This window comes from Xenorhabdus eapokensis, from assembly GCF_001908105.1.
In genome coordinates this window covers 1-57,671 of record NZ_MKGQ01000021.1, presented here as the reverse complement: position 1 = coordinate 57,671, position 57,671 = coordinate 1, and the positions used below count along the sequence as shown (strand labels likewise).

The 57,671-nt window shown below is 42.2% G+C and carries 53 protein-coding genes and 3 pseudogenes (1 of these 56 running past the window's edge); 49 read left to right on the top strand and 7 right to left on the bottom strand.

Translation table 11 applies throughout. The features are described from left to right. From flhC to Xedl_RS13645, 12 genes are all read left to right on the top strand, one after another. A protein-coding gene (gene flhC, locus Xedl_RS13700; RefSeq protein WP_074024394.1) for a flagellar transcriptional regulator FlhC crosses the window boundary here: on the top strand, positions 1-44 show its 3' end. The gene continues 538 nt to the left of window position 1, outside the view; only the last 44 of its 582 coding nucleotides appear in the window; its start codon lies off the left edge, out of view; its stop codon occupies positions 42-44. A 134-nt stretch (positions 45-178) separates the two neighbouring features. After that, positions 179-1,060 (top strand): flagellar motor stator protein MotA, encoded by an 882-nt coding sequence (motA, locus tag Xedl_RS13695; RefSeq protein ID WP_074024393.1) that lies wholly within the window; start codon positions 179-181, stop codon positions 1,058-1,060. 2 nt (positions 1,061-1,062) lie between these two features. Then, positions 1,063-2,076 carry a flagellar motor protein MotB gene (motB, locus tag Xedl_RS13690; RefSeq protein ID WP_074024392.1) on the top strand — a complete coding sequence of 338 codons (1,014 nt, stop codon included), beginning with the start codon at positions 1,063-1,065 and terminating at the stop codon, positions 2,074-2,076. 6 nt (positions 2,077-2,082) lie between these two features. Continuing rightward, entirely contained in the window at positions 2,083-4,287 is a 2,205-nt protein-coding gene (gene cheA, locus Xedl_RS13685; protein WP_074024391.1) for a chemotaxis protein CheA, read from the top strand. 4 nt (positions 4,288-4,291) lie between these two features. Beyond that, positions 4,292-4,789: a chemotaxis protein CheW gene (gene cheW, locus Xedl_RS13680; protein ID WP_074024390.1), complete on the top strand. Its 498-nt coding sequence runs from the start codon at positions 4,292-4,294 to the stop codon at positions 4,787-4,789. Between the two features lie 179 nt (positions 4,790-4,968). Further along, positions 4,969-6,672: a methyl-accepting chemotaxis protein gene (locus tag Xedl_RS13675; protein ID WP_074024389.1), complete on the top strand. Its 1,704-nt coding sequence runs from the start codon at positions 4,969-4,971 to the stop codon at positions 6,670-6,672. A gap of 56 nt (positions 6,673-6,728) precedes the next feature. Next, complete coding sequence (locus Xedl_RS13670) at positions 6,729-8,360, top strand: methyl-accepting chemotaxis protein (RefSeq protein WP_074024388.1); 1,632 nt, start codon at positions 6,729-6,731, stop codon at positions 8,358-8,360. A 6-nt stretch (positions 8,361-8,366) separates the two neighbouring features. After that, positions 8,367-9,254, top strand: a complete 888-nt coding sequence (gene cheR, locus Xedl_RS13665) for a protein-glutamate O-methyltransferase CheR (RefSeq protein WP_074024387.1) — start codon at positions 8,367-8,369, stop codon at positions 9,252-9,254. Next, complete coding sequence (locus Xedl_RS13660; protein ID WP_074024386.1) at positions 9,247-10,299, top strand: protein-glutamate methylesterase/protein-glutamine glutaminase; 1,053 nt, start codon at positions 9,247-9,249, stop codon at positions 10,297-10,299. The genes cheR and Xedl_RS13660 overlap by 8 nt, the downstream gene beginning before the upstream one ends. 81 nt (positions 10,300-10,380) lie before the next feature. Further along, positions 10,381-10,770 carry a chemotaxis response regulator CheY gene (gene cheY, locus Xedl_RS13655; RefSeq protein WP_074024385.1) on the top strand — a complete coding sequence of 130 codons (390 nt, stop codon included), beginning with the start codon at positions 10,381-10,383 and terminating at the stop codon, positions 10,768-10,770. 9 nt (positions 10,771-10,779) lie between these two features. Then, positions 10,780-11,436 carry a protein phosphatase CheZ gene (gene cheZ / locus Xedl_RS13650; RefSeq protein ID WP_074024384.1) on the top strand — a complete coding sequence of 219 codons (657 nt, stop codon included), beginning with the start codon at positions 10,780-10,782 and terminating at the stop codon, positions 11,434-11,436. A 135-nt stretch (positions 11,437-11,571) separates the two neighbouring features. Beyond that, on the top strand, positions 11,572-12,375 hold the full coding sequence (locus Xedl_RS13645) for an alpha/beta fold hydrolase (RefSeq protein WP_074024383.1): 804 nt from the start codon (positions 11,572-11,574) through the stop codon (positions 12,373-12,375). Here Xedl_RS13645 and Xedl_RS13640 read toward each other — a convergent pair. Then, complete coding sequence (locus tag Xedl_RS13640; RefSeq protein ID WP_074024382.1) at positions 12,372-12,935, bottom strand: recombinase family protein; 564 nt, start codon at positions 12,933-12,935, stop codon at positions 12,372-12,374. The two genes, Xedl_RS13645 and Xedl_RS13640, sit on opposite strands and share 4 nt — an antisense overlap. Positions 12,936-13,252: 317 nt before the next feature. On the opposite strand from Xedl_RS13640, the gene Xedl_RS13635 reads away from it, so the two are divergent. The 8 genes from Xedl_RS13635 (at position 13,253) to Xedl_RS13600 (ending at position 25,199) form a co-directional block, all read left to right on the top strand. Then, positions 13,253-14,629: an alanine/glycine:cation symporter family protein gene (locus tag Xedl_RS13635; protein WP_074024381.1), complete on the top strand. Its 1,377-nt coding sequence runs from the start codon at positions 13,253-13,255 to the stop codon at positions 14,627-14,629. A 195-nt stretch (positions 14,630-14,824) separates the two neighbouring features. Continuing rightward, a complete protein-coding gene (flhB, locus tag Xedl_RS13630; protein WP_074024380.1) occupies positions 14,825-15,976 on the top strand; it encodes a flagellar biosynthesis protein FlhB in 1,152 nt (383 codons plus the stop codon). Next, positions 15,969-18,071 carry a flagellar biosynthesis protein FlhA gene (flhA, locus tag Xedl_RS13625; RefSeq protein ID WP_074024379.1) on the top strand — a complete coding sequence of 701 codons (2,103 nt, stop codon included), beginning with the start codon at positions 15,969-15,971 and terminating at the stop codon, positions 18,069-18,071. The genes flhB and flhA overlap by 8 nt, the downstream gene beginning before the upstream one ends. A 276-nt stretch (positions 18,072-18,347) precedes the next feature. Next, positions 18,348-19,328, top strand: coding sequence for a glycosyltransferase (locus tag Xedl_RS13620; RefSeq protein ID WP_074024378.1), 981 nt, complete (start codon positions 18,348-18,350; stop codon positions 19,326-19,328). An 895-nt stretch (positions 19,329-20,223) separates the two neighbouring features. Then, a complete protein-coding gene (locus Xedl_RS13615) occupies positions 20,224-20,769 on the top strand; it encodes a fimbrial protein (protein ID WP_074024377.1) in 546 nt (181 codons plus the stop codon). A 107-nt stretch (positions 20,770-20,876) separates the two neighbouring features. Continuing rightward, positions 20,877-21,596: a fimbrial biogenesis chaperone gene (locus Xedl_RS13610; RefSeq protein ID WP_074024376.1), complete on the top strand. Its 720-nt coding sequence runs from the start codon at positions 20,877-20,879 to the stop codon at positions 21,594-21,596. Between the two features lie 30 nt (positions 21,597-21,626). Next, positions 21,627-24,116 carry a fimbria/pilus outer membrane usher protein gene (locus Xedl_RS13605; RefSeq protein ID WP_074024375.1) on the top strand — a complete coding sequence of 830 codons (2,490 nt, stop codon included), beginning with the start codon at positions 21,627-21,629 and terminating at the stop codon, positions 24,114-24,116. A 63-nt stretch (positions 24,117-24,179) separates the two neighbouring features. Then, on the top strand, positions 24,180-25,199 hold the full coding sequence (locus Xedl_RS13600) for a fimbrial protein (RefSeq protein WP_244149719.1): 1,020 nt from the start codon (positions 24,180-24,182) through the stop codon (positions 25,197-25,199). Positions 25,200-25,414: 215 nt separating this feature from the next. Here the strand turns inward: Xedl_RS13600 and Xedl_RS13595 are convergent, their stop codons facing one another. From Xedl_RS13595 to flgA, 3 genes are all read right to left on the bottom strand, one after another. Continuing rightward, positions 25,415-25,855: a flagella synthesis protein FlgN gene (locus tag Xedl_RS13595; RefSeq protein ID WP_074024374.1), complete on the bottom strand. Its 441-nt coding sequence runs from the start codon at positions 25,853-25,855 to the stop codon at positions 25,415-25,417. A 24-nt stretch (positions 25,856-25,879) separates the two neighbouring features. Further along, positions 25,880-26,179: a flagellar biosynthesis anti-sigma factor FlgM gene (flgM, locus tag Xedl_RS13590; protein ID WP_074024373.1), complete on the bottom strand. Its 300-nt coding sequence runs from the start codon at positions 26,177-26,179 to the stop codon at positions 25,880-25,882. Positions 26,180-26,301: 122 nt separating this feature from the next. Continuing rightward, positions 26,302-26,979: a flagellar basal body P-ring formation chaperone FlgA gene (gene flgA / locus Xedl_RS13585; RefSeq protein ID WP_074024372.1), complete on the bottom strand. Its 678-nt coding sequence runs from the start codon at positions 26,977-26,979 to the stop codon at positions 26,302-26,304. Positions 26,980-27,188: 209 nt separating this feature from the next. Between flgA and flgB the strand changes: the two genes are divergently transcribed. The 15 genes from flgB to budC all read left to right on the top strand — a co-directional run bounded on the left by flgB (position 27,189) and on the right by budC (position 42,887). Next, positions 27,189-27,605 (top strand): flagellar basal body rod protein FlgB, encoded by a 417-nt coding sequence (gene flgB, locus Xedl_RS13580; RefSeq protein WP_074024371.1) that lies wholly within the window; start codon positions 27,189-27,191, stop codon positions 27,603-27,605. 5 nt (positions 27,606-27,610) lie between these two features. Beyond that, positions 27,611-28,015 (top strand): flagellar basal body rod protein FlgC, encoded by a 405-nt coding sequence (gene flgC, locus Xedl_RS13575; RefSeq protein WP_074024370.1) that lies wholly within the window; start codon positions 27,611-27,613, stop codon positions 28,013-28,015. A 13-nt stretch (positions 28,016-28,028) separates the two neighbouring features. Next, on the top strand, positions 28,029-28,748 hold the full coding sequence (locus tag Xedl_RS13570) for a flagellar hook assembly protein FlgD (RefSeq protein WP_074024369.1): 720 nt from the start codon (positions 28,029-28,031) through the stop codon (positions 28,746-28,748). Positions 28,749-28,763: 15 nt separating this feature from the next. Further along, positions 28,764-29,960 (top strand): flagellar hook protein FlgE, encoded by a 1,197-nt coding sequence (gene flgE, locus Xedl_RS13565; protein ID WP_074024368.1) that lies wholly within the window; start codon positions 28,764-28,766, stop codon positions 29,958-29,960. Between the two features lie 21 nt (positions 29,961-29,981). Then, positions 29,982-30,737: a flagellar basal body rod protein FlgF gene (locus tag Xedl_RS13560; protein ID WP_074024367.1), complete on the top strand. Its 756-nt coding sequence runs from the start codon at positions 29,982-29,984 to the stop codon at positions 30,735-30,737. A 22-nt stretch (positions 30,738-30,759) separates the two neighbouring features. Next, a complete protein-coding gene (gene flgG, locus Xedl_RS13555; protein WP_074024366.1) occupies positions 30,760-31,542 on the top strand; it encodes a flagellar basal-body rod protein FlgG in 783 nt (260 codons plus the stop codon). 68 nt (positions 31,543-31,610) lie between these two features. After that, positions 31,611-32,390, top strand: coding sequence for a flagellar basal body L-ring protein FlgH (locus tag Xedl_RS13550; RefSeq protein WP_074024365.1), 780 nt, complete (start codon positions 31,611-31,613; stop codon positions 32,388-32,390). A gap of 15 nt (positions 32,391-32,405) precedes the next feature. After that, entirely contained in the window at positions 32,406-33,524 is a 1,119-nt protein-coding gene (locus Xedl_RS13545; protein WP_074024364.1) for a flagellar basal body P-ring protein FlgI, read from the top strand. Next, on the top strand, positions 33,521-34,537 hold the full coding sequence (gene flgJ, locus Xedl_RS13540; RefSeq protein ID WP_208605059.1) for a flagellar assembly peptidoglycan hydrolase FlgJ: 1,017 nt from the start codon (positions 33,521-33,523) through the stop codon (positions 34,535-34,537). Before Xedl_RS13545 ends, flgJ begins: the two co-directional genes overlap by 4 nt. A 102-nt stretch (positions 34,538-34,639) precedes the next feature. Further along, positions 34,640-36,277: a flagellar hook-associated protein FlgK gene (gene flgK, locus Xedl_RS13535; RefSeq protein WP_074024362.1), complete on the top strand. Its 1,638-nt coding sequence runs from the start codon at positions 34,640-34,642 to the stop codon at positions 36,275-36,277. Between the two features lie 38 nt (positions 36,278-36,315). Next, on the top strand, positions 36,316-37,278 hold the full coding sequence (gene flgL, locus Xedl_RS13530; protein WP_074024361.1) for a flagellar hook-associated protein FlgL: 963 nt from the start codon (positions 36,316-36,318) through the stop codon (positions 37,276-37,278). Positions 37,279-37,752: 474 nt separating this feature from the next. Then, positions 37,753-39,042 (top strand): HlyD family secretion protein, encoded by a 1,290-nt coding sequence (locus tag Xedl_RS13525; protein ID WP_074024360.1) that lies wholly within the window; start codon positions 37,753-37,755, stop codon positions 39,040-39,042. Then, positions 39,035-41,134, top strand: coding sequence for a peptidase domain-containing ABC transporter (locus Xedl_RS13520; protein ID WP_074024359.1), 2,100 nt, complete (start codon positions 39,035-39,037; stop codon positions 41,132-41,134). The genes Xedl_RS13525 and Xedl_RS13520 overlap by 8 nt, the downstream gene beginning before the upstream one ends. Positions 41,135-41,578: 444 nt before the next feature. Continuing rightward, the gene (locus Xedl_RS13515) at positions 41,579-41,803 is read left to right on the top strand and encodes a hypothetical protein (protein WP_074024358.1); all 225 of its coding nucleotides are present in this window, start codon (positions 41,579-41,581) and stop codon (positions 41,801-41,803) included. A 325-nt stretch (positions 41,804-42,128) separates the two neighbouring features. After that, positions 42,129-42,887, top strand: a complete 759-nt coding sequence (gene budC / locus Xedl_RS13510; RefSeq protein WP_208605057.1) for a meso-2,3-butanediol dehydrogenase — start codon at positions 42,129-42,131, stop codon at positions 42,885-42,887. Positions 42,888-43,095: 208 nt separating this feature from the next. Here budC and Xedl_RS13505 read toward each other — a convergent pair whose 3' ends face one another. Further along, positions 43,096-43,485 carry a DUF4440 domain-containing protein gene (locus Xedl_RS13505; RefSeq protein WP_074024357.1) on the bottom strand — a complete coding sequence of 130 codons (390 nt, stop codon included), beginning with the start codon at positions 43,483-43,485 and terminating at the stop codon, positions 43,096-43,098. Then, positions 43,485-44,867 (bottom strand): MFS transporter, encoded by a 1,383-nt coding sequence (locus Xedl_RS13500; RefSeq protein ID WP_074024356.1) that lies wholly within the window; start codon positions 44,865-44,867, stop codon positions 43,485-43,487. The genes Xedl_RS13505 and Xedl_RS13500 overlap by 1 nt, the downstream gene beginning before the upstream one ends. Before the next feature lie 108 nt (positions 44,868-44,975). On the opposite strand from Xedl_RS13500, the gene Xedl_RS13495 reads away from it, so the two are divergent. From Xedl_RS13495 to Xedl_RS13480, 4 genes and pseudogenes are all read left to right on the top strand, one after another. Then, positions 44,976-45,881: a LysR family transcriptional regulator gene (locus tag Xedl_RS13495; RefSeq protein WP_074024355.1), complete on the top strand. Its 906-nt coding sequence runs from the start codon at positions 44,976-44,978 to the stop codon at positions 45,879-45,881. A gap of 192 nt (positions 45,882-46,073) precedes the next feature. Continuing rightward, a pseudogene (locus Xedl_RS13490) lies at positions 46,074-46,522 on the top strand (site-specific integrase); the annotation flags it as partial. A 241-nt stretch (positions 46,523-46,763) separates the two neighbouring features. After that, positions 46,764-48,179: a tyrosine-type recombinase/integrase gene (locus tag Xedl_RS13485; RefSeq protein WP_074024354.1), complete on the top strand. Its 1,416-nt coding sequence runs from the start codon at positions 46,764-46,766 to the stop codon at positions 48,177-48,179. A 179-nt stretch (positions 48,180-48,358) separates the two neighbouring features. After that, on the top strand, positions 48,359-48,568 hold the full coding sequence (locus Xedl_RS13480; RefSeq protein ID WP_074024353.1) for a helix-turn-helix domain-containing protein: 210 nt from the start codon (positions 48,359-48,361) through the stop codon (positions 48,566-48,568). Positions 48,569-48,672: 104 nt separating this feature from the next. Here Xedl_RS13480 and Xedl_RS39335 read toward each other — a convergent pair whose 3' ends face one another. Further along, positions 48,673-48,864 (bottom strand): hypothetical protein, encoded by a 192-nt coding sequence (locus Xedl_RS39335; protein WP_074024352.1) that lies wholly within the window; start codon positions 48,862-48,864, stop codon positions 48,673-48,675. 49 nt (positions 48,865-48,913) lie between these two features. Between Xedl_RS39335 and Xedl_RS33645 the strand changes: the two genes are divergently transcribed. The 10 genes and pseudogenes from Xedl_RS33645 to Xedl_RS13415 form a co-directional block, all read left to right on the top strand. After that, on the top strand, positions 48,914-49,108 hold the full coding sequence (locus tag Xedl_RS33645; RefSeq protein ID WP_074024351.1) for a hypothetical protein: 195 nt from the start codon (positions 48,914-48,916) through the stop codon (positions 49,106-49,108). After that, positions 49,098-49,508 (top strand): hypothetical protein, encoded by a 411-nt coding sequence (locus tag Xedl_RS33640; RefSeq protein WP_244149718.1) that lies wholly within the window; start codon positions 49,098-49,100, stop codon positions 49,506-49,508. The genes Xedl_RS33645 and Xedl_RS33640 overlap by 11 nt, the downstream gene beginning before the upstream one ends. Positions 49,509-49,510: 2 nt before the next feature. Next, positions 49,511-51,925: a primase-like DNA-binding domain-containing protein gene (locus tag Xedl_RS13460; protein WP_074024350.1), complete on the top strand. Its 2,415-nt coding sequence runs from the start codon at positions 49,511-49,513 to the stop codon at positions 51,923-51,925. 489 nt (positions 51,926-52,414) lie between these two features. Continuing rightward, a complete protein-coding gene (locus Xedl_RS13450; protein ID WP_074024349.1) occupies positions 52,415-53,158 on the top strand; it encodes an Hcp family type VI secretion system effector in 744 nt (247 codons plus the stop codon). Between the two features lie 4 nt (positions 53,159-53,162). After that, positions 53,163-54,380 carry a hypothetical protein gene (locus Xedl_RS13445; protein WP_074024348.1) on the top strand — a complete coding sequence of 406 codons (1,218 nt, stop codon included), beginning with the start codon at positions 53,163-53,165 and terminating at the stop codon, positions 54,378-54,380. Between the two features lies 1 nt (position 54,381). Continuing rightward, positions 54,382-54,774, top strand: coding sequence for a hypothetical protein (locus Xedl_RS33635; RefSeq protein ID WP_244149717.1), 393 nt, complete (start codon positions 54,382-54,384; stop codon positions 54,772-54,774). 80 nt (positions 54,775-54,854) lie between these two features. After that, positions 54,855-55,544 (top strand): hypothetical protein, encoded by a 690-nt coding sequence (locus Xedl_RS13435; protein ID WP_074024347.1) that lies wholly within the window; start codon positions 54,855-54,857, stop codon positions 55,542-55,544. A gap of 159 nt (positions 55,545-55,703) precedes the next feature. Further along, positions 55,704-56,063: pseudogene (locus Xedl_RS13430) on the top strand (phage major capsid protein); the annotation flags it as partial. A gap of 73 nt (positions 56,064-56,136) precedes the next feature. Beyond that, a pseudogene (locus tag Xedl_RS13425) lies at positions 56,137-56,462 on the top strand (IS1 family transposase); the annotation flags it as partial. Between the two features lie 487 nt (positions 56,463-56,949). After that, a partial coding sequence (locus tag Xedl_RS13415) for a reverse transcriptase domain-containing protein (protein ID WP_244149716.1) occupies positions 56,950-57,671 on the top strand: 722 nt, incomplete at its 3' end.

Genomic DNA, 57,671 nt, shown 5'->3' with positions numbered 1-57,671 from the left:
CTAATTCACAACTGCTGGATGGATTTGCTCAGCAAGCTATGTGAATTTAAATGGAAAAGTAAAATTCAGGTTACGGGTTTGATTATAAACACTGTAACCTGTCATCACACTCTTCTTCATTTATCAATTCTCTCTGTTCAGATCCCATCTGCTCACCAACTTAGCTAAAGGATATCGCGTGTTAGTACTTTTAGGATATATCGTGGTTTTTGGTGCGGTAATTGGTGGCTACCTGCTTGTCGGTGGTCACATGGGCGCACTTTATCAGCCGGCGGAATTTTTGATTATTGCAGGTGCGGGAATTGGCGCTTTTATCGTGGGCAATAATGGCAAGGCGATAAAGGCAACACTGCGTGTTTTACCAAAAGTATTGCGCAGATCAAAATACAATAAATCAATGTATATGGATCTTATGGCGTTGCAGTTTCGTCTGTTGTCCAAATCTCGCCAGAATGGGTTGCTGGCTTTGGAGCGGGATATTGAAAATCCACACCAAAGTGACATTTTTACGCAGTATCCCCGTTTGTTAAAAGATCAATATCTGATGAATTTTATTACTGATTATATGCGCCTTATCATCAGCGGTAACATGAATCCTCATGAAATTGAAGCCTTGATGGATGAAGAAATTGAGACTTACGAACAGGAAAGTGAAGTACCAGCGACTAGTTTGGCAGCAGTAGGGGATTCATTACCTGCATTCGGGATTGTTGCGGCTGTCATGGGCGTCGTCCATGCACTGGGATCTGCGGATCGTCCGGCAGGAGAATTAGGTGCGTTGATTGCTCACGCAATGGTGGGGACATTCCTTGGGATCTTATTGTCTTATGGTTTTGTTTCCCCTCTGGCCACACTCCTTCGTCAACGCAGCAGTGAGCAAGTCAAAATGATGCAATGCATTAAAGTGACACTGCTATCCAGTTTGCATGGTTATGCACCACAAATTGCAGTTGAATTCGGTCGTAAAACGTTATTCCTCACAGATCGTCCTTCATTCACAGAACTGGAAGAACATGTTCGTCGGGTTAAATCTCCTGTACAACAAGAAGTTGAAGAATAATTATGAGAGCGAATAATGTTTCTGTCGTCAGAATAAAAAAGCGTAAAAAACATGATTCAAACCATGCCGGCGGATCATGGAAGATTGCTTATGCTGATTTTATGACTGCAATGATGGCCTTCTTTTTGGTTATGTGGTTGATATCAATAGCGAGTCCACAAGAATTGACCAGTATTGCAGAGTATTTCCGTACCCCTTTGCAAGTAGCGATCAATCAGGGACAGAAAAGCAGCGATAGCACCAACCCGATCCCTGGGGGAGGGGATGATATTTTCCAACAGGATGGGGAAGTTTTCCGTCAATCTAATGTAGTTGAAACTAAAGAAGAAACTCGTCGCTTAAATCGATTACGCCAGCAACTTGACCAGTTGATTATTACCGATCCTCGCCTTAAAGAACTGCGTCCTCACTTATTGATTGACATGATGGATGAAGGTTTACGTATTCAGATTATCGATCGAGAAAATCGCCCGATGTTTATGATTGGCAGTTCAAAGGTTGAAAGTCACATGAGCGATATCTTGCGAGCAATTGCGCCGATCTTGAACGATATTCCTAACAAACTCAGTCTATCTGGTCATACCGATAATTTACAGTATGCCAACGGTCAGCGGGGTTACAGTAATTGGGAACTTTCTTCTGATCGTGCCAATGCATCAAGGCGTGAATTGCTGATAGGTGGCCTGGATGAAGCTAAAGTCCTGCGAGTTGTGGGTATGGCATCAACTGTGAGCATGCAGAAAGATATCGATCCTAATGCGCCGGTTAACCGTCGTATCAGCATTATTGTATTAAATAAAGATGCAGAAAAAAGGATTGAGCAGGAAAACAGTGGCGGTAACGCCATGACCGCTAACAATAGTATGGATATGCAAGAAGTCATCAGAATGGATTCCAATGAGGGAGCGGCTGCTCAGCAACCCACCGAACAATCCCATGTGATCATAAAACATGAAATCACAAAATCGGAACAACCATCGGTTGAACCGCCAAGTGATAATAAGATGACAGAGTAAGTAACGATGGATATTACCGCGTTTTATCAAACTTTCTTTGATGAAGCAGATGAATTATTGGCTGATATGGAGCAGCATTTATTGTTGCTTGATGCCGATGAGCCTGATCATGAGCAGTTAAACGCAATATTTCGCAGCGCTCACTCCATTAAGGGAGGCGCTGCGACTTTTGGTTTTACCAAGCTGCAACAGACTACACATGTTTTGGAAAATCTGCTCGATAGCGCCAGACGTGATGAAATACGTTTGACCATTGACATTATCAACCTGTTTTTAGAAGCGAAAGATATTATGCAGCAACAATTGGATGCCTATAAAAGTTCTCAGGAGCCGGATGAAGACACATTCAATTATATCTGCGAGACACTGCGTCAGCTTGCATTAGAACTACAGCAAGGGCAGCAGGAGGAATTTTTTGCAGCGCCACCTGAGATTCAGGCTGAATTTGTGATGGAAAATGTTGCAAATGAAGTTGAGGAAAAACAGGCAGTAGCATCGGCTCAGTCCGAAGCACATCAGCCAGAAAAGAGACATTCTCCAACAGACAAATTCAATCATGGGCGGATACGTGTTCATTTATCTGGATTGAAAGAACGCGAAGTCAGTTTAATGAAGGATGAATTGGGGCATCTTGGTGAAATTGATGATGTAGAACAGACGACGAATAGTCTTGAAGTTTCATTGATCACATCTGCGACAGAAGATGATATTACGGCTGTATTGTGCTTTGTGATTGAGCCTGAGCAAATCACTTTTTTACCAACAAATGAATCTCAGTCAGAAGATGCGGGCACTGAAACAGAACAAGATACTGTAGTCACAACAGATACGGTGAAGGTATCGGCAGAAAATATCGCAATAGACAATAATTCAGCAAAAGAGACCGCCGCAGCAACAAATACGACAATGACAACTGATCCAGAGTCGACTGATGCTGCAAAAAAAACAGATGTACGTGAAGTTGGGCGTCCGGCACCCCGCCCAGCGGCCGGATCACCACGCCAACGTGCGGAATCATCCAGTATTCGTGTTGCGGTTGAAAAGGTTGATCAGCTTATCAATTTAGTGGGTGAATTGGTCATTACCCAATCTATGTTGGCTCAACATTGTAACGGTCTGGAGCCGACCAAACACAGTGAATTGTTGAGTTGTATGGCGCAATTGCAGCGAAATTCCCGTGACTTGCAAGAATCTGTCATGTCAATTCGCATGATGCCGATGGAATATGTTTTTAGCCGTTACCCGCGTTTAGTGCGGGATTTGGCTGGAAAACTCAATAAAAAAGTGGAATTGACACTCATTGGCAGTTCGACAGAACTGGATAAAAGTCTGATTGAACGGATTATCGATCCTCTCACACATTTGGTACGTAATAGTCTTGATCATGGTATCGAAAGTCCGGAAAAACGCCTTGCAGCGGGTAAACCAGAAACCGGTAATTTGACTTTATCCGCCGAGCATCAAGGTGGAAATATCTGTATTGAAGTCATTGATGATGGTGCGGGTCTGAACCGTGAGAAAATTTTGGCAAAAGCACAATCTCAGGGCTTAAGCGTCAGTGAAAATATGAGCAATGAAGAAGTGGCTATGCTGATTTTTGCTCCCGGTTTCTCTACCGCAGAAGTGGTCACTGATGTCTCTGGCCGTGGTGTTGGTATGGATGTGGTCAAGCGCAATATTCAAGATATGGGCGGGCAAATTCAGATTAACTTCCAGGCAGAAAAGGGAACCGTCATTCGCATTTTGCTGCCACTGACATTAGCGATACTGGATGGCATGTCAGTCAGAGTTAATGACGAAGTTTTCATCCTGCCACTGAGTGCGGTAGTGAGTTCATTGCAACCACAAGAGGAAGATATTTATCCGCTGGCGGGCGATGAAAAACTATTGCTGGTACGTGGAGAATATTTACCTCTGCTTGAACTGTATCACATATTCGATATCCCTAATGGAATCACTGATCCAACGAAAGGCATTGCTGTTATTGTGCAAAGTGCCGGACGCCGTTATGCCTTGCTGGTAGATAAACTGGTGGGGCAACATCAAGTTGTTGTTAAAAATATTGAGAGCAATTACCGCAAAGTACCGGGTATTTCAGCGGCCACCATTATGGGGGATGGTAGCGTTGCGCTCATCATTGATATTCCTGCTTTGCAAAAACTTAACCACGAACAATTGGCTCAGCGTAAAACATTTCACATTAAAAGGTAACATCATGTCAGCCATAGAAGAATTGAGTAAATTATCGGGGGAAACGACCGGAAAGGAATATCTGGTTTTCACCTTGGGTGATGAAGAGTATGGAATTGAGATATTAAAAGTGCAGGAAATTCGTGGTTATGACCAAGTTACCCGCATTGCAAACACGCCTGCTTTTATAAAGGGGATCACCAACCTGCGTGGGGTCATCGTTCCTATTATTGATTTGAGGATCAAGTTCTCACAGGAAGATGTCACCTATAACGACAATACGGTTGTGATTGTTCTGAATTTGCTTAACCGTGTTGTCGGGATTGTGGTTGATGGTGTGTCTGACGTGCTGTCCTTGAAAGAAGATCAAATTTGTCCGGCGCCAGAATTTGCGGTGACTTTGTCAACAGAATACCTGACAGGGCTGGGTTCTATTGATGAACGAATGCTGATTCTGGTTGATATCGAAAAGCTTCTCAATAGTGAAGAAATGGCATTGGTTGATTCAGTTGCCAAAGGTTGATTAAAGATTGCTGTTTTGGGGCTACTGCAATAAAAAACAGTAGCCCCTTTGTGCTAGATCAAAAAAATGCCGCAAAAAATCAATTTTTAGAATTATGCGTAAAGTTCCCTTTAAGTGTGCCGATAACTATCTGTAATTCTAAAAATCGACATAGAAATTTAGTAAAAAAAAGGGAAGTTATGTTTAACCGAATGAAAATAGTGACGGGATTAATCTCAGTCATCATATTGTTTGGTGCTTTGCAACTTATCTCCGGGGGATTGTTCTTCAAAGGGTTGAAGAATGACATACAAGCCTTTGAATTAATAGATAAAATGCGAGAGCGGCAAATCTATCTGGATGAGAGCTGGGTTAACCTGCTGCAAGCCCGTAATAACATAAACCGTGTTGGCATCATGTATGTGATGAAAAATCGCGGTGTTGAAGGTAGTTATAAAGTTGATGACGCTCTGGCAGAAGCCAAGGCTAATATTGCCCGTGCTGAACGACTCTTCGAAAAATATGAACAGACTGAAAAATTGTCTTTTTATGATCAAGAACATTTGCAGCGTTTGAAACATACCCATAACGATTACCTTAATGCGCTTAAAGAGTTAGTTAACATGCTAGCGCATGACAGGTTTGAAGAGTTTTTCCTCCAGAAAACGACAGATTATCAGAACGCGTTTAATGTGGAATTTAACTTTTATCTATCCGAAAGCTCAAAATTCTATGATCAGGTATTATTAGAAGCTGATAAAGCTTACAACAATATCGTTGTTTCATTGATCCTTGTGATGACTCTGCTGGCTGTGGTCATAGTGATAAGCTGGATTGGCTTACGTAAGGCATTGATCGATCCGCTGCACAAACTGCTGGATAATATCAGGTCCTTCTCAAGAGGGGACTTGACTCAGGCGATCACAGTAACTGGCAATAATGAAATGGGCATGTTAGCCGTTGGCTTGAAACACATGCAGGAAGAACTGATCAATACGGTCAGAAGTGTCCATCAAAGTACCGAAACCATCTATACCGGCACGAGCGAAATCGCTGCGGGGAACAACGATCTTTCTTCTCGTACTGAACAGCAAGTCGCTTCGTTGGAAGAAACGGCTGCCAGCATGGAACAGTTAACGGCGACAGTCAAACAGAATGCTGACAATGCTCGTCAAGCCAGTAACTTGGCTGACAACGCCTCTGAGATCGCCCGTCAGGGAGGGAAAGTGGTGGCTAATGTCGTTCAGACCATGCACGAAATTGCAGACAGTTCTCGCAAGATCTCTGATATCACAGGCGTAATTGATGCCATTGCTTTTCAAACCAATATTCTCGCCCTCAACGCTGCCGTAGAAGCTGCCCGTGCCGGTGAGCATGGCCGTGGTTTTGCCGTGGTTGCTGGTGAAGTGCGTAATCTGGCACAGCGCAGTGCAGAAGCGGCTAAAGAGATCAAGGCATTGATCGAAGATTCTGTAAATCGTACAGATACTGGCTCTATGCAGGTAGAAAGCGCGGGTGAAACCATGCATAAAATTGTCGATTCTGTTACCCGCGTGACTGACATTATGGGGGAAATTGCATCGGCTTCTGATGAACAAAGCAGAGGGATTACGCAAGTTGGTGTTGCTATTTCCGAAATGGACAGAGTCACACAACAAAATGCGTCATTGGTTGAGCAGTCTGCTGCGGCGGCGGCGGCATTGGAAGAGCAGGCCAAAATATTAACCAAAGCGGTTGCGATGTTCCAGTTACCGGAGCAGGCAGAAAGGAAGCAGCCTGAGAAAAGAAAACACGAAGTTTTATCGGCGACAAAATCGTCGACTCCTCCAGCTAATAAAACAAATCCTCCCGTGCTGAAGAAAGACAGTAATGTGGAAGACCCCTCTAATTGGGAAACATTCTAAAAAAATAATAGCGATAACCACGGCTGCATAATGCAGCCGTTAAACGAGGTGATTACATGTTAGGCAAGCTTCGCATATCAACCAGTTTGTATCTGTTACTGATGATGTTTTGTGTTATGCAAATTATTTCGAGTGGTTTGTCTTTGGGAATAATTCATACAGACCAGACATATATCGAAAGAATTGATCTGGGAACTCAACGGAGAGATACCCTTAGTTTGAGTTGGTCGGCATTGTTGCAAACGCGTAACACTCTGAACAAAATCGCAATTGCCCACAAAGTGGGGCAACCACAAACGCAGATAGAAATAATGGAGGCGTTACTCAAAAGCTCAATAAATGACGCAGACCGGAATTTTGCCAAATTCAGTTCATTACCTCGGATGGAACAAACTGATCATGGTGCAGTTTTATTGACTGCGGTTGAACACGCTTATCAAGAATATATCAACGCATTAAAAGAGCTAAAAACTTATCTTTATGAAGGTCATTTTCAGGCTTTTCTTGATCAGCCTACAGAAGATTACCAGCGTAAGATGGAAATTGCATTTAACAACTATATGCAATTTCTCGGCGATAACATTAACTCAGCAGTTTCTGAAGGGCAATTTTACTACAAAGTGTCCATTGCCATGTTTTTTGGCGCTGTTTTAATGGTATTTGTGGTTTCGGTAGCGGCTAATTGGTGGCTAAAACGTAACTTGCTCAGACCATTTTCGAATATGGGGACTTGTTTCCAGGATGTAGCCGAAGGGCGTTTAGATAAAGAAATTGCTGTGTTCACCAATGATGAAATTGGTGATATTTTCCGAAAACTGCGTGATATGCAGGCATCATTAATCAAATCCATTGCCGCTGTGCGCGAAAATACCAACCAGATGTATTCTGGCATTCAAGAGATCACTCAGGGCAATACGGATTTATCTTCACGTACAGAGCAACAGGCAGCATCACTGGAAGAAACGGCTGCCAGTATGGAAGAGTTGACGGTTACCGTTAAACAGAACGCAGAAAATGCGCGTCAAGCCAGCGAACTGGCGATATCGGCATCCCAGACTGCTTCAAAAGGTGGTGAACTGACCACAAGTGTTGTGGCAACTATGGATGAAATCGCCAAAAGTTCGAAGAAAATCAGTGCCATTATTAGTGTTATTGATGGTATCGCTTTCCAGACCAATATTCTGGCACTGAATGCTGCTGTTGAAGCAGCACGTGCTGGTGAACAAGGGCGTGGATTCTCTGTAGTAGCCGGTGAAGTACGTGACCTGGCACAACGTAGTGCCGAAGCGGCAAAAGAAATCAAAACCTTAATTGATGAATCTGTCCACCGCGTTAATCAGGGTTCAGAGTTAGTGAACAATGCGGGACAAACGATGGATGAACTGGTTAGGTCGGTGAACCAGGTAACTGATTTAATGGCTGAAATTGCTTCTGCTTCTGATGAACAGAGCCGTGGCATTCATCAGGTTGCTCAAGCTGTCAGCCAGATGGATCAAGTCACACAGCAAAATGCTGCATTGGTGGAGCAATCTGCTGCGGCCGCTGCTGCCCTTGAAGATAAGGCAGATATATTGGTGAAAACCGTTGCTCAATTTGAACTGCCTGACAGTTTGGAAGATGAGTACGCTTATCAAGCGATCGCTACATCAAACATGACTGATGAGCATGTTGTTAGTCAACTACGCTGAGGTCAGATGAAAGCCAATTCAATAGCTTCAGATTCTGATGCTACTGCACCGCTGAACTTTATGCTTCAACGGCATGCTTTGTCGGATGCGCAATTTGAGCGCATCTGCCAGTTTATCTATCAACGGGCTGGCATAGTACTGGCGAAAAATAAGCGTGAGATGGTATATAACCGTTTAGTCAGGCGGCTTCGTGTATTGGGGCTTAATGATTTTGGTCAATATCTGTCGATTCTGGAACAAGACAGTCACAGTAAAGAATGGGAATCTTTCATTAATGCATTGACCACAAATCTCACCGCATTTTTCAGGGAATCCCACCATTTTCCTATTCTGGCGGCGCATGCCAGCAGGAAAAATGGCGGGACATACCGCGTTTGGAGTGCTGCTGCTTCAACGGGGGAAGAGCCGTATTCTATTGCAATGACCTTGTGTGATGTACTGGGGCATCGGTCAAATCGGATAAAAATCATTGGCAGTGATATTGATACCAGTGTGCTGGAAAAAGCCAGGCGGGGGGTTTATCGGCTGGAAGAATTACAGTATCTGAGTGAAAGTCAAAAGAAAAAATATTTTTTCAAAGGGGTTGGTCGCTTTGAAGGATATGCACGGGTTCGTCCTTTACTGACTGAACTGGTGAGTTTTCAGCATTTGAACCTGCTTGATTCTGATTGGGCACTCGAAGGTAAATTTGATGCAATATTCTGCCGTAATGTCATGATTTATTTTGATAAAAAGACACAGGAAAGGATCTTGCGTTGTTTTGTCAATTTCTTAAAACCGGATGGTTTGCTCTTTGCAGGGCATTCCGAAAACGTCACTCAAATCAGCCGAGAGTTCTACTTGCAAGGACAGACCGTTTACGGTGTAGGTCGGGCAAGGAGGGGTCATGAATAAAATAACTGTTCTTTGTGTGGATGATTCGGCGTTAATGCGTCAAATCATGCGGGAAATCATCAATAGTCACCCTGATATGGAAGTCGTGGATTGTGCTCCTGATCCATTCGTTGCCCGCGATTTAATCAAAAGACACAATCCGCAGGTATTAACCTTAGATGTTGAAATGCCACGCATGGATGGCATTGATTTTTTAGAAAAATTAATGCGGTTACGCCCGATGCCGGTTGTGATGGTGTCTTCTCTGACCGCAAAAGGTTCGGAAATCACATTGAAAGCACTGGAACTGGGCGCCGTGGACTTTGTGACCAAACCACAACTGGGGATCCGTGAAGGTATGCTGGCTTATAGCGAATTGATTGCCGAAAAAATCCGTGCTGCCGCCCAGGCTAAAATCAGTCCGGCAGAACCGGCATCCGTGAGTACAACCCCATTGAATTTCAAGCCACTATTATCCAGTGAAAAACTGATCGCAGTAGGGGCGTCAACAGGAGGAACAGAGGCAATCAAAAACCTGCTGCAACCCCTGCCGATCACCAGTCCGGCTTTATTGATTACTCAACATATGCCCGCAGGTTTCACCCGTTCTTTTGCCGAAAGGCTTAATAAACTGAGTCAAATCACGGTCAAAGAAGCTGAGGATGGGGAACGCGTTTTGCCAGGGCATGCCTACATTGCACCCGGAGATCACCATATGGAGCTTTGCCGCAGTGGTGCCAATTATCAAATCATGATAACTCATGCCCAACCAGTTAATCGCCATCGTCCTTCTGTTGATGTTCTCTTTCGTTCGGTTGCTAAGTATGCCGGGCGCAATGCGGTAGGTGTTATTTTAACCGGCATGGGTAATGATGGTGCTGCGGGCTTGCTGGAAATGAAGCAGGAAGGGGCATACACATTGGCGCAAAGCGAAAAAAGTTGTGTCGTATTTGGCATGCCACGTGCCGCTATCCAGTTAGGGGCGGTGGATGAAGTCATGGATCTTCAAAAAATCAGTAAAACTATGCTGGCCAAAATTAGTGCGGGGCAGTCGGTTCGTATTTAGTCGTTGTAATTGGTAGTTGTATTTGATGTTAATTTTTGCAGCAGCTGTGCTGCTGGGTAAGTGAAATTCCAAGGAGTTTTTATGGCAAGTAAGGATCTGAGATTTTTGGTCGTCGATGACTTTTCAACTATGCGTCGAATTGTGCGTAATCTGCTGAAAGAATTGGGATTCAACAACGTAGATGAAGCACAGGATGGGGCAGAAGCGTTGACTAAACTCCGCACTGCCGAATTTGATTTCGTTATTTCTGACTGGAACATGCCAAATATTGATGGCCTCGAATTACTGAAAACGATTCGCAGTGAAGCAAAACTGGCAGCTTTACCTGTCCTGATGGTAACGGCAGAGGCAAAAAAAGAAAATATTATTGCAGCAGCACAAGCTGGAGCCAGCGGTTATGTTGTGAAACCGTTTACTGCGGCTATTTTGGAAGAGAAACTCAATAAAATATTTGAAAAATTGGGGCTCTAAGGAGACAAAATGAGTGAAAATCCAGTCATGCCGAGAAGTGAGGCGATCTCGACCAGTGAGATAATCAGCCGTATTGGGCAGTTAACCAGAATGCTGCGCGATAGTTTACGCGAACTGGGATTGGATCAAACCATCGCTCAGGCGGCTGAAGCGATCCCAGATGCAAGAGAGCGATTGAATTACGTTGTTCAAATGACGGCACAAGCGGCTGAAAGGGTGTTGAACTGCGTTGAAGTAGCACAGCCCCGTCAGAACGAATTGGAAGCGTCAGCAAAAAGTTTAACCCAACGTTGGGATGAGTGGTTTGCAAATCCGAAGGATTTGGAGTTGACCGATGCCCGCTCACTGGTAACGGACACGAGAAACTATCTGCATCTCGTCCCTGATCATACCGCATTTACTAACACCCAATTGCTTGAGATTATGATGGCGCAAGATTTTCAGGATCTTACTGGGCAGGTAATTAAGCGGATGATGGAAGTCATTCAGGAGCTGGAAAAACAGTTGGTCATGGTATTAATGGAAAATATACCTTCTGACCAGATGGCTAAAGCGAAAAAAGAGAACGACAGCCTTCTTAACGGCCCCCAGGTTAACCAAAATGGTGCAGGCGTTATTACCAACCAAGAACAGGTTGATGATTTATTGGATAGTTTAGGTTTTTGATAGCGAGTGTAATTGCTTTAACGAACAGAATGTTTATATTTTGAGTGCGCTTGGGTGAGCAGGATAGCAAGCCCAAGCCCAAGCCCAAGCGCCTGCGCTGACAGCATTAATTCAGTTTATGCAGAGGAAAGCATTGTGAAGTCGATTGATAAAGTCATTAAGTTGAAAGATTCATTGGTTTCTTACCGCAAGATATTTCCAGAAAATAAGCAAAGTAACAAAAAACCAATAGTCTTCCTGCATGGCACAAATAGCAGCGGTAACAGTAGTTTTGGCGAGATAAAAAAGGCATTTGTCGATGACAGAGCCGTTATCATTCCTGATTATGCAGGATGTGGAAATTCTGAACTACCGCCAGAAATATTGACCATTGAGCACCTGGCGGAACAGGTTGCTGCTGTGATAGAAGACAGCAGTAATACTCCTGTTGATTTAATCGGTATTTCTCTGGGAGCAGTTGTTGCGGCTGTTGTCGCAGCTAAATACCCAAATCTCATTGATAAATTAATATTGACCGCACCGTGGGCGACAAATCATGATCCCCGCCACCAATTGATATTCAATACTTGGTTACATTTGGAATTGAATGATAAAGCATCAGCAATGGCTTTCGCTTTATCACATGCCCTAAGTCCTGAATTTATCTCATCGTTGGGACATGAAACCATACAGCGGATCTGCTCTCAACCAGCAGAAAAAGAGATAGAAAAACGTATTGCTTTGGGATTATCCATAGATATAAACGATTATCTTACTCAAATAGATAAAAATACGCTGGTTATTGGCTTAAACCGTGATACGTTAATCCCGATTTATTTGGTGCGTGAAGTTTATAAAAATATTAACCACAGTACATATAAAGAGATTAATAGTGGTCACGCAGTACAAATTGAGAAACCAGCAGAGTGGGTTAGTCTGATAAAAGATTTTATAAACTAATTAACCCCTTCCACTGCGGGTAAGTACTTATAAATTGTGGATAACGATACATTGTAAATAATCGACAACTGCTTCCGGCTATGCCCTTTATTCAGTAATCTGGCGGCCTGTTGTCGATTTTCCTCGGTAAACACCACTGGGCGTCCCCCAATTCGCCCTTGTTCCCGTGCTGCGGCTAATCCCGCATTGGTTCTTTCTACAATCAGTTCACGTTCCATTTCTGCCAGCGCACTCATTACATGGAAGAAAAACCTGCCCATTGCCGTACTGGTATCAATACTGTCAGTCAGGCTTTGAAAATGAACTCCGCGTTCATGCAGTTCTGAGATGAGTGTGACCAGATTCTTCACACTGCGTCCCAGCCGATCCAATTTCCAAACTACCAATGTATCGCCAGACTTAAGATGCTTTAAGGCGCGTTTTAGCCCTGGACGGTTAGCTGTTTTCCCACTGATTTTGTCTTCGAAAATCAATTCACAGTGAATATTGACCAACGCATTTCTTTGTAGATCACTATTTTGGTCATTTGTTGACACTCTGATGTAACCAACTCTTGCCACTGATAATCCTTTAGTCACTCTGGGAACTATATGAGGACAAATAATACCCATTTATTCGATATAAAAAACCTTTAATTTATTTAATGTCGAGATAAAAATTGGCGAACCAAAGAAAGAAATATCAGGATAAGTGATGTAACAATAATTATTATCAATAAGATTGATAAAGAGTAACCATAACGAGTGACTCAACTCACAGTATCAATTTTTTCTTACCAAAGATAGCCAATTAATCCTCGCTTATTTCGTCAAAATGCTCTTTATTTAATTGAAATAATTTTGTTGCCAACTTGTTATATTGAATGCCGAGGGTGTATATGGAATTGATTACACAATGGTTAGCTGCACTAAACGGGGTAGTATGGGGCGTTCCCATGCTGATTGGGCTTTTGGGGATTGGTATCTTCATGCAAATCCGCTTGTCCTTCTTACCAATCCGTAAATTAGGCACGGGGTTCAAATTACTCTTTCAAAAAAATGAGCAACGGGGTGAAGGCCAGATTTCACCTTTTAACGCACTAATGACCGCATTGTCAGCAACAATCGGGACGGGAAATATTGCAGGAGTGGCGACAGCCATTGTGATGGGCGGGCCGGGAGCCATGTTCTGGATGTGGATGACCGCATTGGTGGGCATGGCAACGAAATATTCGGAAGCGGTGCTGGCGGTACGTTTCCGTGAAACCGATAAAAACGGTAATTACGTTGGCGGCCCGATGTATTACATCAAAAATGGCCTGGGAAAAAAATGGGTTTGGCTGGGAACACTCTTTGCTTTCTTTGGCAGTATTGCGGGTTTTGGTATCGGCAATACTGTACAAGCCAACTCTGTCGCTGACGTATTGCAAAGTAACTTTGGTATTGAAAAAACCATAACGGCCGGTATCTTGGTCGTTTTGGTTGGTGCCGTGTTAATTGGCGGTATTAAGCGCATTTCTGATGTTGCAGGTAAATTAGTGCCTATTATGACTGTCGGTTACTTTGGAGCGGGAGTTATTGTTTTGGCACTGAATTTTACCGCTATCCCCGATGCACTTGCTTTAATCATCAAGTCAGCTTTCACTCCTGTTGCGGCACAGGGGGGATTTGCGGGTGCAGCCGTTTGGGCAGCAATCCGTTTTGGTATTGCCCGTGGTGTATTCTCTAACGAAGCGGGTATGGGAAGTGCGCCTATTGCCCATGCAGCGGCAAAAACCCAAAATCCTATTCGTCAGGGTTTGATTGCCATGCTGGGAACCTTTATTGATACGATCATCGTCTGTTCCGTGACGGGATTGACCATTGTTATTACTGGTGGCTGGCTGACTGGCCAAACAGGCGCAACATTAACCGCAGCTTCCTTCTCAGCCGTGATCCCAGGCGGCAACTATGTCGTTGCTATTGCCCTGGCTATTTTCGCCTTTACAACCATCTTGGGATGGAGTTTTTACGGTGAGAAATGTATCCAATATTTATTGGGGCCAAAAGCCATAGTGCCTTTCCGTATCGCCTGGATTATCGCCTTGCCGATTGGTGCGACTCAGTCGTTAACCTTTGTCTGGTTGCTGGCGGATACCCTTAATGCCATGATGGCGATCCCCAATCTGATAGCGATTGCCTTTCTTAGTCCGGTTGTCTATCGCCTGACGAAAGATCATATTCGTGATGTCAATGCCGACAGTATTGATATTAAGGCGCCCGTTAAAATGGATTGAAAAACGATTTGAGATGGCTGGTGACAGCCATCTCAATCCAAGACAGTGCTCATAATGCCCCAAATACCCCCGCAAATTTTGCAGTGTTCCCGCCATTGAATTTTTGGGCTTTTGTCATGCTTAACACAATTTTATTTGCCCTCTCCTAAAGGCAAATTTTCTGCATGTAATCACAAAGGCTTATCAAGGAAAGCTGTGGCTGAAGATAGCGATCTCGAAAAAACCGAAGAACCCACGCCCCATAAACGGGAAAAAGCGCGCAAAGAGGGGCAAATTGCACGTTCTAAGGAACTCACTTCAATCCTGATGTTAGCAGGAGGGGTAAGCCTGCTCTGGATGAGTGGACAATCGATGACCCATGAACTTTCCCTGATGGTATTTGAAGGATTCAACTTCGACCATAATATGGTCAGTAATGACAAACAGATGGTGCAACAAGTTGGCCGGTTACTGAAACAAGCGGTTTGGGCATTATTACCGGTTTTTATTGGATTGGTATTAATTGCCCTCAGTGCGCCAGCATTGATGGGCGGACTGCTATTTAGTTCAAAATCCATCAAATTTGACTTGACTAAACTGAATCCTGTCTCTGGTTTGAAGAAAATCTTCTCCATGAATGCGCTGGCGGAATTATTCAAAGCCATCTTGAAGGCATCACTGGTGGGAGGTGGTGCAGCCCTGTTTATCTGGCTTAATTGGCCTACTATGCTCACTTTGACGGCTCAACATCCACTGATAGCCCTGAGCGATGCCATGATGATGCTAATTTTTGCCAGTTATATTGTCTTATTTATGTTGATACCGATGGTGGCGTTTGATGTGCTTTATCAGATCCGCAGCCACTTGAAAAAATTGAGAATGACCCGTCAGGAGATCAAGGATGAATTTAAGGAGCAAGAAGGGGACCCACATGTAAAAGCCAGAATTCGTCAACAGCAACGAGCGGCTGCGCGTAAGCGCATGATGGCAGACATACCGAAAGCGGATGTTATTGTTACCAACCCGACTCATTACGCCGTTGCCTTGCAGTATGACAGCAAAAAAATGAGCGCCCCCAAAGTATTGGCAAAAGGGGCGGGACTCATTGCCTTACGCATTAAAGAAATTGGTGCGGAAAATCGTATTCCATTACTGGAAGCCCCCCCCTTGGCACGAGCATTGTTTCGCCATGCTGAGGTAGGGGGCTTTATTCCTGCGGCGCTCTACGCTGCCGTCGCAGAAGTGCTTGCCTGGGTTTACCAATTGAAACGTTGGAAACAGGAAGGTGGCCTGAAACCGAAAAAACCTGAAAATCTGCCAGTGCCACCCGCACTGGATTTTGCTGGAGAAAATAATCGTCATGGCTAATCTGGCCTCATTGTTTCGTTTATCGGGAAATCGTTTTCCGGGGAATATGAAAGGCTCCCAGTGGCAAATGCTGGCGGGGCCTGTTCTGATCCTCATGATCTTGTCGATGATGGTGCTGCCACTGCCACCATTCCTGCTTGATCTGCTATTCACTTTCAATATCGCGCTTTCGATCATGGTCTTGCTGGTGGCAATGTTCACCCGCCGGACACTGGATTTTGCTGCATTCCCGACCATTTTGCTGTTCTCAACCTTACTGCGTCTGTCACTTAACGTCGCTTCCACACGAATTATCCTGATGGAAGGACACACGGGATCTGCCGCAGCAGGGCAAGTTGTGGAAGCCTTTGGTCACTTCCTTGTTGGCGGTAATTTTGCCATTGGTATCGTGGTTTTCGTCATCTTGATCCTGATTAACTTTATGGTGATTACCAAAGGTGCAGGGCGTATTGCAGAAGTCGGCGCGCGCTTTGTATTGGATGGAATGCCTGGTAAACAGATGGCGATTGATGCTGATTTGAATGCTGGATTGATCGGTGAAGATGAAGCTAAAAAACGTCGTTCTGAGGTGACACAGGAAGCGGATTTCTACGGTTCAATGGACGGTGCGAGCAAATTCGTGCGGGGTGATGCGATTGCCGGATTGATGATATTGGTAATTAACATCATTGGTGGCTTGATCGTTGGTGTTGCTCAACACAATTTATCTTTAGGTGATGCAGCGGAAGCCTATACCTTGCTGACCATCGGTGATGGATTGGTTGCCCAGTTGCCTGCATTAATCATCTCCACGGCGGCAGGTGTAATCGTAACTCGCGTGGCGACGGACGAAGATGTTGGTCAGCAAATGGTGACTCAGCTTTTCAACAATCCCAAAGTTATGATGTTGAGTGCGGGTGTACTCGGTCTGCTTGGATTGGTGCCGGGAATGCCTAACTTCGTCTTTCTGTTATTTACGGCGGCCTTGGCGGGTGTGGGTTATTTTCTATTACGTAAAGACAAAAATCCGCTTGTGATGCAACATGAAGAAATGAAAGCGGTAGAAGAGCAACAACAAACCGCAGAAGCCTCATGGTCTGATGTGCAATTGGAAGATCCACTGGGAATGGAGGTGGGCTATCGTTTGATCCCTATGGTGGACTTCCGCCAAAACGGTGAATTGCTTGGTCGTATTAGCGGTATTCGTAAAAAATTTGCGCAAGAAGTGGGATATTTGCCACCGGTCGTGCATATTCGCGACAACCTTGAATTGGCACCAGCCAGCTACCGTATCATGATGAAAGGTGTAGAAATTGGGCGTGGCGAAGCCCATCCGGGACGTTGGTTGGCGATTAATCCGGGCGGCGCTGTCGGTGAATTGCAGGGTGACTTGACGACAGATCCCGCCTTTGGTCTGGCTGCTGTCTGGATTGATGACAGCTTAAGGGAACAAGCGCAAGTGCAAGGTTATACTGTTGTGGCGGCCAGCACGGTTGTTGCAACTCACCTAAACCATTTGTTATCCCAGCATTCGAGTGAGCTGTTTGGCAGACAGGAAGCACAACAATTGTTTGAGCGTGTCAGTCAGGAAATGCCGAAACTGACGGAAGATTTTATTCCTGATGTTGTGAGCCTGACAACGTTGCACAAAGTCTTGCAAAACTTGCTGGCGGAACAAGTACCGATCCGCGATATGCGCACTATTATTGAAACACTGGCAGAACATGCTCCGGTACAGAAAGATCCTTATGAATTAACTGCCATGATCCGGATCGCGCTTGGCAGGGCGATTGCCCAGCAGTGGTTTCCAAATGCGGACGAAATCAAAGTTATTGGTCTGGATGCCGGTTTGGAAAGATTACTGCTGCAAGCGCTGCAAAATGGTGGCGGATTGGAACCAGGCTTGGCAGAAAGTTTGGAACGTCAGGCGGCAGAAGCATTGGAGCGTCAGGAAATGCTGGGAGCACCACCGGTATTATTGGTCAACCATGCACTTCGTCCCCTATTGTCTCGTTTCTTGCGTCGTGTACTGCCTAGGTTGGTTGTGCTGTCTAACCTTGAAATCACTGACAATCGTCAAATCAGAATGACGGCAACGATTGGTGGTGCGAGGTAACTTCAACTGTCTTGTGACAAACCTTATCGTTTTGGTAAGGTTTGTCAGTCTTTATCCAGCGCATCGTAAAACCCCTTTCATCAGAGGGGGCAAATACTTCACAATAAAACGCCTCTCTGATTGTGTCATTTTTTTCTTCTTTACATTGCTATCGTCATCGTTTACATATTGTAATTGTAATAACGAGCTGCGGGTACTGACTTATAAGTTCCTTGCTAAGGAAAAAGTAATATGAGATAGAAATCCATTCAATAGAAAATATTTGGAGAAAAGAAAATGAATATTCCTAAAAAAATACATTATTTTTGGGCGGGAAATCAAATACCGAAGAGATTTTTAAGAAATATTATTGATGTTAAGGTTGAAAATCCAACTTTTGAGGTTCATTTATGGGGGCCTAAAAATGGCTTATTTTTCAATTCGATAAATTCTTTGGAAGTGGATATGGATATTAAACAATTATTAAAAACAGGATATCGTTTTCATGATTACAGAGATATTGAAAAAGCATTCTTTTCTTTGAAGAATTATATGGATAAAGAAAAAATTTGGTGTTTATATTCGGTATATCATCGACAATTAAACGGATTTTATCATAATTACGCATCAGCAAGTGATATTGCGCGTTTAGTTATTCTTTTTGCACAAGGGGGAATTTATCTTGATGTTGATGTACAGCTTGCCAATTCTGTTCCCAAATTTTCATCAGATAATACATCTCATAAAATAGATCAACTTTTGGAAAGAAAAGCAATATTTGGAAATATTGAAATATCGGAAGGGATTGCTTTTGGTGATATCACGGGATCTAACTGGATACAGGAGAATTTTGGCAATGCCATTATTGCTGCTCCTGCTAACTCAAGAAGAATAATAGAGTTATTAATAAAAATGGAGAACAGATTGCATATATTGCATGTGGGTGTATTAAAAGGATGGGAAAATTGGAGAAAATATCCAGACTTGCGCGTATCTGAAACGGTGTGGGCGATGGGGCCTGGGCTTTATTCCGATTGGATTGATTTAGAAGAAAGAGCTCCTAGTGCTGCCAAAAGACCTCGTATGGAAAATGAAAATACAGTCATTCCTCCTGCACATTTAAGGATAGAGAAAGAAGGTGAAGTTATGTTTAGTATTGTTGAGGCAATGGCAAAATGGGGAAATTTGCCTGAGAGAAAAGAAGCTATTAGCTTTTATACTTCTGAAAGTCCTTTTAATTTAAAGTCGAGTTATAAGGGGCTGCTCCGAAAAAAATAATCTATTGTTGTGTGTTACTAATATGGGCTATTTTCCAATTCCTCCCACGCTAATAACCTAAGATATAAATAAAATTGATTTTACAATCTTGAATTATTTATTAAATGAATATGTAGTGGCGTTTTTTAAGTGAATTAGAAATTAATCTTATCAATAAAATAATAACCATTATTTGTTATTTATAAGCTTGTAGTTAACTAAAACATTACTTTTTTATATTAAAAATATAACCTTCAGCATAATAAAACGCTTATATCGTGCATAAAGACGAAAGCTCACTTTTGCGTGATATTCAAATGAATTTTCAATCCCATAAATTTGTTCGCTATTTGAACTAAAAATCATGGTTTTTAACTCATTGACAGCATGTAACGATCGAGATAACTATTTCAATAGCTTTTATCTATCAATTATTTCTAATAAATAGTTAATAACAATTTTAATGATAAAATGAGTTAGTGTATCTTTTCTCCTTTGAAAATAGGGATTTTATTGTTCTTGTTCATATAATATATTGTTCTAAGTGAAATCATTCATAATAAAATGAGATAGGGAAATCATAACACGGTGAGTGGTCTTTAACCAAAGAACGGTTTTGGTCATGTTTATACATATATAACTGTATGAGTTAACGGAAAAATAGGAATTATCAGGCCAATATTTGGGCATGTTTGGGTTGAAATGTATATGGAAATAAATACATCTCCATTTCTCTTTTAATCATTAAAAATATCTTTGTTAAGAATCCCCTGATTTAAAGGATTATATTTATTAAATTCTGAAATGGAATGAATGAAATTTTTGGCTGTTAATTTATTAATTTTTATAGGGTTTTAATCGAAAGGCATGTGCATTTCGATGGGTTTTACACACATAATATAAATGGAATAATTAAATGAAGTTATTAGTAAAATCAGCTATTGTCGTGGCAATTTGGAGTTCTATGATTGTTTCTGCATTTGCTATTAATAACAATGGCAGTATTACTTTTACCGGTAAAGTGACTAAAGGAACATGTTCTACTGCTGTCGTGGGGGATGCTGGTAATGTCATGATGGCTGATGTTGGTGTGGGCGATTTTACAAGAGCAGGTGATGCTAAAGGTGATACGCCTTTTAAAATTAAGCTGAGTGATTGTAAGTCATCGGATGATTCTTCAGTAAAGATTAAATTTACTGGTGATCAAGATCGTGATAATAACAAGGTATTATTGAATACTGCTTCGAGGGTTTCCGCAACAGGTGTTGGTATTGGTATTTATAAGAAATCAGGGGAGCAAATCGGAATAGGAGGCTCACCTGTGGTAGTTGATACTTTAACTACTAAAGATACTTCTAAAGAATTGCAATTTATTGCTAAATATGTAGCAACAAAAGATAAAAATAATATTACATCTGGCTTGGTTCAGGCGAGAGCCGCATTTACCGTAGAATACGACTAATTCTAACTTCTTACATTCCCATTTTCTTTTTTACTGCATCTGTAATATTCCCACTGTGCCTGGTGGGAATATTCCTTATTTTGAATTCATGTAGGGATAGAATTGTTATGTCGAAACATTTTTGGAGCGGGCTATTATTTTTTCTGCCTGTTTTTCTTACTACCCCTGTCCACGCTGGAATAGCACTGAGTAGTACCAGGGTGATCTATGAAGCCTCGCAACGTGAAGTCGCTATTTCCGTCATCAATGATAGCAAAGATGATGTATACCTTATTCAGTCTTGGGTAGAGATATTTACTCCAGCGGTTGAATCTTCTGGTCAAAAAGCGCCATTTTTAGTTACACCCCCTTTATTTCGTCTGGATGGTGAACAGGAGAATCGTCTGCGAATTATTTTAATGGATAACCCATTGCTGCAAGATCGTGAATCTATCTTTTGGCTGAACGTTAAGGCCATTCCTGCTTTGAAAAATGACGAATCAAATCGTTTATTGATATCGCTGAAAAACCGGATAAAACTCTTTTATCGTCCAGAAGGGTTGACAGAACAACTCGCAGCAAAGGCTTATCAACAACTTATTTTTTCTCGGCAAGCAGGGCAATTGGTGGTGCAGAATCCAACGCCTTTTTATGTCTCTTTTTATGACATCAAATTTGGGCAAAGTGCAATACCGGAAGCTGGCATGGTGGCACCATTTAGCAGCCGACAATGGCCGTTACCTGTAAGCCTCGGTAATAGTAGTACCGGTACTGCTATTACCTGGAGAGCCATCAATGATTATGGTGGTATCACCGAACCTCAATACCAAACATTATCGTCCATATAATAACCCATCAGTTAGAAGATGCTTGATATCATGAGTTTGATTATTTCTGCTGTCTATCGATGGTTGTTGTTGATGTTGCTAATACCTGCTATTGGGTATGCCAGTGAATATTTTGATCTTAATGCGTTGGAAATTGATGACCCATCCGCTCCACTGCCTGATTTAAGTTATTTTGCCGAAAAAGGGGGGAGCGCACCAGGAACATATAGAATTGCTATCCGTGTCAATGAGCAGGATAAAGGCACACAGGATATTCAATTTGTGATAGGGGCAGGAAAAAAACTGCAACCTGTCTTATCGGTTCAACAATTGATGGACTGGGGGGTCAACGTATCTGCTTTTCCTGATTTGAATCCAAAAGAGCAACTATCTGATTTATCTGATGTTATTCCTTATGCCAGTACATCATTACAATTGAGCCAACAAACCCTGTTTATCACTATTCCTCAGGCAGCGATGGCAACGATAGCTCGCGGTGCGATTGATTCATCACTTTGGCAGCAAGGGGAATCAGCATTATGGGCCAGTTATGATTTAAATGGAGTCAACACTTGGGGTAAAAACGGTTCTGGTACGAATAATTTCTATATGAATCTACGTAGTGGCTTGAATTGGGGAAGCTGGCGCTTACGAAATTATTCTACCTATTATCGAAATTTTGGCAGAAATAAAAACAGTAGTGATAAACCCCGTTGGGAAAATCTAAGTACATCTTTGCAGCGGGATATTCATGGCCTAAAAAGCCAGCTTGTGGTGGGTGAAACCAATACACAAGGGGATCTGTTTAGCGGATTTGCCTTTCGGGGAATGACCTTGATGTCGGATGATAACATGCTGCCGGATAGTCAACGGGGATTTGCCCCCGTTGTGCGAGGGATCGCCGAAAGTAATGCGCAGATCACGATTCGTCAAAACGGGTACATCATTTATCAGGCTAATGTTCCACCTGGCGCTTTTGTCATTGATGATCTTTACCCAACCTCTTCTGGGGGAAATTTGGATGTTGTGATCCGAGAAGCTGATGGTCGTGAACGCCATTTTGTTCAACCATTTTCATCAATTCCTGTGATGTTGAGGGAAGGAAATTTAAAATACAGCTTTACGGTAGGAGAATACCGCAATGCGCACGCAGGTGCCTATCAGCCATTCTTCACGCAGAGCGAAATTTATTACGGCCTGCCATATGCAACCTTGTATGGCGGAATGTTATTGTCTGCAAAATATCAGGCGTATGCAGTTGGTATAGGATACAGCCTTGGTTACTGGGGATCGCTGGCGTTTGATATCACACAGTCGCAGGCTGATATTATCAATCAAGGTCAACAACGGGGTTGGGTCTATCGGGCACAGTATGCTAAAGATTTTGAACAGACTGGAACGAATTTGTCTCTGACCAGCCATTATTACCCTTCACCGCATTTTTACCAATTTCAGGACGTTAATAACAGGAAGGCGTATGGTGAGCTGTCACATCAAAATAAACATAAATTGCAGTTCACATTGAGCCAAAGCTTGTCGGATTATGGCAGCCTCTATTTTTCCGGTTATGTGCAGAATGATTGGGAAAGCAGAATTACTACCCGCAGTTTGAATGTTGGGTACAGCGTAAGTTATGCCAATATCCATTACACCCTGAATTACACGCAAAATAGAAGTTCAGGCGACTCAATGGCCGATAACCAGTTGGCATTTAATATACAGATCCCGCTAAACCGTTGGCTACCAGATAGCTGGGCAACTTATAGCATCAATCATAGTCGCCGTGGTGATATCAACCAGTCAGTTGGATTGAGTGGTACGGCCTTAGGCAGACTGAATTACTCCCTGCAACAGAATCACAGCAATGACGGTCAGAACACCAGCAGCAATATAAACCTTAACTATAAAGGCTGTTATGGGGTGTTGTCGGGTGGATATCACTACGGTGATGATTCACAGCAGATGAGTTATGGCCTTAGAGGGGGGATAGTTGCACATCATCATGGTTTGACTTTGTCGCAACCGCTGGGAGAGACGATGGTTTTAGTCAAAACGTCTGGGGCTACCGGCGTTAAGGTTACGGGTTATAGCGGTGTTGAAACTGATGGACAAGGTTATGCGGTATTACCTTATGTCAGCCCTTATCACCGTAATCGTATCGCTCTGTTACCGGATTCTTTTGGGGACGGAGTGGAGATTGGATCCAATACCCAGACTATTATTCCAACACAGGGAGCCGTCGTTTTGGCTGACTTCCAAACCCGGATCGGTCGCCGGGTATTGTTCACCTTAACTCATCAGGGTAACCCTATCCCTTTTGGAGCAATAGCAACTTTGAATGAAGAAAATACATTTCGTTCCCTCACTGTAAACCAAAGCATTGTTGGTAACGGGGGAGAAGTTTATTTCGGTGGTGTGCCAGAACAGGGGCAGCTTTCGGTTCAATGGGGAAGTGGACAGTTTGAACAATGTAAAGCGCGTTTTCTTTTGCCGAAAAGTAAAGCAATGGTGATTTCAACAAAAGCTGATTGTCATCCATAAAAGTAAATCATCATCGTTTTTTCGGAAGTACAACATAACAATAATTTATATAAGGGACTCCTTGTGAATGTATCTATTCCTTCATGGTTACTATTTATACCCATATTTTTATCCTCTTGTGCGGGATATGCTTATACGGAAGTCTCTTGTACAGCACCTTCACAAACATTGAATTCACATAAAATATCGCTGCCGGTAGATGTGCCTGTAGATCAAGAACTGGAAAAATCGAATGACAGATTGAGAATGGATGCAAGCCCTGTGATTGTTTGCCACGGGAAATCTCTGGATAAGATTGAGGCTATTCTTGGTATTAAGGCATATGGAGTGCCCGCAAAAATGATTAACGGCAGAAAAATTTTTCCTCTGGGTAATAGTGGCATTGGGTATGCAATTAGAGGTCTAACCGGAGATCCTAGTGATAGAAAATATATCCGAGGAAATAATAATAGTACGGTACTTAAAACCGTTGCTTTGCGAGATCAGGGGGGACGAATTAGTGTCGGAATTGCCCTTTTGTTTTACCGTATAGGTCAAGTAAAACCTGGGCAATATCCTTCCCAGCCTGTGGCAACCGCGACAGTCACTTTGCGAAATCCTGGTGGACACGGTTTAGGTAAATATATCGAAATAGGGCAGTTCAACACGGGTAATATAGTTGTTGAATCACGATCTTGTGCCTTTGACAACAATCCAATTCCTGTTGTATTAGAGCCGATAACGAGTATGCAATTACCTAAAGTCAGCTCCACAGCCGCGGAAAAGGCATTTGATATACCTTTAAATTGTGATGCTCGTATTAAAGTTAATATGCTTTTACAGGCGGGTTCTCAAGGCGCTTACGCTCCTCAACAGGGGATTATCAAACTTAATCCTAATGCTAATGCGGCCAGAGGGGTGGGTATTCAAATTTTGGATGGTAAAAAGGCAACGCCTATTCCCCTTGGTAAAAAAATTGAATATATCGAAACTATAACAGAAGGGCCTGTCAATATTCCTTTAAAAGCGCGTTATTATCGATATGGTAACGTTAAGGAAGGGATAGTTAATGCGACAGCAACATTCACCATGAGTTATGAGTAATATATTGGTTTATCTCATTTATAATTTTTCACATTATTTGATACGCATTTTATTATTCTAAAGCCACCTCTTGGAGATATTAATAATAATTATCAATAGTATAATGAGAATTATTTTTTATAAGGGGAAGTACAGATATACAAAAAAAGACCCCTTATCATTGTCAGTAAACCAAGAGGTCTGTAGAACTTACTGCGTAAGCAGTAATCGAATGTTCAAACGCTGATCTTGTGGCCTGATAGCGCTGAATGATGACGGGCTTGGCCGTCTGCACCATAAAGAGAAGGGCTGTGGTGAGCTTTCAGAAAAGCGATTGTTTGACTGTTCAATTCAATATGTTGTTCCAGTAGAAATCCGTTATGTGAATTTAAATCACGGATACGTTCAACAGATTGACTAATTTGACTCCATAATATGGCTAGTCTTTCGTGGTTAGCATAAGGAGCATTTATTTTCAGTGTTTCATTTAATTGCTGGCGTTTTCGTTCAGCGTGATCGAGTGCTGAAAGTAAAAATGTCTTTTGTTCCGTCACGCGATGTAAATGATTCACCTCAATAACGCCTTCGCCCAATATGTGCTGTTCTTCTGCCATCGTTTGCGAAAGCGAATTTAAGTGTGCGCTTTGCTGTTCAAGTAAGAGTTGAAGTTCTTCCATTTATGGCTCTTTAGATTTTGGTGTTTATTTATCATATTCCATGTTTTCAAGAGCCTCCCTAAATAGGGCATCAGCAATTTTACCGCTGTCCATCGTTAGGGTTCCCTTTGCAATGGCTTCTTTCAATTGTTGTACTTTCTGGATATTAATATCCTGACTGCTTGGCTGAACGAGCTTTTTCTGCGCTTCGCTCAGCTTAACTTGTGTATCTGCGCTTTTTTCTGCAACAGCCACAATTCTGCGAGTGCTTTGAGCACCTTCATTGGCATTGCGTTGCTGTAAAGCAGCCATAGCCAGTAGAGGTTGAGTGCGTTCAATACTCATAATCGTAATCCTTTAATCAGGCATTATTTATTTGTCTTAGGTAGCAGGCGATATACCGCTGGCATGCCTGTAAATCATGGTCTGTTGGTTATATCGGCGTGAAGAAATAAAACTTTAGCCATTTATAACATCATTTTTACACTGCCATTTTCTTGTGCTTCACCAGTAATAACCTGTCCAGAGTTCAGGCGGACACGAATATTATCAAAACTCGCGGCATTGTTGATCGCTTTTCCTTCGTAACGCACCTGAAAATGGTGTCCATCTACGGTGACAACCACATTTTGTCCGGCTTTAATTGCCCAGGGACGCCGGAGCATATTACGTGTGATGAATTGTCCGGCAGGTATATTGCGCAGCGCAATACCATTTTGTATGGCCTGTCTGTTACGGATTATGTCGTTTGGCAGCTTATCTAAAGATCCCGTTTTTACCTGAAAATCTTTTTCTGTCAGGACGGCATTGCGGCTAATGGTTCGTTTAGAAACCAAATAAGGGCCGATGACATTGACGTAAACCTGAATGAAACGGCGTTGCTGACCACAAGTTACAGGGACGGAAAGGTTACCCCAATTTTTGTTGTTAAGTAATGGTTGTATTTCAGGGAGTTTACAAGTCGGCCATTGTTGCTCAGGTGTTTTGATCTCCACTGAGACCTTATGATTCGATGTGTGATGGATCTGTCTGAAATAGTCACCCATTAATTGCGGTATGTTGTTTCCCCAAGCTAAAGAACTGCCGAAAACAAAAAATAAATTAAGGAAAAAGGCAAGGAACCCGATAAACGTTAGTGCAGGCATTTCACCACCTTAAATCCTGTTAGCGAGCCATGATTGCAAAAAATATTCAGCACCTGTTGGATGTTGATAGTGTAACTCGATTGATTATTCGTTAATGGGATAAATAGCAATTCAATTTGTTTCTATTCTTCGAATTACCTTTTTCTTCTCCGTTTATTCTGTTAGCTGCTTGGGGATTATCCCCGACAGAACAAATCCGAGGGAGGAATATGCTCGATAAATTAGATGCCGCCTTTCAATTTCGACAAGAAGCGCTGGCACTCCGCAACCAGCGGCAGGAAATTTTGTCTGCCAACATTGCCAATGCGGATACCCCTGGCTATCAGGCGCGTGATATCGATTTTGCTGCTCAACTGAAAAAAGTCATGGCACATGGTCGTGTAACGGGGAATGGAATTGGGCTAACTCTGACTTCCGATCGACATATTCCCGTTCAACCTCAAAAACGTCTGGAGATGGATCTGCTGTATCGGGTGCCATACCAGACAGCCATGGATGGAAATACTGTTGACATGGATATAGAACGCAGCAATTTCGCAGATAACAGCCTGAAATATCAGGCTGAACTCACTATGACCAATGCACAAATCAAAAGCATGATGTCAGTTCTACAGTCACAAGGATAATGGGAATGTCTCTACTCAGTATTTTTGATATTGCCAGCTCGGCGCTTTCTGCTCAGTCCCAGCGACTGAACGTCAGCGCCAGCAATATGGCGAATGCCGACAGTGTTGTTGGGCCGGATGGTGAACCATACCGTGCCAAACAAGTGGTCTTTCGTGTCGCCGCTCCCGCGGGTCAGGAAGTTGGCGGCGTTCGCGTTAGTGAAGTGGTGGATGATCCTTCACCTTTCCGCCTTGAATACCAGCCGGGTCATCCACTGGCCGATGAAAAAGGTTATGTACGTATGCCGAATGTGGATGTGGTCGGGGAAATGGTCAATACCATCTCAGCTTCCCGCAGCTATCAGGCGAACGTTGAAGTGCTTAATACCACCAAATCCATCATGTTAAAAACGCTGACACTGGGCCAGTAACAGGAATGTCGTTATGGGAATTACCACCTCAATTAATGAATCATTGGATAATTCAACAGTCGGTGAACTGGCTAAGTTGACCAATCAAAAACCACAAAATAGTGGTGATATCAAAGATAGCTTTTTGGATATATTGGTTGCTCAGCTTAAAAACCAAGATCCAACCAACCCAATGCAAAACAGTGAATTGACTTCACAGATTGCGCAGATCAGTACTGTTGAAGGTATTGAGAAGCTCAATAAGACGCTGGGTTCCATTGTCGGACAAATGGACAGTAATCACGCGATGCAAACGGTGGCACTGATTGGCCGAGGTGTCATGGTTCCTGGCAATGAGATTTTGGTTGGTTTCAACGGGGAGAAAAACATCGACGCATCACCGTTGGGCTATGAACTGAACCGACCAGCCGATATCGTTAAAGTGACTATCCGGGATAAAAGTGGCGCAGTCGTTCGGGAGATGGAATTCAATAAATTAGATCCTAATTCATCTGAATATTTGAATGCTGGCTTACATAGCTTCAGATGGGATGGCAAAGACGCAGACGGCAATGAAGTGGAACAAGGCGCTTATAACTTCACCGTTTCCGCAAGCCAACAAGATCAAGCGTTGATGGTCAATTCCCTGAGACATGCCAGGGTTCAAGGCGTTGTGCGGCAGGAGAATAGCACTAAATTGGATTTAGGGCTGGTGGGTACGGTCAACATGGGCGAAGTTCGTCAGATTCTTTAGTTAAACGGAGGACATATGTCTTTTTCACAAGCGGTCAGTGGCTTAAATGCCGCAGCGAGCAACTTAGACGTTATTGGTAATAATATCGCAAACTCGGCAACATACGGATTTAAGTCCAGCTCTGCTTCCTTTGCGGACGTTTTCAGCGGCTCAGAAGTGGGCTTGGGTGTTAAGGTTTCTGGCATGGTTCAGAATTTTAAAGACGGCTCAACCACGACAACTAACCGCCAATTGGATATGGCAATCACACAAGGCGGTTTTTTCCGCATGGAGGATTCCAACGGTAATATTTTCTATTCCCGTAACGGTCAGTTCAACCTGGATTCAGACCGCAACCTGCTCAATATGCAGGGTATGAAACTGACGGGTTATCCGGCGGTGAACGGCGTCATTCAACAAGGTGGTGCAGTAGGGCCGATTTCGATCCCAACGGCAATGATGGATGCGAAAGCAACGGACAAAATTTCGTTGTCAGTTAACCTGAACTCAACGGAAAAAGCCATTACAAAAAAATTAAAACCAGACGAGAAAGATACGTTTAATTTCAGTACACCCATGCAAATTTTCGATAGCTTGGGTAGCCAGCATGATCTCAACATATTTTTTGTTAAAACAGCAAACAATAAATGGAAAGTTCATGCCCAGGATACTTCTGTAACAGGTTCTGAAGCTAAAGAATTGGGTGAGTTGTCATTCAATACAAGTGGCCAAATGGAGGCGATTGATCCATTCACATTTACAATGCCAGAACTGAATGGTTATGCTGAAGCGAAAATCACCATCGATTTAAATGGAAGTAAGCAGCAGAGCCTTGCACAAAGTTCCAGCAATAACCCAAAGCAGAATGGTTATGCCGCAGGTTATTTCACCAAATACCGTGTGGATAATGACGGTAAAATCTACGGTACTTATTCCAACGATCAAAATCAGGTATTGGGTCAGGTGGTACTGGCAAACTTTGCCAACCCTGAAGGTCTGGCTGCACAGGGCGATAATATTTGGGCAGAATCCGGAGCATCAGGTAGTCCGGTTGTGGGACTTGCAGGCTCAGGTAACTTCGGTAAGCTGATCAGCGGTGCGCTGGAAGCCTCAAACGTTGATATGAGCCAGGAGCTGGTCAATATGATCGTCGCCCAGCGCAATTACCAATCTAACGCCCAAACCATCAAGACGCAGGATCAAATTCTGCAAACACTGGTCAGCATGCGTTAATAAGCTCAGGCGGATAGCTTTATGGATCACGTCATTTATACCGCTATGGGCGCTGCGCGCCAAACGCTGGAGCATCAGGCTGTCACTGCCAACAATCTGGCTAATGCGTCAACACCGGGCTTCAAGGCCCAGCTTGCTGCACTGCGTGCTGTGCCGATTGAAGGTGAAACCTTGCCAACGCGTACATTGACCGTTGCCTCCACCCCCGGCATGGATAGCCGTCAGGGACCCATGAATTACACTTCCCGTCCGTTAGATGTGGCAGTCGGACAAGGTGGCTATCTGGCTGTCCAGCTAGAAGACGGGACGGAAGCCTATACCCGCAACGGCAGCATCCAAATTTCACCTGAAGGGCAACTGATGGTGCAGGGGCGCATGTTGATGGGCGAAAACGGGCCGATTGATGTTCCGCCGCAGGCTGAATTGACCATTGCGACAGACGGTGCCATTTCTGCCTTGATTGCCAGCGATCCGCCCACGTTGTTGGGCCAGATTGGCAAACTGAAAATTATCAAACCGGAAGCCAACCAACTGGTACGTGGCGATGATGGTTTGTTCCATTTAACGCCACAGGCGCGGGAACAGCAGGGTAATGAATTGGCGGCCAGCACAGAAGTGAAAATCATGTCCGGTGTTCTGGAAGGCAGTAATGTTAATCCAGTGGAAAGCATGGTGAACATGATCGCCAACGCGCGTCGCTTTGAGATGCAGATGAAAGTCATACACAGTTCCGATGAAAATGCTCAGCGGGCCAACCAAATTCTCGCTATGAGCTAAATCGGATACAGAGGATAAATTCATGATCCGATCTTTATGGATTGCCAAGACTGGGCTGGATGCTCAGCAAACCAATATGGATGTTATTTCTAACAATCTGGCAAACGTCAGTACCAACGGTTTCAAACGCCAGCGTGCGGTGTTTGAAGATTTGCTCTATCAAACCGAACGTCAGCCGGGTGCAATGTCGTCTGAACAGACTACCCTGCCATCAGGTTTGCAGATTGGTACAGGTGCACGACCGGTAGCCACTGAGCGGCTGCACAGCCAGGGGAATCTGGCGAAAACCAATAGCAGCCAGGATGTGGCAATTAAAGGACAGGGTTTTTTCCAGGTTCAGATGCCTGATGGCACCATTGGCTATACCCGTGATGGTTCATTTCAGAAAGATCAGAATGGTCAGTTGGTGACTGTGGGTGGTTTTCAGATAGTGCCTGCCATCATCATTCCAGATAATGCCACTAAGCTCAACATTGCCAGTGATGGTACTGTCAGTGTAAACGTGCAAGGGCAAAATGCACCTCAGCAGATTGGGCAACTGACATTGACCACGTTTATCAATGAAAGTGGACTGGAAAGCATCGGTGAGAATTTGTATCTGGAAACCAACAGTTCTGGCGTACCAGTAGAGAATGCACCGGGCATCAATGGTGCTGGAGTGCTCTATCAAGGCTTTGTCGAAACGTCTAACGTCAATGTGGCGGAAGAGTTGGTCACTATGATTCAGGTGCAGCGAGCCTATGAAATCAACAGCAAGGCAGTATCGACTTCTGATCAAATGCTGCAAAAGCTGACACAGTTATAACCTAATCATTAAATGGTGGGGGAATACGTTCTTCCACTATTTCTACGATAAACTTAAGAGCATAGAAGATGGATACAATGCCCGTTGCCGAAAGCCATGCTAAAAACCATGTAGCTTATGGCTCCACTGGTTTACGGAAAAACCAGAGAAATAAGTGGCGTATCAGTATATCTGTGGCGGTACTCGCATTGTCGGCACTGACATTGGGGGGATGTGCTTATATGCCGCACAAGCCACTGGTGGAAGGGCAAACAACCGCAAAACCCGCCGAAACGCCTGCTCCAACGCCAAATGGTTCTATTTTTCAAACTGTCCAACCAGTCTATTACGGCTACCAACCGCTGTTTGAAGACCGCCGTCCACGCAATATCGGTGATACGCTGACGATTATCTTGCAAGAGAACGTCAGTGCGAGCAAAAACTCTTCAGCCAATGCCAGCCGCAATGGAAAAACCAGTTTCACGGCAGCTTTGACGCCTCGTTTTTTACAGGGATTGATGGGGGGTGAGAAAACCGATCTGGGCATGGAAGGGAATAACGAATTTGGTGGTAAAGGCGGTGCGAATGCCAACAATACTTTCAGGGGCACCATTACTGTGACCGTGGATAAGTTGTTGGCCAATGGCAACCTGCATGTGGTGGGAGAAAAGCAGATCGCCATTAATCAGGGAACGGAGTTTATTCGTTTCTCTGGTGTTGTTAACCCGCGCACCATCACGGGTAATAATACGGTGAGCTCCAACCAGGTTGCTGATGCCCGTATTGAATATGTTGGTGATGGCTATATCAACGAAGCGCAGCACATGGGATGGTTGCAACGTTTCTTTATCAATATCTCACCGTTTTAAAAGAGGATGGTCAGGATGAAAAAATTAGTCGCCAGCCTTTTTACGCTTTTGTTGGTGCTGTTCAGTACGTTCACCTCTACTTATGTTTTTGCCGAACGTATTCGTGATTTGACGACAATTGAGGGAGTCAGGGATAACGCGTTGATTGGTTATGGTTTGGTTGTTGGGCTGGATGGAACAGGTGACCAAACCATGCAGACACCATTTACTACCCAAAGCCTGAGCAATATGTTGTCACAGCTAGGGATCACCGTACCCACTGGTACCAATATGCAGCTTAAAAACGTCGCTGCCGTGATGGTGACAGCAAAGTTGCCGCCTTTTGCCCGTGCAGGGCAGAGCATTGATATTGTCGTTTCCTCGCTAGGTAACGCCAAGAGTTTACGTGGCGGTACATTGCTGATGACCCCGTTAAAAGGGGTGGATAACCAGGTCTATGCCTTGGCTCAGGGTAATATTCTGGTGGGGGGGGCTGGTGCGAGTGCCGGTGGTAACAGTATCAAAGTCAATCAGCTTGCCGGTGGCCGGATCTCCAATGGTGCGGTGATTGAACGTGAATTGCCAACGCAGTTCGGCCAGAAAGGTACACTGAACCTGCAACTGAATGATGATGATTTCGGGCTGGCTCAGAAAATCAGTGATGCGGTTAACCGATTAAAGGGAACAGGGACGGCGACACCGTTGGATTCTCGTACTGTTCAGTTGCGTTTGCCGATTGAGAACAGCGAACAGGTGAAATTTCTGGCTCAGGTGCAGAATTTGCCTATCCGTGTAGATGCCGGCGATGCCAAAGTGATTTTCAATTCCCGAACAGGCTCCGTGGTGATGAATCGCAATGTTACCTTGGACAGTTGTGCGATAGCGCATGGTAGTTTGTCTGTGACCGTTGAACGCCAGATAGCAGTTAATCAGCCCAATACGCCATTGGCGGGAGGCAGTACCGTTGTGACCCGTAATACGGGGATTGGCATTCAGGAGCAGGGCGGGGCGTTGCAGCAACTCAGTGCCAGCGCGAATCTGACCCAGGTTGTGCGTGCATTGAATGTGTTAGGCGCAACACCAACCGATTTAATGTCTATCTTGCAGGCTATGGAGAGCGCCGGTTGTCTGTGGGCGAAATTGGAGATTATCTGATGAATGACTTTCTGACGATGTCCAATGCAGCTTACGATGTTAATTCATTGCATTCACTGAAAGCTAAATTGTCACAGGAACCACAACAAGGGCTACGGCAAGTAGCCCAACAACTGGAAGGCGTCTTCGTCCAGATGATGCTGAAAAGTATGCGTTCCTCGTTGCCACAGGATGGCGTTTTAAGCAGTGAGCAGACACGTTTTTATACTTCGCTGTACGATCAGCAAATTGCTCAGGATCTTTCTCAAAAGGGGTTGGGATTTGCTGACATGATCGTCAAGCAATTTTCTAACGCTAATAATGTGCCTGATGGATTAGCCGATACCGTACCGCTGCCATTGGATAATGAAATTCTGCAAACATTACCGAAGCAGGCATTAGAGCCATTTATGCGTCGGGTTATGCCTGACTCTCGTGCTATATCTAAAAATTCATCTCCGGTTTTCTCTAATCGTTCTGCTCAGCATAGCTCACCTCAGTACAGTTCAGCACAACCCAAGTCATTGCCAATGCACAATGCCAGCTTTGTTTCCATGCTTTCTTTGCCTGCACAGTTGGCAAGCCGGCAAAGTGGTATTCCTCATTTATTGATTATTGCTCAGGCAGCGCTGGAATCTGGTTGGGGGCAGCGAGAAATTCTGACTAAGGAAGGTAAGCCGAGTTATAACTTATTTGGTATTAAAGCGGGGAAACACTGGCAAGGACCCGTCACTAATATTATGACGACGGAATACATTGATGGTGAGCCGAAGAAAATGCAGGACAGCTTCCGTGTGTATGGCTCTTATGTGGAAGCGATAACGGATTACGTCAAATTGTTGACGGAAAATCCCCGTTACGCCAAGGTTGCACAATCAACCACTGCGGAGCAGGGAGCGTATTCCTTACAAGAGGCTGGATATGCCACCGATCCCGGTTATGCCAAAAAATTAGTGTCGTTGATCCAGCAGTTAAAGAACACCGGCAACCAAATGGCAAAAGCCTATACCTATGATTTCGATAACCTGTTTTGAGGACATTAATTTTGTTCAAGGATCAGGGTATTTTGCCGATAACTGTAGCAGTGAATTCCCTCCCACGATGGAGGCATAACGAAAACGTAAAAGGATCGACACATGTCCAATAATCTTATCAATACTGCCATGAGTGGTATTAATGCTGCGCAGGTGGCAATGAGTGTGGTGGGTAATAACATTACTAACTCTAAGGTCGAGGGATATCACCGACAAACAACGGTAATGTCGCAAAATAGTGGAAAAATGTCACCGGTTGGCTTTATTGGCAATGGTGTACATGTTAATTCCATTAATCGTCAATATAGTGAATTTGTCAGTCAGCAATATAATGCGGCACAAACTAAATTTCAGGCGTCAGATACATACAATAGTCAGGCTTCTCAAGTCGACAATCTGCTGGCGGATAAGGCAACCAGTCTTTCCAGTTCTATGGAAGATTTTTTTAAGAGCCTGAGCACGCTTGAAAATAACGCAGAAGATAATGCGGCAAGAACCACAGTACTAGGCAAAGCTGAAGGTTTGGTTAACCGATTTAAAGACGCTGATCAAGTTCTCCGTAAGATGGACAGTGGTATCAATATCAAAATTGAGCAGAATGTTAAAGACATCAATAAATACGCGGAAGAGATAGCCTTTCTGAACGATGAAATTTCTCGTATGCGTGGTGCAGGAACGGGTGAGCCTCTGGCTTTACTGGATAAACGCGATGATGCGCTTGATAAGTTAAATCAACTTATTGAAGTAGATTTGATTAAACAAGACGGTAATACCTACAACGTCACATTTGGTGGCGGGATGTCTCTGGTATCGGGTAGCAAATCCTATCGATTGGAAGCGCTCCCATCCAGTGCAGAGAACAGCCGTATCACGTTGGGCTATAACAATAGTATAGGTACGAAAGAAATTGATGAACGCTTTATCTCGCAAGGAAAGTTAGGTGGTGCATTGCGTGTGCGTAGTGAAGTGATAGACCCAACCCGCAATCAATTAAACCAATTGGGCTTAGTGATGGCGGATCAATTCAATCAGGTTCAGCGTGGTGGTTTCGGTCTGGACGGTAAACCAGGTAGTGATTTCTTCAACTTTGCGCAGCCAGAAACCATTGCTAACAGCAATAACAAAGGTAGGGCTGAAATTAAAGTGGAATATAGCGATACCACTAAAGTAAAAGACAGTGACTACACTATTAAGTACGAAGGTGGTGGCTGGAAAGTACAGCGTATTACTGACAGGGAAATGATCTCTGCAACTGAAAATGGCAATACACTGGAATTTGACGGCCTGAAAGTTGAGATTAATGCGACCAATCCACAGGATAATGATCGGTACACACTGAAAACGGTCAATAATGTCATAGCAACACTTGAAGTTAAGATTACGGATTCCTCTCAACTGGCAACGGCGGGCGCCAAAGACTCTGGTCCAAGCGATAACACCAACGCGAAGAAATTCACTCTCCTGCAAAAAGAAAAGCTAATTAATGGTAAAAATACCTTGACCGATGCTTATGCTTCGTTAGTCAGTACTGTGGGTAGCAAAACCAATAGTTCTCAACGTCTTCTGGAAACTCAGAAGATCAACGTAGAAGCACGTTACAAAGAGCTTGATTCCATTTCTGGCGTTAACATGGATGAAGAATACGGCGAACTGCAACGTTTACAGCAATACTATTTAGCAAATGCCCGTGTTATCCAGACTGCATCGACGCTGTTTAATGCCATTTTGGATATCCGTTAATCATACGACTGGCTAAAGAGAAATAAGGAAGTGATATTGTGCGTATAAGTACGAATCTTTTATACAGCCAAAAAATGAATGGGGTTTTTGGCGCTCAGGCTAAGTGGATGCAGTATGGTGAACAGTTATCCAGTGGCAAACGTGTTATCAACCCATCTGATGATCCGTTGGCTGCTTCGCAGGGTATTATGATTGCCCAATCTGAGTCGCAGAATCAGCAATTTGTTACGGCTCGTGTCTTTGCCAAGAATACGATGTCAACCCAATCGAGCACTATTGCCAGTGTTGTATCGGTGACACATAGTGTTAAGGAAACATTAATTGCGGCGGCTAGTGCACAAAGTGATCACGATCGTGAATCTTATGCCCAACAATTAGATGGCCTTAAACAACAAATATTGAATCTCGGAAATAAAACCGATGGCAATGGCCGCTATATTTTTGCTGGTTATAAGACAGACGTTCCACCTTTCGAAGCCGATGGCAGTGGAAAAGTTCACTATAAAGGTGGGCATGAGGCTATAAGCCAAAGAGTGGATGACAATCGTTCCATGGTTATTGCCCATACCGGTGCAAAAGTCTTTTTATCGGCAACGTCTAACCCGATTAAAGAGCCTGATGGTAGTGCAAGTGAATCAGATATTTTTGCCTCCATTGATTTTGCGATCAAGGCGCTTGAAAAGCCATTCACTAATGCCAGCGAAGCAGAAAGAGAGGAAGCAGGCGAGTTGATTAACAAAGCTATCCGAGGTGTAGATAATAGCTTGAACAACTTATACTCTGCGGACGCCGTATTAGGGATGCAGCTTCAGGAAATGGAACAACTGGATGCGCTAGCCAGTGAACGCAGTATTGCCAATAAAGCGCGTATGGGCGAATTGGTCGATGTCGACTGGATCTCCACCATCTCCAGTTATTATCAGGAACAGGCTGCATTACAGGCTTCTTATAAGGCTTTTTCTGATCTAAAAGGGATGTCATTGTTTGAAATGTATCGCTAATTAAGGTTGGTATATTTCCAAACGTCCACGTTGCAGTTTTATTCTCTTATCTCAGTAAACTAGCCCTTGCTTTTTTCATAAAATAAGGAAAAACAAGGGCTGATTTATTTCTTTTATTCCTGCATATCATAATCACGGATAATGGTGGCGACTCATGGAACGAGTTCGCCAAACGAAAGGGCTTTTGGTGGAAAAGTCTGGCGTGGCCGTGTTCTTAATATGGCAGTAAGTTCCATTTGGTCAACAAAGTTTGATTAAAACAAAGTGCCAAATAAAAATGACAGAACCGAAAAGAGTTCCATTTCATCAAGGAATCTTACTAACGGTTTACACTACGTTAATATTAAACATATTACATTATAGACGATGAAATGAATTGGTAACATATGGAATTTGTTGATAAATAAGAATTTAATATTCTGACTTAAATAGCAATGACTTGAAAAACAAAAACATTAATTACACGTGACTACTATGAATGATTTGTTTCGGAAAGAAGCTATAGAAAATAAAAAATCCAAATGGACTGGAGAAGCACTATTAATAGCAAAAATTCCTGCTTGGATTACTTGCATCGTTTCATCGTTTTTTTTGGTTGTTTTATTTATATTTATTACTTTTGGTAGTTATACAAGACGCATTAATGTCTATGGCGAAGTAATAACCACGCCTCATCCAATAAATATTTTCTCTTCTCAACAGGGCTTTATTTCTCAGGAATTTGTCAATGTGGGAGATTTTGTAAAACAAGGACAAAAAATCTATCAGGTGGACTTTAGTCAAATTACCGAGTCAGGAAAAATCAGTACTAATACAAAAAACTCATTAAAAAATCAATTAGTGCAGATTAATAATATTATCCAAAAATTACAAGATAATGAGAACATCACCTTAATAAGCCTGGAAGAACAAAAAAGGCAGTATGAAGAATCACAAAAAGAGTCTAAAGTTGTTGTTGATAATGCCCGTCTAGGGGTTGAATTTGCAAAGAAAAACATGGAAAACTACAAGCGCTATCAGAGACGAGGGCTTATTACAAAAGATCAATTTAATGGCTATGGCTATTCCTATTATCAGCAACAAAATATGTATCAGAATCTATATAGCCAGTATATCAGTGATACATTGAAAATTACTAATCTGAATAGTGAAATTACTCTCAAGCGAGCTGATTTTGATAAACAAATTTCTGAATATAAAATTCAACGTGACGATTTACAACGAAAATTAACTGAAATGACAGCCAATGGCTCTCTATTTATAACCTCTCCGACTAATGGTCGTATTGAATCACTCGGTTTTACCGTTGGTCAGGCAATAACCTTAAATGATATTCTCGCTCAAGTTATTCCGGATAATATAAAATCTAATTATTCTTTAATTCTATGGGTTCCTAATAGTAGTTTGCCTTATATTTCGAAAGGCGATGCAATTAATATACGCTATGATGCATTTCCATTTGAGAAGTTTGGGCAATTTTCAGGGTATGTTGATAATATTTCATATATTCCGGCTTCTATTCAAGAAATGTCTTATTATAGAAGCGCTCCTATAAATAAAACAGGGGAAAAAAACGAGTCCTATTATAAAGTTTTGGTTAACTTAGATAAAAAACAGTTTAACTATAACGGAAGGAAATTAAATTTATCGAATGGCATGAAAGCCCAATCGACGTTTTTCCTTGAAAAACGTCCTCTTTATCAATGGATGTTCTCACCATTCTATGACATGAAAAAAACATTGATGGGACCACAAAATGGATAAAAAAAATTATGAAACTATTACTAATAAGTTGAATCTAGGATTCAAAAGGAAAATCCCCAAAATTTTACAAACCGAAGCATCAGAGTGTGGGTTAGCAAGCCTAGCAATGGTTTTTCATTATCATGGATTACAAATTGATTTATCCCATTTACGTAGTCAGTTTGGAATTTCTACACGTGGCGTTGTACTGACTACATTAGTGAATATTGCCAGCGCCCTTAAATTCAAAACCAGAGCCGTATCGCTGGATCTTGATGAACTGTACGCATTAAAATTACCCTGTATTCTGCACTGGGATATGAATCATTTTGTTGTCTTAGTTAAAGTTAAGAAAAATAAAATTACCATCCACGATCCCGCATTCGGGCAAAGGGTCTTGAGTACACAAGAGTTTTCCAAACATTTTACTGGCATTGCATTAGAATTGTGGCCAAGTCATGATTTTGTCCCTGCCAAAAAACAAAGCAGATTACGTATTATATCACTGCTAAATAATATTCAGGGACTTAAAGCAACTCTGGGGAAAATTTTCTTCTTATCTCTTGTTATAGAAGCTATTAATGTACTGATCCCTGTAGGAATGCAGCTAATTATGGATCACGTTATTATCGCTAAGGATAATAGCTTATTAACTATTATTTGTTGTGGTCTGCTTGTCTTTATTCTATTTAAAGTGAGTGTCTCTACTTTGCGTAGTTGGATATCCATTACAATGGAAACATTTGTTGATGTGCAATGGAAATCAGGGGTGTTCGATCATCTAATGAAATTACCTTTAGCTTATTTTGAAAAACGTAAGTTAGGTGATATCCAGTCACGATTTGGTTCATTGAACATTATACGAACCACTTTTACGAAAAATATTGTTAATAGCATTATCGACGCGATTATGTTGATCAGTGTTTTCATTATGATGTTATTCTACGGTGACTGGCTCGTCTGGGTGGTATTAGCGTTCACTGTTGTTTATGTCATCTTAAGGTTACTGACTTATCAATATTATAGGCAACTTTCCGAAGAGCAAATAGTTAAGGATGCCAGAGCAAATTCCCATTTTATGGAAACTTTATATAGCATTAATACATTAAAATCCTTGGGATTATGTGAAAATCGGGCAAAATCCTGGTTAAATTTGAGTATCGATACAATTAACTCAAATACCAAACTTGCCAAAATAAGTACAATCTTTGATATCGCTAATACTCTTATTGTTGCTTGTGAGCAGATTATTATTCTGTGGTTAGGTGCCTCATTAGTTATCAATAATCAAATGACTCTGGGAATGTTTGTCGCTTTTAACGCTTATCGTGGGCAATTTGCTGATAGAGCAAGTAATTTGATCGACATGGTACTCAGATTGCGCATGTTAAATTTACATAATGAACGCATCTCCGATATAGTACTTTCTGAACCAGAAAGAGAAGTACCAAACCGGAATATTGTTATTTCAGGGTTACCGGCAGAACTCACTATTTGCAACTTGTATTATCAATACGACAATTTATCAAAACCCATCATTTCTAATTTTAATCTTAGTGTCAAAGCGGGAGAAAGTGTAGCTATTGTTGGCCCATCTGGTGTAGGTAAAACAACATTAATGAAATTAATGTGTGGGTTATTAATGCCTAGCAAAGGTACTATTTTAATTAATGGGCTAGATATTAATATTATTGGCCTAAATAATTATCGTAGATGTATTTCTTGTGTATTACAAGATGATAAATTACTTTCTGGCTCTGTCGCTGACAACATATCTGGATTCGATCACGCTCCTGATCTTGAATATATACAAGAATGTGCTAAGCGTTGCAATATTCATAATGATATTTTATTAATGCCGATGGGATATGAAACACTCATTGGTGAGTTAGGTGGCGGAATGTCCGGCGGACAAATACAGAGGCTATTGATAGCCAGAGCCATTTATCGACGACCAAGTATTTTATTTATGGATGAGGCAACAAGTCACCTTGATTCAGATAATGAAAAGTATATCAATGAGTCAATATCAGCGTTAAATATAACAAAAATTATTATTGCGCATCGTCCATCAACCATTGCGTCTGCTAAACGTGTCATTTCAATAGCATGAATTGTCTGAAAAGACAGATAAAAAATTATTTGGTGCAGGCTATGAATTATATGACAAAGGAATGTATCGTTAAATAATGTTAACATTAAAAAATATGCAACTTAATTTGATATTAAATAATCGTCGTTTAATTAATGTTGATACTAAGTGAATTATGATAAAACCCGAACCAAAATATAATTTGGTTGCAGAAAAATATAAACCTTAACTATATGCATTGGCCGTAAACATTAGAATTTTTAAAATAATTCAAGAAATCCATTGGAGATACACTAATATGATTTTTTGTCATTCTATTTGTCAGCCTGTTTTTTGTGAAGATTTTTATTTTTCTGGAACCATATTCAATGAGCTGTCTGATTAATGTTGTGGTTTCATGTTTTATTCTAAAGCTTTTATTCTAAAACATATATATATCAATGATATAAATAAATGGGGTTATATATGAAAGAGTTAAATAAAGTTGAGTTAGAACAAGTCTCCGGTGCTGGTTTTGTGGGTGATATATTGAAGACCGTTGTTGATGTAGTTGATAGAATAATTGATGGTGTAGCTGAGGCTCTTCATGACAAAAATATCATATCTGAAAGTACCGCAAAGGATATTGAACAACTTACTGATGGTGCAGCTAAATTGATAAATTATACAATTGATAAATTTGACCTATAATATTTTAGTTGGAGCTGAAGGTCACATCTTAATATTGACTGCTCAAACAATAGTTTGACACTAGCTAAATAAAATTTAGTCTTGATTATTTAATTACAGTGTTAATCATCAGCCACTCTGATCAGAGTGGCTGATTTCTTATAAGTATTCCATCGGATATAGACGCTGCTTAAACCAATATTTAATGATTAACCTATCATAAAAAAAGACATAGCAAGATAATTAACAAAGAATATTCTGGTGAATATTAAAGACAGGACCAATTCATTAATTATATTTGATATTACACGCTAAGCTTTAAAAATATATCAATGAGGGTAATAAAATGATGCGATTTGAGGGTAAAGTTGTCGTTATTACTGGTGCAGGTAGTGGCATTGGCGAGGCTACAGCAAAGCGTTTTTCACAAGAGGGAGCCATTGTAGTATTGGCTGGGCGGGATACAGAGAAGCTTAACCGTGTATTGAGCGAGTTGTCATCGGACAAAGCGTTGGTGATTCAGACAGATGTTGCAAACCGAGAATCGGCTAAAAATATGGTTGATGAAACAATCAGGCATTTTGGCCGAATAGATATTCTGGTGAATAACGCCGGTTTGTATGTGGTAGGTGATTTATTGAGTACTTCACAAGAAGACGGTAATGACGTACTGGCTACGAATCTCAATGGTGTACTCAATTGTAGCTATTTTGTTTTACCTTTTTTGTTAAAAAGCAAAGGGTGCATTGTCAATAATGCTTCGGTATCTGGCTTAGGGGGCGATTGGGGAGGCGCTCACTATTGCGCAGCAAAAGGCGCTGTCGTGAATCTAACCCGTGCGATGGCTCTGGATTATGGTTCACAAGGGGTTCGTGTTAATGCTGTTTGCCCAAGTTTAGTATTGACGCCAATGGTAGCTCGTTTTGATGATGAAACTCTTGCGCATTTCGATAGCCGTATTCCGTTAAAAAGAGCGGGTCAACCTTTCGAAGTAGCAGCAGCCATTGCATTTTTAGCCAGCGAAGATGCCAGTTTCATTAATGGGGTGAACTTACCGATAGATGGTGGGGTAAACGCATCCAATGGTCAACCTAATTTTAACTAAAGGTATTTTCTGAAAGGTACGGTTTAGAAAATATTACTTAACCCGAATTTTAGATAAAAAATTTAACTAAGGACTTGTTTGCGATGACGTCGTAGCCGTCCGTACTTTACTGAAAAAACATGGGCGGCTATGTCATGTACTATACGAATCTCAAGTTCACTATGTTTTAAATAAAGAGGATGGTAACCTGATTCCCATAATTATTTATTTAATCTGGATTGTTTGGCTGTAATGTTTCGTGCAAATGAAGCCAGACAGGTGTATCTGCATGAAGATTAAAGACAGCGGTTGACCAGCGAATTGTGGTCTCTTTGTCGGGCTCGGTCTGCTGTTCACGATATAAAATTATAGCTCCATTCTCCCACTCTTCTAAGACAGACAGCGAATCCACGACAATATGTAATCCAGGGCGGCTTGCACATTTAGCAACAAAAAAACGGCTCAGAGACTCATGATCAAGCATCGCGCCTGTTATCGTGATCATTGAATAATCCTGACTGAAACGGTCAAGGAGTGTCTGCACGTCTCCTTCACCTTTGCCAAGCCAGTTCTCAATGGCAACATGAGCCTCTAATATTTCATTAATATAATGGTTCATTAGTTATTTTCTTCTGATGATAAAAGATTCAGTGTTATATTCCGATTATTAATACTTAAGCTGAGCAGGAGTGGAATAAGAGTACCGGCTGCTGCTGTATAAAATGTCCACATATAAGCCTGTCGCAGTGCAAGATGGTTAATAAACAGATTGAGTAGCAGGCTCAACAGCGCGACACCAAAGCAGAAACTGAGCTGACGGTTTATGTTCCACAATGCACTTGCTTCAGGCATGGCTGTGGCTGATACCTCAAGGAAAGCACTACTCTGGGCGGTGCTGCTACACAAACTTCCCCCCATCCCCATCAGTGCAAAAGCCGTCACTAACAGGTAGTTCTGCCCGTCGTGGGTCACCACCGAAAGTAACAAAATGCCTATCGCCTGTAGCAGACAACCGGTCATGATGAGTGGCCGTGGTCCTAAGCGGTTAAATGTTTTGCCTGTAACCGTGATTGCTAGAAACGAAGCCAGTGACCAGGGAATCATTAATGCTCCTGTCTCAGCGGCGGACATACCGAGAAATGTCTGTAGATAAATGACACCAACCAAACTTACTCCCATAAACAGGCCAGGCACGAACTGATAAACCAGCATTGAGAAGCGCATTAATGGGTCAGAAAGGAGATGAACACTGAAAAGTGGTGCAGAATGCCGACTACTGCGAATAATGAAAAAAACCAGCAGAATGATACCTGATAAGAAAAGTATCGTGCCTTTTGCAAGGCTTCCCGCTTCACTCATTTTTGTCATTCCGAGTAAAATGAGAAATAGGCCAGCACATCCAATTATAAGACCAGAGAAATCGAGAGCTTTATTTTTTTCAGAAGTGACCCCGCCCTGTAACCATATGGAAGCCAGTATCAGTGTCAGCAGGGTTAGCGGCAGACTGGCAAAGAACACCCAGCGCCAGTTGAGCGTTTGAACCAGCACACCACCCAAGGCAGGGGATAGTGCAGGGGCTAGTAGCGCTACCAACATAATTGCAGATGAAAGTTTAGCTCGCTCATGTTTTGCATAAAGCTGCCATGTCAACGCCTGACCGACTGGTATCAACAGTCCACCGCCAATGCCCTGCACAACTCGACAAAAAACCAGTTCCTCAAGTGACTGTGCAAATCCAGATGCTGCTGTTCCCAGCGCAAATAAGGCTAACGAAAGTAAAAACACCCGCCGAGCACCTGCACGCTGTGTCAACCATGCACTGAGAGGGATAATAAGCGTAAGCCCACATAGGTAGCCATGACTGATCCATGCTAACTCTGCCACGGAAACATGCAGTTCCTTACCTATAGTGGGATAAGCGACATTGGAGATAAACATATTTACTAAGTCGAGGAAAAAGCCAAGAAGGTAGACGATCGCAACTTTACTACGATAATTCATACTCTCTTCCCTGTTAAAAATGAATAATATAATGCCGGTAATGGGAAGGATAAAGAGCTACCGCAGTGATACACTGTCAAAAAATATTTGACAGTAAGTGGGGGATTTATGCTCAATTTACAACGTGTAGCAATGTTTGTAGCCGTAGTAGAGGCGGGGAGTTTCACATCAGCAGCCACCACGCTCAGACAAACGAAGGCAGTAGTTAGTTTTAACATCCGGCAACTGGAGGCAGAGCTTGGTGTGTCGTTGTTGTTACGCACTACCAGACGTCTAGCACTTACGCAAGCGGGGGAGGATTTTTACCTGCGCAGTGTTCATCTTCTAAAAGAAACAGAAGATATTGTGAACGATGTGCAATTCAGTCATAGAGGATTTTGTGGTGAGTTACGAATAACCAGCACACCAGAATATGGCACTACAATGATCATCCCCGCTTTAGTGGCATTCGGGCAGGCACACCCTGAGCTGAGTATTCACCACGTTTCGTCTTCCTATCATGCCGATCTTATTTCAGAGCACTTTGACGTTGCCATTCGTCTTGGCAAGTTAGCTGATTCCAGTTATCACGCAGCGCTAATAGACAACTTTTCAATAATCCCAGTAGCTGCGCCGAAATGGATTAAAAATAACCCAATAGATTCGCTTAATACATTAGGTAAAGCAGAATGGGTTATTCATACTCGTCTCCAGTCCCCTCTGCGCTGGCAAGTAACAGGTCCTGAACAACAGAAGATCGATTTTTCCATCACTGGACCCGTCAGGTTCTCAACTGACAGTGCTTCTGCGCTGATGAGTTTCATACTAGAAGGCTGTGGTGTTGCGCTGCTACCGGAATGGCTCGTCCGGCCTGCTCTAGCAAGCGGGGAACTGCAACATTTGTTGCACGATTACCATTTCCCTTTACAGGGCGTGTATGCGGTTTATCCTAATACCCGCCACATTTCCGCTAAGGTACGTGCTTTGATTGATTTTCTTCAGAGACGCTCAAGGGACTGGGCTACTAAAAACTGACAAATTTTGGTTTGAACACGAATATTTTTGATTAAGGGATCGCCTCATAATTCGGAAAAAATCGTACTATAAGAATTTCCCCGGATAGCCAACACCGGTTTGTTTTTTTCTAAATGACTCATCACTGAAATTAAGGAATAAAACTGCGATACTATTAACCCGATATATGGACATTGGCTTAATTCAAGTGGGTGGGTGAACCCTGAAGACAGTAAGTCGGGGAAAGCGATAGGGGTCGCTTTGAATGATACTGCCTGCCAAGTTCTCCGTGATCAGATTGGCAACCATCACAGATGGGTGTTCGTGCATAAAATAGCATCACGGCGAAGTGATGGAACCATGACGCCAACAATCAGGAAAATGCGTGTTGATAATAATAGATCATGGAACTCTGCATTGAAAAGGGCAGGGATAGAAAATTTTCGGTTTCACGATCTACGGCATACATGGGCTAGCTGGTTGGTGCAATCAGGTGTTCCATTATCAATTTTGCAGGAAATGGGCGGTTGGGAATCAATTGAGATGGTAAGGCGTTACGCGCACATTTAACCGAACATGTGAAGCAAATAGATACGATTTTTAACAGTCACGTCTCATCTACGTCCCAAGCAGTAGTTAATGACAGAACAATAATCATGTAACCTATTGATTTAATTGGTGGGTCGTGGGAGGCTCGAACTCCCGACCAATTGATTAAGAGTTACGACTAAATGAAATAACTAAAACTACTTATTTTATAAAAACAGTAAATTATCAATATATTACGATTACCTCTAATTACTCAAAATTTCCTGTTTTTACCCCTCTCTGGTATCCTATCGGTATCCTAGGATTCTTATCAAACCAATTGATTTTCACAATTTTGAGTCAACAGGTGATATTTTGACGGCATTTAAATTCACAAAAACAGCAATTGAAGCGTTACCTATACCGGAATCAGGAAAACAATCTGAGTACAGAGACAGTGTGATAAATGGATTAAGATTGCGTATAGGAGCTTCGGGTTCGAAATCTTTCTGTGTGGTGAGAAAACGTGACGGAAAATTCTATCGTTCAACATTGGGACGTTTTCCTGATCTAAGTGTCGAACTGGCAAGAACGCAAGCACTTGAAGTTTTGCGCGAGGTTGCTGTAACAGGTAAAAACCCCAATAATTTACGTAAAGAAGAAGCTTTCGCCAAAACTACGTTGCAATCAGCTTTTGAAGCATATCTGGCTAACCGTGATACTAAAATTAAAGAAGCCACAAAGAAACAATATCGAGCGGCGTTACTTAATTATTCTGGTGACTGGCTATCAATACCTATTGCCAACATTACCCGCGTAATGGTGGAAAAACGGCATAAAGATATTACTAAGGGTGGTATTTGGTTTGGTGATAAAGTCAGCCTTTTACACCCAAAGGTTGCTAAGGGTTCGAAATCCGGTGCTGATTTATGGGCAAGATATTTCAGGGCAGTGTATCGATTCGCACAAGATCATTTTCGTGATTCAGAAGGGAAAACAATTTTACCCGATCCTCCTACAACGGTTTTAAGTACTAAAAGGCAATGGAACGGTATAACCAGACGCACAAACAGAATCAGGAATCATGATTTAGGGCGCTGGTTATCGGCTCTCGAATCTGTTCGCCAAATAAGTATTGAAAATTTAGATATGATGGCGGTTTCTGTTTGTGATGCACTAAATGTTGCTCTTTTCACTGGATTGCGGCGTTCTGAGATATTTGGCCTTCAATGGGATAGGGTAGATTTAGAAGGGCAATATTTCTGGATAGATGAAACTAAAAATGGCGATCCGTTGGAATTGCCTATTACAGACACATTGTTAACTATCTTTCAGAGGCAAATGGAGTTACGAAAAGATAGTAATTTATTTGTTTTTCCGAGTCCTAAAGGTGGGGAAATCAAAGAACCAAGACGAGTAATCAGCCAAGTTATACAGGCCACAGTTCCAGCACATAGTTCGGGCAATTTACAACCTATCGAATTTCAATGCCATGATGTACGCCGTACTTTTGGTAGCATCGCTGAATTAGTGGGAGTAGGTAGCTATATATTAAAACGTCTAATGAATCATAAAACGCTACGTAGCGCCGATGTAACTCAAGGCTATTTGCATTTCAATGCAGATGAATTACGCGAACCAGCCAGAAAGATTGAAAAAGCGATTTTAGAACATGCAGGAATAATTAAAAGCGTTGCGGCTTTAGATCAAAGGATTATTTCAATGCTGGCGGGGATGCGTGATGAAGATAAGCAAAAAATCCTGTTTCACTTATCAGAACAAGAAACCTGAAACTGATTAATTGAATAATAACCGAACAATTTGAATTTTATTTGTTCGGTTTATATCCTAATATATAATGATTATTATTCTTTTCTGTACGTTGTGTTATACAAGGTGAATGACTATTTCAGCTTGCTGTTTATATGTAATCTATCACTACTGATAATCAATAATACATAGTGATAAAAATGAAAATACATTCTACCTCAGCAATTTTAGATAAATTCACCAGAGCAGAAGCCGCTGCTTATCTTGGTGTTACTTCTCAAACTCTCGCTAATTGGGCGCATACCGGAAAAGAAAAAATTCCATATCACAAGATAGGCCGTAAGGTTATTTATTTTAAATCCGATCTTGATGGTTATTTAATTTCAACTCGCCGTTTTCAGACAGCTTAAAATAAGAAACAAAATAAAAGGGTGATATTAAATTCATCACCCTTGGAATAATTATTTTTTAGAATAAAGAAACCGATGAACCGAATTAGTAAAATATGTTCAGCTCAGTTTTTAGGTTTAATTCCTAAACGTTCTAGTTCATTACGTCCCAAAGTCTTAAGCCAGTTCGCTAGGCTCATTCCAGATTTTAGAGCTGCATCTTCAAACTGTTCTTTCAGTTCTGGAGTTATACGCATTCTAAATTGTGGGGATTGCCCATCACCCTTTGGGCTTTTGTCTCGTTTAATTGTTGACAAGTGGTCACCTATTGAATTAGCCTTACCTTTAATAGGTGGTCACCTTAACATGATGAAACCTATAAAATCAACGCCCCCGAACAGTGCTACCAACACCGAACGAGGGCTAACAACCAACGATAACAACAGTATCGAGGTAGCTATGTATCAATATACCTTTCTTACCGGAAAGGGCAAAGCCCGTTTGCCTAAAATCTTCCCTATGCGCTTGACCTCCGTTCAGGAGGAACACCATGAGCAATAAACCCATCTCACTAAAACAAGCGCTACATCGTACAAGTTTGGGAATTTCACTTTTCACGTTCATTACCAAAAAAGCTAAAGATGAACGTTGCGAAACCAACTTAAATAACCTGATTGTACTGGCACACGGCGTTCATCAGGAGATTTACCGCGACCTGTTGAAACATATCCCACAGAACCCAGTGGATAAATTAGTCAATTGCTTTGCACGTCGGGAAATAGATCCATTAGGCCAGTCCTCATTTCGGGCGGGTTTGTGTACCTCTTTATATGAGGTTATTCTTGAACAGTCCAGCCAACACTGTTCAGAAGAGTTGCATGATTTGCTTTCGCTGGCCTGTGATATCAATCAGGAAGTTTATCATGCGCTTTATGTGGCGGTTAATGGTGAGGACGAGTAATCATGAGTCAGGGAAATAATAATGCCAAAAGCCACCCAATTGATGTTATTCGTGCAGTGAAGCTGTCCGCCGCCAATCACTGGCAACTGTTGTTGCCTGCCTGTGGTATTGATGTTCCGTTAAAGGGGAAGCATGGCGCTTGCCCAATATGCGGTGGTACTGATCGTTTTCATTTTATCGATGATAACCATCATGGTGATTGGCATTGCCGCCAGTGCGATAAGCCTAATTACGGTGACGGGCTAGATTTAGTGGCGAGAACCAAAGGGATCACTGTTTATGCAGCGGCTAAATTAGTTGCCGATGTGCTGGTAATTCCCTTGCCTGAATCCCAAACCGCCGAAGAACAGGCGCGAGCCGCAAAGCCGATTTCAGAGCGCATTGCAGCACTGGTTGCTAACTCTGTTACGGGTGAATCCCAATATCTGGTGAAAAAGGGGCTGCAATGCCCCGATCAGCGATTATCGAAAGATGGCTCTTTAGTACTGGTCACTCAGGCACTGGACGGCACAATCACCGGTGCTCAGGTCATTAAGCCGAGTGGTGAAAAGCGCTTTGTGCCCGGCTCGAAGAAAAAGGGGAGTTTTATCCCCTTATCGCCCATCACCGGAACGCCGGACGCGATCATTATTGCTGAGGGCTATGCAACGGCCTTAACCGTCAGCCAATTGCATGAGGGCTTGGTGCTGGCTGCGCTGGATGAGGGTAATTTATCGACGGTTGCCGGACTGGTGAGAGAGCGGTGGCCGACAGCAAAAATCATTCTGGCGGCTGACAATGATTGGCATGAATTGGGTGAATTAGACGACAAGGGCAAACCCAAGAAGAACGTCGGCAAGATTACAGCAGAGAAGATAGCCAAAGCTATCGACGGGTGGATCACATTACCGCCAACAGAACACAAGTCTGATTGGGATGATTATCGCCAGCATTACGGCATTAAGGCAGCAAAGCAGGCATTCAGTAACGGGTTATATCAGGTTGGGGAGAAAAAACTCATGGAAATAGAAGCGGCAGTTATCCAAGAAGCGAAGCCCAAAAAGGCCAATAACAATCTGGCACAAATGGCAGCTAGTCAGCGCGGTGCGTTGCTGGTTGAACGCTACGGCAACGTAGCGGTAAACCCGGATAGCGAAATGGTTTACCACTATAACGGTACAACATGGGAAACCGTATCAGATAACGCGTTGCGTCGGGCAATGGTGGCAATCTTCGACCAGCACCAAACCCCTTACAGTCCGAACGGGATCAATAACGCTATCTGTGCCATGAAATTACAAGTGCCAGTGCTCGGCGAACAATGGCAGGATTTAATCGGCTTTCGTAATGGCGTGTATGATTTGTCGACACAACAATTTACCCCTCACCAGCCAGAACACTGGCTCGTCAATCATAATGGCATTGCCTTTACGCCACCTGTGATGGGTGAAAACCTGCCAGATCACGCGCCTGACTTTTACCGCTGGTTATCTCATGCTGCGGGAAGCAATGAACATAAAATGAATCGCATCAAAGCCGCTCTGTTTATGATTTTGGCGAACCGTTATGACTGGCAGCTTTTTATTGAAGTCACCGGTGAAGGGGGGAGCGGAAAAAGTGTGTTTACTTATATTGCGATTTTATTGGCGGGGGGACACAATACCGCCAGTGGCAATATGCGGGCACTGGACGAGGCGAGAGGCCGATATCAGTTTGTGGGCAAGAGCCTGATTACGTTGCCCGATCAGGTTAAATATGTCGGTGAAGGGGCAGGCATTAAGGCTGTTACAGGCGGTGATCTGATTGAAGTAGGCGGGAAATATGAGAAACAATTCTCAACCGTGATTAAAGCTGTCGTACTGGCAACCAACAACGAGCCGATGAGCTTTACCGAACGCAATGGCGGCATTGCACGGCGAAGGGTGATATTTCCGTTTAACATTCCGGTTAAAGAGTCAGGGAAAGATCCACACTTGTCGGAGAAAATCAGCCGGGAACTCCCTGTCATTATTCGTCATCTATTAACGGAATTTGCCGACCAGAACAAGGCTAAAAAGCTGCTACAGGCGCAACGCGATTCTAACGAGGCATTAACGGTGAAAAGCAATTCTGATCCGTTGTATCGTTTTTGCGGTTATCTGGTGTCTGTTAATGATGCAACTGGGATGAAGATGGGCAATAAGAACATCAGCCCACGCGCACCGAGAATGTACCTGTATCATGCTTACCTCTCTTTTATGGAAGCACACGGTTTTGAACGCCCGCTCACACTGACCAAGTTCGGCGAATCACTGCCTAAAATTATGCTGGAGTACAAAAAGGAGTATCGGAAAGTGCGAACCAAGAAAGGTTACGCTTATAACGTTGAGTTATCGGAAGAAGCTGAAGAATGGTTGCCGTCCGTTCCTGAATGTAGGGAATTTAAATCCCCTCTATAAACTTTTTAGGTTTTAGTCTGCATTCCATACACCATTTTAAATATCTAACTGTATTTAAAATAAAATAATAGATGTATAGTTATTTCTTAGCTATACATCAAATATACATTCTCTTCATTAGAGTTAAAAAGGGATGAATAGGAGTTACAGTTAATGAATATCATATTAATTGACGCAAACCCTGATGTAGAAAGGATTTGAAGGAAATGTGCAGAGGGTGCATAACTGAGAGGGTGAAAAAGATTTATAGGGGGGTATCTCTGGTAGGTAAATAAAAGTCGGATAAATGGGAGATAGTAAAATAAGGTATTGAGCTGATTTGGTATTACCTGAAATTTAAATGATGTAATTGTCTGATTTTGTTTAAGAATAGACGTTAATTACAATTTCATTGATGGACTTTTACGCATACTTGAATCCATAAATAATCCTGTTGTATCTTGTTTCATTCATTCGATATTTATCGGAAGTCAGATCACAGGAGACAAGATGTCACACGTCATCTACTTATCACTAAAAGGCAAGAAACAGGGATTAATTTCAGCGGGATGTTCAACGCCTGAATCCATTGGAAACCGCTATCAGACAGGCCGGGAAGATGAAATACAGGTACTGAGTGTCAGCCATTCAGTGAGCCGCGACCAGAATGCACATCATCACCCTGTCAGCTTTACCAAACCCATTGATAAATCCTCACCGCTGTTAGCAATGGCAATTGACGGCAACGAATTGCTGGAAGCGCGCTTTATGCACTACCGGACAAGCCCGATGGGGCAACTGGAACTCTTTTACGAAATTAAACTGACAGGCGCGACAATCGTTGATCTGACCTATAATTATCCCCATTCCATTAATGATAACGGCTCAATACCCCATGAAGTGGTGATGCTCGATTATAAATCTATCTCATGTCAGCATATTGCTGCAGGGACTTCGGGCTACAGCATTACACAATTAGCCGGGCGTGAAGAAGGCAGGCCACTTTTATCCGGGTTTTCGAATGTTAAGCCGCTTAAGAAGCCGCTGGTTGAAGAGACTCCGGTAAAACCCGCTAAACATCATGCCCGCTATCGTTGTGTGGATGATGACGGCAATCTTTTAACTGAACGTAAGTATCGTGTTTGCCTGCCGGATGGTCAGATAAAAGAAGGAAAAACGGATAAACAAGGTTATACCCAATGGCATCTTACTGATGACAAAAAGAACCTGAGTTTTCATATTTTAAAGGATTAATATCATGCCGACTTATACCGTCTACACAAAAATAGAATCAAATTTACCTGCCGAAAACCTACTGTATGATTTAATCATTTATCGTAAGGACGCAAAAGGAAATCATCATATATTACTTGATATTTTTCAGGCACAATTACAAAGCAATTATGAAACTCAACAGCATGTCACTGAAGAAACAGATGATGATCTTTCCGTGACGTATATTATGCAAATCATGCTTTACCGCAAACATGGTTCAAATACGATTCAGGCATTGCAAGCCCCTTTTAAAAAGATGTATACATTGGGTGAATTCGTAGCAGGTAAAGCCTGCTCAGATAAAAAACGAGAAAATGCCTGTTACTTTGAAAGCACGATCGAAACAAAACCTGTCAGTGAAGGTGATAATACCGTTGAATTAAAACTGTCTATTCCTGAAAGGGCGTTTATTGCGGAAGAATATCCAATTGGTCATACTGATGATCCATTTGAAAAAAATAAATTTGAATCGGAAATTCAGAATAGGTTGTCGAAAAGAAATTATCCAAGACAAGGGTGGGCTAGTTTATGTGGACCTGCATCACTTTTTTACAGCTTACAAATGGACAGACCGGATATTTATGAGCAAGCAGCTCGTGAATTATGGGAATATGGCAGAACTAAAATAGGTGAATTAGAAATCAAACCGGGTGATGGTTGTCGTCATCCTAAAGGATCATTTCATTACACATATGAAAATCGAGAATATGAAAAGATTTCAGGTCTAGATTGGGTAACATTGGCAAGCCTAAGAGACTCAGAAAATATGATACTGAGTTATGATAAGGTTGATTATCAAACCTCTGGAATTACTGCATGGTGGTCACTGTCAGATTGGTTTGAAAAAGCAGGTTACGAAAAAGTATTCAGTAATGTTGGTTTATCACGTTGTAATTTAAATGACTTAGTAACTCTTAGTGATTATTGCCGTAATGGTTATCGTGTCGCTACTTTAATTTCAGCAGGAATGTTAAAAGGTTATGATGGTGAATCATCAGGAAAAAACCATTGGATTGTTTGGGAAGGTGCAGTTAAAAATTCTCAGGGAGAATATATAACAAATAACTCCGATCTTAGCCAACCTGTAAATCTAAAGCTGTTTTCATGGGGAAAAGTTGAGCCTCAAATAAAAAATAAAAAATCATTAGATTATGTTACAAATCATGTATTCGGAGGATTGGTTTTTAAACCACTAAAATAATATGAAAAAGATACTAATTATTTTTATTTTTTTTCTTTATGGTTGTGGAAACCCAACACCAAAAATTTTACCAAAATCAGAGTTTCTTCCTGATGCAGTAATAAACGAACCATATCAAGCATCATTCACCATAACTGGTGGTGCACTTGATGAGACTAGTGTTTTTGTAAGCATTCACCCTGTTGATTCAGGATTAAAATGGAGTCCAAAGAAGGATATTTTTCAATGGGAGGGAAAAGAAGAGATAACATATGATTACCATCATATTAATATAACTGGTCTTCCAAAGAAAACAGAGCTAATAAAAGTAAAAGTAGGAGGGTTTACTTTTGGTACAATGTATCCAGGGAAAGAATTTAATAAAACATTTACTATAAAAGTAAAAGATAAATAATTTTAGAAGAATGGCGATTTTTATCGTCATTCTTTATGCTTTTAAAATGAAAAAATTTATTTATAATTTAGAGGGTGAAAGTGAATAGTGTCAATGATAAAAGACAGCGACGATATAATTTTTTAGCTACATTATTTTTATATTTTATATCTTTCGTAAGCATATACTGTGGCTATGTGTGGGTGGCGTACGGAATCATATTCTTAGGTGGTTTTATAGGCCTTATTCCAGAGTGGGGTAACATAAAAAATATATTGAATAAATATTTCAAAAAGTTTTATCAGTTAATAATATTATCTATTTCCTATATTATCAGTATTAAATGTTTAAACTATAGCTTTGAAATTGAGAGTGATTATCTAATATACTCACCTTGGTTAATAAGTATAATTTTTCAAATTTCTTTATTTTTTTCTTTTCTTATTGTATGGGTTTTTATATCTTCTATTATTAGTGTGTTAATTTATTTTTTATCTCAATTTCTTCCTGGTAGCTGGATTGAAAAAATAAACAATTATCCATTTGTAAGGCTATCTAATAATTCAATTTCCATTCTTATAATTACACTTCCTTTGATTGTTCCACTCTATTATATATGTAATCCATTGCTTAATATAGCCCTTAGAATAGATGCTTATGCTACATCTGATTGTGGAGAAATAAAACCAAATACAGCGTATTTAAGGAGAAATGATAAAGAGTGTTATATTTTTTCGCCATGGTTTAGTCTTGAAAAACCAAAAATCATACTAAGCATCAAAGATAAGTGACAGTAAATTATCCATTATCTTATTTCCGTTTATTTAGCCTCAACATTTCAGAGGCTTTTTACTATTGTGTGATTAAACACCGTAGTAATCCTTCTTTATTATTATTTTTCATGCTGTTAAATATATCCCATTAAAAACAAATTAATATAAAAAAACACCATGAAAAAACAATTCGAATTACGCCAGCAAAAAGCCGATTTAACCCAGCAAATGCGCTCACTGCTCACCAAAGCCGAAGACGAAAAGCGCTCACTCAATACGGGTGAAGCCAAACAGTTCGACGAACTGCGCACTCAGTCTGATTCACTCAATGCCGAAATCGCCCGTTATGAGGCATTATCTGATGAAGAACGCAATCAGGCAGGTAAAACCCAGCCGACCAGTGAAAAGCTCAGTAATGACGAACTGCGCCACTATATTGTGACGGGCGAAACCCGCACCTTGTCTACTGGCGTACCCTCAGAGGGCGGCTATACCGTTATCCCGGAACTGAACAAACAGATCATGCAGCAACTAAGATGGAAGAAGTGGGTCATGCTCTCAATGATTAGATATTGTGATAAACTCCCTGCTTTTTATTATGGAGTGAGAGATGGCTAAAGTGGATGTGGTTTGTCGTTACTGTCATAAAACAGACGAGGTTAAAGGGCATGGAAAAGGACGTACTGGTCATCCCCGCTATCACTGCTATGCCTGCCGTAAAACCTTTCAACTGAACTATGCCTATCAAGCCTGTTATCCCGGCATGAAAGAGCAAATTATTGATATGGCAGTGAATAACTCCGGTGTTCGTGATACCGCTCGTGTACTGAAGATAGGGATTAACACCGTCATTCGCACGTTAAAAAACTCTCCCCGAAAAATGTGACCAACCTTCCTCTTGAGGGAAATGAAGTCCAGCTTATCTGTGAAGTTGATGGTGCGCTGGGAAAAGCTGCACTGTTTCTTGCGGGTGAAAGTCCCGTCGTAGAAGATTAGCCAGATCACTACGTAGCGAGTCTTGCATCTCCGGCGGTAACAAAGGAGATGAAGCGTAGACAGCGAAACATTCGAGCCGAAACCAATAGGTGAACGTGATAACTCCGAAATTCACTGATTGTGTTGTGCCGATGGTATCGTCGAACCAGCAGGCAATAGTTTCTGAATGGGCACACTGGCGATTTTTTTTTTTTTCCAGTCAGAAGCACACACCGGAGTCTCAGGCGTCGGCGAGTCTGTAGAGAACAGTGCGGAACCCAGGAGATCCTGACACCTCTCAAGGGAATGAGTATATCGGGCACAAGTGCCAAAACACAAGGCCTGAGAGATGGGTATCAGGAAGTCGGAGTCAGCCATAGTAGTAATGAAACGAGTAATGATCGCGGAGCGAAGGGCTGGCAGACAGATCGAACGTGAGAGGGAAACAATGACCGTACACAGCAACGACGGACAACCATGGTTAACAAAACTTGAGCGTATAGGCAAGAAATCAGCCTGTAACAAACAGCAAGTGTTCAATAATTTAGGGCATCTGCTGAACAGTGACATGCTGAAAGGACAATTCCTACGGCTTGACGGGAATAAAGCGGTAGGTATTGATCGCATGACAAAATCCGCATACGGTGAACATCTTGATGGGAATATTCACAATCTCATCCTGCGAATACGCAGAGGGACGTATCGCCCGAAAGCCGCCAGAATCACGCAGATCCCGAAAGAGGATGGTAGTCAACGGCCACTGGCAATTTCGTGCATAGAGGACAAACTGGTGCAACTTGCGGTCAGTGATATTCTCAGCCAAATTTATGAGCCGCTGTTTCTGCCGTGTTCATACGGGTTTCGGCCGGGATTAAATTGTCATGCGGCATTAAAGGCACTACAACAGCAAACATACCGTAACTGGAATGGGGCGGTTGTGGAAATTGACATCCGACAGTACTTTAACACGATACCTCATATTGAGTTGATGAATTTACTGCGGAAGAAGATATCAGATCGCCGTTTCCTCAGACTCATCAAGGTCTTAATAACGGCACCCGTTATCGAGGGTAAACAGATATCCGACAATGTGTGCGGATGTCCCCAAGGGTCAATCGTATCGTCAATACTTGCCAATATCTACCTGCACTATGTGATAGATGAATGGTT

Coding starts and splice junctions, on each gene's coding strand:
- motB (WP_074024392.1), top strand. CDS start 1,063: ATGAGAGCGAATAATGTTTCTGTCGTCAGAATAAAAAAGCGTAAAAAA.
- cheA (WP_074024391.1), top strand. CDS start 2,083: ATGGATATTACCGCGTTTTATCAAACTTTCTTTGATGAAGCAGATGAA.
- cheW (WP_074024390.1), top strand. CDS start 4,292: ATGTCAGCCATAGAAGAATTGAGTAAATTATCGGGGGAAACGACCGGA.
- Xedl_RS13675 (WP_074024389.1), top strand. CDS start 4,969: ATGTTTAACCGAATGAAAATAGTGACGGGATTAATCTCAGTCATCATA.
- Xedl_RS13670 (WP_074024388.1), top strand. CDS start 6,729: ATGTTAGGCAAGCTTCGCATATCAACCAGTTTGTATCTGTTACTGATG.
- cheR (WP_074024387.1), top strand. CDS start 8,367: ATGAAAGCCAATTCAATAGCTTCAGATTCTGATGCTACTGCACCGCTG.
- Xedl_RS13660 (WP_074024386.1), top strand. CDS start 9,247: ATGAATAAAATAACTGTTCTTTGTGTGGATGATTCGGCGTTAATGCGT.
- cheY (WP_074024385.1), top strand. CDS start 10,381: ATGGCAAGTAAGGATCTGAGATTTTTGGTCGTCGATGACTTTTCAACT.
- cheZ (WP_074024384.1), top strand. CDS start 10,780: ATGAGTGAAAATCCAGTCATGCCGAGAAGTGAGGCGATCTCGACCAGT.
- Xedl_RS13635 (WP_074024381.1), top strand. CDS start 13,253: ATGGAATTGATTACACAATGGTTAGCTGCACTAAACGGGGTAGTATGG.
- flhA (WP_074024379.1), top strand. CDS start 15,969: ATGGCTAATCTGGCCTCATTGTTTCGTTTATCGGGAAATCGTTTTCCG.
- Xedl_RS13620 (WP_074024378.1), top strand. CDS start 18,348: ATGAATATTCCTAAAAAAATACATTATTTTTGGGCGGGAAATCAAATA.
- Xedl_RS13615 (WP_074024377.1), top strand. CDS start 20,224: ATGAAGTTATTAGTAAAATCAGCTATTGTCGTGGCAATTTGGAGTTCT.
- Xedl_RS13610 (WP_074024376.1), top strand. CDS start 20,877: ATGTCGAAACATTTTTGGAGCGGGCTATTATTTTTTCTGCCTGTTTTT.
- Xedl_RS13605 (WP_074024375.1), top strand. CDS start 21,627: ATGAGTTTGATTATTTCTGCTGTCTATCGATGGTTGTTGTTGATGTTG.
- Xedl_RS13595 (WP_074024374.1), bottom strand. CDS start 25,855: ATGGAAGAACTTCAACTCTTACTTGAACAGCAAAGCGCACACTTAAAT.
- flgM (WP_074024373.1), bottom strand. CDS start 26,179: ATGAGTATTGAACGCACTCAACCTCTACTGGCTATGGCTGCTTTACAG.
- flgA (WP_074024372.1), bottom strand. CDS start 26,979: ATGCCTGCACTAACGTTTATCGGGTTCCTTGCCTTTTTCCTTAATTTA.
- flgB (WP_074024371.1), top strand. CDS start 27,189: ATGCTCGATAAATTAGATGCCGCCTTTCAATTTCGACAAGAAGCGCTG.
- flgC (WP_074024370.1), top strand. CDS start 27,611: ATGTCTCTACTCAGTATTTTTGATATTGCCAGCTCGGCGCTTTCTGCT.
- Xedl_RS13570 (WP_074024369.1), top strand. CDS start 28,029: ATGGGAATTACCACCTCAATTAATGAATCATTGGATAATTCAACAGTC.
- flgE (WP_074024368.1), top strand. CDS start 28,764: ATGTCTTTTTCACAAGCGGTCAGTGGCTTAAATGCCGCAGCGAGCAAC.
- Xedl_RS13560 (WP_074024367.1), top strand. CDS start 29,982: ATGGATCACGTCATTTATACCGCTATGGGCGCTGCGCGCCAAACGCTG.
- flgG (WP_074024366.1), top strand. CDS start 30,760: ATGATCCGATCTTTATGGATTGCCAAGACTGGGCTGGATGCTCAGCAA.
- Xedl_RS13550 (WP_074024365.1), top strand. CDS start 31,611: ATGGATACAATGCCCGTTGCCGAAAGCCATGCTAAAAACCATGTAGCT.
- Xedl_RS13545 (WP_074024364.1), top strand. CDS start 32,406: ATGAAAAAATTAGTCGCCAGCCTTTTTACGCTTTTGTTGGTGCTGTTC.
- flgK (WP_074024362.1), top strand. CDS start 34,640: ATGTCCAATAATCTTATCAATACTGCCATGAGTGGTATTAATGCTGCG.
- Xedl_RS13525 (WP_074024360.1), top strand. CDS start 37,753: ATGAATGATTTGTTTCGGAAAGAAGCTATAGAAAATAAAAAATCCAAA.
- Xedl_RS13520 (WP_074024359.1), top strand. CDS start 39,035: ATGGATAAAAAAAATTATGAAACTATTACTAATAAGTTGAATCTAGGA.
- Xedl_RS13515 (WP_074024358.1), top strand. CDS start 41,579: ATGAAAGAGTTAAATAAAGTTGAGTTAGAACAAGTCTCCGGTGCTGGT.
- budC (WP_208605057.1), top strand. CDS start 42,129: ATGATGCGATTTGAGGGTAAAGTTGTCGTTATTACTGGTGCAGGTAGT.
- Xedl_RS13505 (WP_074024357.1), bottom strand. CDS start 43,485: ATGAACCATTATATTAATGAAATATTAGAGGCTCATGTTGCCATTGAG.
- Xedl_RS13500 (WP_074024356.1), bottom strand. CDS start 44,867: ATGAATTATCGTAGTAAAGTTGCGATCGTCTACCTTCTTGGCTTTTTC.
- Xedl_RS13495 (WP_074024355.1), top strand. CDS start 44,976: ATGCTCAATTTACAACGTGTAGCAATGTTTGTAGCCGTAGTAGAGGCG.
- Xedl_RS13480 (WP_074024353.1), top strand. CDS start 48,359: ATGAAAATACATTCTACCTCAGCAATTTTAGATAAATTCACCAGAGCA.
- Xedl_RS33645 (WP_074024351.1), top strand. CDS start 48,914: ATGATGAAACCTATAAAATCAACGCCCCCGAACAGTGCTACCAACACC.
- Xedl_RS33640 (WP_244149718.1), top strand. CDS start 49,098: ATGAGCAATAAACCCATCTCACTAAAACAAGCGCTACATCGTACAAGT.
- Xedl_RS13460 (WP_074024350.1), top strand. CDS start 49,511: ATGAGTCAGGGAAATAATAATGCCAAAAGCCACCCAATTGATGTTATT.
- Xedl_RS13450 (WP_074024349.1), top strand. CDS start 52,415: ATGTCACACGTCATCTACTTATCACTAAAAGGCAAGAAACAGGGATTA.
- Xedl_RS13445 (WP_074024348.1), top strand. CDS start 53,163: ATGCCGACTTATACCGTCTACACAAAAATAGAATCAAATTTACCTGCC.
- Xedl_RS33635 (WP_244149717.1), top strand. CDS start 54,382: ATGAAAAAGATACTAATTATTTTTATTTTTTTTCTTTATGGTTGTGGA.